53 protein-coding genes and 1 pseudogene (2 of these 54 cut by a window edge) are annotated in these 57098 nt (G+C 61.8%); 28 read left to right on the forward strand and 26 right to left on the reverse strand.

Annotated elements, in window-relative coordinates:
* The 4 genes in view from FEZ60_RS00540 to FEZ60_RS00555 are tightly spaced (each overlapping or abutting the next) and all read left to right on the forward strand, a layout consistent with a single transcriptional unit that may run on beyond the window.
* Positions 1 to 5180: the end of a non-ribosomal peptide synthetase gene (locus FEZ60_RS00540; protein WP_172935319.1), read on the forward strand. 7276 nt of this gene lie to the left of the window's left edge; the window shows 5180 of its 12456 coding nt (coding positions 7277-12456); its start codon lies beyond the left edge, outside the window; its stop codon occupies positions 5178 to 5180.
* A complete protein-coding gene (locus FEZ60_RS00545) occupies positions 5180 to 6193 on the forward strand; it encodes an ABC transporter substrate-binding protein (RefSeq protein WP_033235010.1) in 1014 nt (337 codons plus the stop codon). The genes FEZ60_RS00540 and FEZ60_RS00545 overlap by 1 nt, the downstream gene beginning before the upstream one ends.
* A complete protein-coding gene (gene entS, locus FEZ60_RS00550; RefSeq protein WP_033234872.1) occupies positions 6190 to 7503 on the forward strand; it encodes an enterobactin transporter EntS in 1314 nt (437 codons plus the stop codon). Before FEZ60_RS00545 ends, entS begins: the two co-directional genes overlap by 4 nt.
* A complete protein-coding gene (locus tag FEZ60_RS00555) occupies positions 7500 to 8342 on the forward strand; it encodes a siderophore-interacting protein (protein ID WP_172935320.1) in 843 nt (280 codons plus the stop codon). The genes entS and FEZ60_RS00555 overlap by 4 nt, the downstream gene beginning before the upstream one ends.
* 40 nt (positions 8343 to 8382) lie before the next feature.
* Here the strand turns inward: FEZ60_RS00555 and FEZ60_RS00560 are convergent, their stop codons facing one another.
* A complete protein-coding gene (locus tag FEZ60_RS00560) occupies positions 8383 to 9654 on the reverse strand; it encodes an alanine racemase (protein WP_230590174.1) in 1272 nt (423 codons plus the stop codon).
* 1178 nt (positions 9655 to 10832) lie between these two features.
* Complete coding sequence (locus tag FEZ60_RS00565; protein WP_033234870.1) at positions 10833 to 11549, reverse strand: histidine phosphatase family protein; 717 nt, start codon at positions 11547 to 11549, stop codon at positions 10833 to 10835.
* A gap of 1073 nt (positions 11550 to 12622) precedes the next feature.
* Between FEZ60_RS00565 and FEZ60_RS00570 the strand changes: the two genes are divergently transcribed.
* The 5 genes from FEZ60_RS00570 (at position 12623) to FEZ60_RS00585 (ending at position 16987) form a co-directional block, all read left to right on the forward strand.
* The gene (locus FEZ60_RS00570; RefSeq protein WP_072782489.1) at positions 12623 to 14170 is read left to right on the forward strand and encodes an ABC transporter substrate-binding protein; all 1548 of its coding nucleotides are present in this window, start codon (positions 12623 to 12625) and stop codon (positions 14168 to 14170) included.
* A gap of 131 nt (positions 14171 to 14301) precedes the next feature.
* Complete coding sequence (locus FEZ60_RS00575) at positions 14302 to 14643, forward strand: hypothetical protein (protein ID WP_033234869.1); 342 nt, start codon at positions 14302 to 14304, stop codon at positions 14641 to 14643.
* A 138-nt stretch (positions 14644 to 14781) separates the two neighbouring features.
* The gene (locus FEZ60_RS32230) at positions 14782 to 15018 is read left to right on the forward strand and encodes an RGCVC family protein (RefSeq protein WP_084702762.1); all 237 of its coding nucleotides are present in this window, start codon (positions 14782 to 14784) and stop codon (positions 15016 to 15018) included.
* A gap of 62 nt (positions 15019 to 15080) precedes the next feature.
* On the forward strand, positions 15081 to 15704 hold the full coding sequence (locus FEZ60_RS00580) for a TetR family transcriptional regulator (RefSeq protein WP_045067348.1): 624 nt from the start codon (positions 15081 to 15083) through the stop codon (positions 15702 to 15704).
* Positions 15705 to 15730: 26 nt separating this feature from the next.
* Positions 15731 to 16987: a DUF1214 domain-containing protein gene (locus FEZ60_RS00585; protein WP_172935321.1), complete on the forward strand. Its 1257-nt coding sequence runs from the start codon at positions 15731 to 15733 to the stop codon at positions 16985 to 16987.
* A 6-nt stretch (positions 16988 to 16993) separates the two neighbouring features.
* Here the strand turns inward: FEZ60_RS00585 and FEZ60_RS00590 are convergent, their stop codons facing one another.
* The 19 genes and pseudogenes from FEZ60_RS00590 to FEZ60_RS00680 form a co-directional block, all read right to left on the reverse strand.
* On the reverse strand, positions 16994 to 17623 hold the full coding sequence (locus FEZ60_RS00590; protein WP_172935322.1) for a methyltransferase domain-containing protein: 630 nt from the start codon (positions 17621 to 17623) through the stop codon (positions 16994 to 16996).
* Positions 17620 to 18276, reverse strand: coding sequence for a lysoplasmalogenase (locus tag FEZ60_RS00595; protein ID WP_033234866.1), 657 nt, complete (start codon positions 18274 to 18276; stop codon positions 17620 to 17622). The genes FEZ60_RS00590 and FEZ60_RS00595 overlap by 4 nt, the downstream gene beginning before the upstream one ends.
* Positions 18277 to 18295: 19 nt before the next feature.
* A complete protein-coding gene (gene nuoN, locus FEZ60_RS00600; protein ID WP_172935323.1) occupies positions 18296 to 19891 on the reverse strand; it encodes an NADH-quinone oxidoreductase subunit NuoN in 1596 nt (531 codons plus the stop codon).
* Entirely contained in the window at positions 19888 to 21510 is a 1623-nt protein-coding gene (locus FEZ60_RS00605; protein WP_258190628.1) for an NADH-quinone oxidoreductase subunit M, read from the reverse strand. Before FEZ60_RS00605 ends, nuoN begins: the two co-directional genes overlap by 4 nt.
* The gene (nuoL, locus tag FEZ60_RS00610; RefSeq protein WP_172935324.1) at positions 21504 to 23396 is read right to left on the reverse strand and encodes an NADH-quinone oxidoreductase subunit L; all 1893 of its coding nucleotides are present in this window, start codon (positions 23394 to 23396) and stop codon (positions 21504 to 21506) included. The genes FEZ60_RS00605 and nuoL overlap by 7 nt, the downstream gene beginning before the upstream one ends.
* A 1-nt stretch (position 23397) precedes the next feature.
* Positions 23398 to 23697 carry an NADH-quinone oxidoreductase subunit NuoK gene (gene nuoK, locus FEZ60_RS00615; RefSeq protein ID WP_033234863.1) on the reverse strand — a complete coding sequence of 100 codons (300 nt, stop codon included), beginning with the start codon at positions 23695 to 23697 and terminating at the stop codon, positions 23398 to 23400.
* Positions 23694 to 24491 (reverse strand): NADH-quinone oxidoreductase subunit J, encoded by a 798-nt coding sequence (locus FEZ60_RS00620; RefSeq protein WP_092808439.1) that lies wholly within the window; start codon positions 24489 to 24491, stop codon positions 23694 to 23696. The genes nuoK and FEZ60_RS00620 overlap by 4 nt, the downstream gene beginning before the upstream one ends.
* On the reverse strand, positions 24488 to 25015 hold the full coding sequence (gene nuoI / locus FEZ60_RS00625) for an NADH-quinone oxidoreductase subunit NuoI (RefSeq protein ID WP_033234861.1): 528 nt from the start codon (positions 25013 to 25015) through the stop codon (positions 24488 to 24490). Before nuoI ends, FEZ60_RS00620 begins: the two co-directional genes overlap by 4 nt.
* Positions 25008 to 26354 carry an NADH-quinone oxidoreductase subunit NuoH gene (gene nuoH / locus FEZ60_RS00630; RefSeq protein ID WP_095886054.1) on the reverse strand — a complete coding sequence of 449 codons (1347 nt, stop codon included), beginning with the start codon at positions 26352 to 26354 and terminating at the stop codon, positions 25008 to 25010. The genes nuoI and nuoH overlap by 8 nt, the downstream gene beginning before the upstream one ends.
* Positions 26351 to 28765: an NADH-quinone oxidoreductase subunit G gene (locus tag FEZ60_RS00635; protein WP_172935325.1), complete on the reverse strand. Its 2415-nt coding sequence runs from the start codon at positions 28763 to 28765 to the stop codon at positions 26351 to 26353. The genes nuoH and FEZ60_RS00635 overlap by 4 nt, the downstream gene beginning before the upstream one ends.
* The gene (gene nuoF / locus FEZ60_RS00640) at positions 28762 to 30063 is read right to left on the reverse strand and encodes an NADH-quinone oxidoreductase subunit NuoF (RefSeq protein WP_033234858.1); all 1302 of its coding nucleotides are present in this window, start codon (positions 30061 to 30063) and stop codon (positions 28762 to 28764) included. Before nuoF ends, FEZ60_RS00635 begins: the two co-directional genes overlap by 4 nt.
* Before the next feature lies 1 nt (position 30064).
* A complete protein-coding gene (gene nuoE, locus FEZ60_RS00645) occupies positions 30065 to 30880 on the reverse strand; it encodes an NADH-quinone oxidoreductase subunit NuoE (RefSeq protein ID WP_172935326.1) in 816 nt (271 codons plus the stop codon).
* Positions 30877 to 32193, reverse strand: coding sequence for an NADH dehydrogenase (quinone) subunit D (nuoD, locus tag FEZ60_RS00650; RefSeq protein WP_072782567.1), 1317 nt, complete (start codon positions 32191 to 32193; stop codon positions 30877 to 30879). The genes nuoE and nuoD overlap by 4 nt, the downstream gene beginning before the upstream one ends.
* Before the next feature lie 8 nt (positions 32194 to 32201).
* Positions 32202 to 32843: pseudogene (locus tag FEZ60_RS00655) on the reverse strand (NADH-quinone oxidoreductase subunit C); the annotation flags it as partial.
* A 17-nt stretch (positions 32844 to 32860) separates the two neighbouring features.
* Positions 32861 to 33415, reverse strand: coding sequence for an NADH-quinone oxidoreductase subunit B (locus FEZ60_RS00660; protein WP_033234854.1), 555 nt, complete (start codon positions 33413 to 33415; stop codon positions 32861 to 32863).
* 78 nt (positions 33416 to 33493) lie between these two features.
* Positions 33494 to 33853 carry an NADH-quinone oxidoreductase subunit A gene (locus tag FEZ60_RS00665; RefSeq protein WP_033234853.1) on the reverse strand — a complete coding sequence of 120 codons (360 nt, stop codon included), beginning with the start codon at positions 33851 to 33853 and terminating at the stop codon, positions 33494 to 33496.
* A 232-nt stretch (positions 33854 to 34085) separates the two neighbouring features.
* Positions 34086 to 34508: a response regulator transcription factor gene (locus FEZ60_RS00670; RefSeq protein WP_033234852.1), complete on the reverse strand. Its 423-nt coding sequence runs from the start codon at positions 34506 to 34508 to the stop codon at positions 34086 to 34088.
* 160 nt (positions 34509 to 34668) lie between these two features.
* Complete coding sequence (locus tag FEZ60_RS00675) at positions 34669 to 35103, reverse strand: SRPBCC family protein (RefSeq protein ID WP_033234851.1); 435 nt, start codon at positions 35101 to 35103, stop codon at positions 34669 to 34671.
* Positions 35104 to 35164: 61 nt separating this feature from the next.
* Positions 35165 to 35623, reverse strand: coding sequence for a toxin-antitoxin system HicB family antitoxin (locus tag FEZ60_RS00680; RefSeq protein WP_033234850.1), 459 nt, complete (start codon positions 35621 to 35623; stop codon positions 35165 to 35167).
* A 157-nt stretch (positions 35624 to 35780) separates the two neighbouring features.
* Here FEZ60_RS00680 and thyX point away from each other — a divergent pair, with 157 nt between their 5' ends.
* From thyX to FEZ60_RS00710, 6 genes are all read left to right on the forward strand, one after another.
* Positions 35781 to 36530, forward strand: coding sequence for an FAD-dependent thymidylate synthase (thyX, locus tag FEZ60_RS00685; protein WP_033235005.1), 750 nt, complete (start codon positions 35781 to 35783; stop codon positions 36528 to 36530).
* 69 nt (positions 36531 to 36599) lie between these two features.
* Entirely contained in the window at positions 36600 to 37505 is a 906-nt protein-coding gene (dapA, locus tag FEZ60_RS00690; protein WP_033234849.1) for a 4-hydroxy-tetrahydrodipicolinate synthase, read from the forward strand.
* Positions 37506 to 39512, forward strand: a complete 2007-nt coding sequence (locus FEZ60_RS00695; protein WP_275942415.1) for a ribonuclease J — start codon at positions 37506 to 37508, stop codon at positions 39510 to 39512.
* 46 nt (positions 39513 to 39558) lie between these two features.
* Positions 39559 to 40182, forward strand: coding sequence for a TIGR03085 family metal-binding protein (locus FEZ60_RS00700; protein WP_095887802.1), 624 nt, complete (start codon positions 39559 to 39561; stop codon positions 40180 to 40182).
* 114 nt (positions 40183 to 40296) lie between these two features.
* Positions 40297 to 43101: a DNA translocase FtsK gene (locus FEZ60_RS00705; protein ID WP_052683555.1), complete on the forward strand. Its 2805-nt coding sequence runs from the start codon at positions 40297 to 40299 to the stop codon at positions 43099 to 43101.
* A gap of 47 nt (positions 43102 to 43148) precedes the next feature.
* Positions 43149 to 44123: a TerC family protein gene (locus FEZ60_RS00710; protein WP_045067374.1), complete on the forward strand. Its 975-nt coding sequence runs from the start codon at positions 43149 to 43151 to the stop codon at positions 44121 to 44123.
* A gap of 6 nt (positions 44124 to 44129) precedes the next feature.
* Here FEZ60_RS00710 and FEZ60_RS00715 read toward each other — a convergent pair whose 3' ends face one another.
* A complete protein-coding gene (locus tag FEZ60_RS00715) occupies positions 44130 to 44411 on the reverse strand; it encodes a YciI family protein (protein WP_033234846.1) in 282 nt (93 codons plus the stop codon).
* Positions 44412 to 44442: 31 nt separating this feature from the next.
* Entirely contained in the window at positions 44443 to 44967 is a 525-nt protein-coding gene (locus tag FEZ60_RS00720) for an amino-acid N-acetyltransferase (protein WP_033234845.1), read from the reverse strand.
* Positions 44968 to 45087: 120 nt separating this feature from the next.
* On the opposite strand from FEZ60_RS00720, the gene pgsA reads away from it, so the two are divergent.
* From pgsA to FEZ60_RS00745, 5 genes are all read left to right on the forward strand, one after another.
* Entirely contained in the window at positions 45088 to 45735 is a 648-nt protein-coding gene (pgsA, locus tag FEZ60_RS00725; RefSeq protein ID WP_092808432.1) for a CDP-diacylglycerol--glycerol-3-phosphate 3-phosphatidyltransferase, read from the forward strand.
* A gap of 3 nt (positions 45736 to 45738) precedes the next feature.
* Positions 45739 to 46236: a CinA family protein gene (locus FEZ60_RS00730; protein ID WP_172935328.1), complete on the forward strand. Its 498-nt coding sequence runs from the start codon at positions 45739 to 45741 to the stop codon at positions 46234 to 46236.
* A 146-nt stretch (positions 46237 to 46382) separates the two neighbouring features.
* Positions 46383 to 46772: a helix-turn-helix transcriptional regulator gene (locus FEZ60_RS00735; RefSeq protein ID WP_033234842.1), complete on the forward strand. Its 390-nt coding sequence runs from the start codon at positions 46383 to 46385 to the stop codon at positions 46770 to 46772.
* Between the two features lie 166 nt (positions 46773 to 46938).
* The gene (locus FEZ60_RS00740) at positions 46939 to 47751 is read left to right on the forward strand and encodes a PspA/IM30 family protein (protein ID WP_033234841.1); all 813 of its coding nucleotides are present in this window, start codon (positions 46939 to 46941) and stop codon (positions 47749 to 47751) included.
* Between the two features lie 105 nt (positions 47752 to 47856).
* Positions 47857 to 48639, forward strand: coding sequence for a hypothetical protein (locus FEZ60_RS00745; protein WP_045067380.1), 783 nt, complete (start codon positions 47857 to 47859; stop codon positions 48637 to 48639).
* A gap of 12 nt (positions 48640 to 48651) precedes the next feature.
* On the opposite strand, the gene FEZ60_RS00750 is transcribed toward FEZ60_RS00745, so the two are convergent.
* Genes FEZ60_RS00750 through FEZ60_RS00760 form a run of 3 tightly spaced genes read right to left on the reverse strand, consistent with a single transcriptional unit; the run spans position 48652 to position 50538 of the window.
* A complete protein-coding gene (locus FEZ60_RS00750; protein ID WP_033234840.1) occupies positions 48652 to 49257 on the reverse strand; it encodes an energy-coupling factor transporter transmembrane component T in 606 nt (201 codons plus the stop codon).
* Positions 49254 to 49934 carry an ABC transporter ATP-binding protein gene (locus FEZ60_RS00755; protein WP_033234839.1) on the reverse strand — a complete coding sequence of 227 codons (681 nt, stop codon included), beginning with the start codon at positions 49932 to 49934 and terminating at the stop codon, positions 49254 to 49256. The genes FEZ60_RS00750 and FEZ60_RS00755 overlap by 4 nt, the downstream gene beginning before the upstream one ends.
* A 7-nt stretch (positions 49935 to 49941) precedes the next feature.
* Entirely contained in the window at positions 49942 to 50538 is a 597-nt protein-coding gene (locus FEZ60_RS00760; RefSeq protein ID WP_033234838.1) for a biotin transporter BioY, read from the reverse strand.
* Between the two features lie 229 nt (positions 50539 to 50767).
* Here FEZ60_RS00760 and FEZ60_RS00765 point away from each other — a divergent pair, with 229 nt between their 5' ends.
* The 8 genes from FEZ60_RS00765 to recX form a co-directional block, all read left to right on the forward strand.
* Entirely contained in the window at positions 50768 to 50944 is a 177-nt protein-coding gene (locus FEZ60_RS00765; protein WP_033234837.1) for a hypothetical protein, read from the forward strand.
* A gap of 18 nt (positions 50945 to 50962) precedes the next feature.
* Positions 50963 to 51676 carry a PIG-L deacetylase family protein gene (locus tag FEZ60_RS00770; RefSeq protein ID WP_045067381.1) on the forward strand — a complete coding sequence of 238 codons (714 nt, stop codon included), beginning with the start codon at positions 50963 to 50965 and terminating at the stop codon, positions 51674 to 51676.
* A 65-nt stretch (positions 51677 to 51741) separates the two neighbouring features.
* Positions 51742 to 52380, forward strand: coding sequence for a TetR/AcrR family transcriptional regulator (locus FEZ60_RS00775; protein WP_033234835.1), 639 nt, complete (start codon positions 51742 to 51744; stop codon positions 52378 to 52380).
* A 4-nt stretch (positions 52381 to 52384) separates the two neighbouring features.
* Positions 52385 to 53929, forward strand: a complete 1545-nt coding sequence (locus FEZ60_RS00780) for a glycerol-3-phosphate dehydrogenase/oxidase (RefSeq protein ID WP_172935329.1) — start codon at positions 52385 to 52387, stop codon at positions 53927 to 53929.
* 32 nt (positions 53930 to 53961) lie between these two features.
* Positions 53962 to 55125: a nucleotide disphospho-sugar-binding domain-containing protein gene (locus FEZ60_RS00785; protein WP_172935330.1), complete on the forward strand. Its 1164-nt coding sequence runs from the start codon at positions 53962 to 53964 to the stop codon at positions 55123 to 55125.
* Positions 55126 to 55172: 47 nt separating this feature from the next.
* Complete coding sequence (locus FEZ60_RS00790; protein ID WP_033235000.1) at positions 55173 to 55367, forward strand: DUF3046 domain-containing protein; 195 nt, start codon at positions 55173 to 55175, stop codon at positions 55365 to 55367.
* Positions 55368 to 55560: 193 nt separating this feature from the next.
* Positions 55561 to 56598, forward strand: a complete 1038-nt coding sequence (gene recA, locus FEZ60_RS00795; RefSeq protein WP_033234999.1) for a recombinase RecA — start codon at positions 55561 to 55563, stop codon at positions 56596 to 56598.
* An 8-nt stretch (positions 56599 to 56606) separates the two neighbouring features.
* Positions 56607 to 57098, forward strand: the 5' portion of a protein-coding gene (gene recX / locus FEZ60_RS00800) for a recombination regulator RecX (protein ID WP_172935331.1). 120 nt of this gene lie beyond the right edge of the window; only the first 492 of its 612 coding nucleotides appear in the window; the start codon lies at positions 56607 to 56609; its stop codon lies beyond the right edge, outside the window.

Consider the following 57098-nt stretch of genomic DNA (forward strand, 5'->3'; position numbering starts at 1 on the left):
ACGCGGCACCTGTTTGTGTTCTGACGAGTTCCGATGTGGCAGGGCAACTTCCCTCGACTGCGCCTGCGGTGGTGTTCGTGGACGCAGCACAGACGAGTTCTGATGTTGTTCTTGCAGAACCGCGACCGGCCGGTGAGCACCTTGCCTACGTCATCCACACCTCGGGTTCGACGGGTCGACCCAAGGGAGTGATGGTCAGCACTGCCAATCTCGCGGCGTTCGCCGAGACTGTGATCGGCGATCAGTGGATCAGGCCAGGCGATCGCATTGTTGCGGTGACGACGGTGTCGTTCGATATCGCCGCGCTGGAATTGTTGTGTCCGCTGGCTGCCGGTGCCACCGTTGTGCTCGCCGATCGGGGGACGGTCCGTGATCCGGATGCCCTGCTCGAGTTGATCACGCAAAGCCGTGCCACCGTCATGCAGGCAACTCCGTCGCTGTGGCGAGTTGTCACGGAACACGAGAATGCGCATCGCCTTCTCCAGGTTCGAGCGTTGGTGGGTGGAGAAGCACTTCCGCAAGACCTGGCCGATGACCTGGTGACATTCTGCCCGTCGGTGCGCAACGTGTACGGACCAACGGAAGCGACAGTGTGGGCGACATCGGCGGTACTCGATCGCGATGATCGGGTCACGATCGGGCGGCCGTGGACCGACGTCCACGCACGGGTACTCGACGACGATCTGCGGAACGTTCCGGAAGGTGTTGCAGGCGAGCTGTACCTGGGCGGTTCGCAGGTGGTACGCGGATACTTGAACCGACCCGATCTGACGGTCACCAGGTTTGTGGCGGATCCGAGCGTGCCGGGCGCCCGCCTGTACCGCACGGGTGATCTGGTTCGACGCAGGAACGGTGTGTTGCATTTCTTGCGACGTGCGGACGATCAGGTGAAGGTCCGCGGGTTCCGTATCGAACTCGGTGAGGTCGAGGGCGCGCTCTGCGGCGTGAGTGGTGTATCTCGTGCGGCAGCCACCGTCCGAGTAGATGCGGCAGGCATCGGAAGTCTGCACGGATACGTGGTGGCTGAAGTCGGTACCGGCCTCGATTCGGCTTTGGTTCGCAAGGAAGTTGCGCTGCTGCTTCCCGAACACATGGTGCCGCAGACACTGACGGTGCTGGATGCGCTTCCGTTGACGCTCAACGGAAAAGTCGACCGCAAGGCGCTTCCCGAAACGGCGCCGGATCGGTTGCGGCACCCCTTGGTGACCGTCGACTCCGATCGGCGGATACGTCTCGACATTCTCAGTCCGGGTTGGCGGGATGTGTTGCCTCTCGGTCCGTTGCAGGAAGGCATGTACTTCCAATCGGTACTCGACGGTGCCGGCGGCACTGACGTCTACCACATGCAGCCGAAATTCACGTTCTCGGCGGAGGCCGATGTGGACATTTCTGCGCTGCGCGCGGCGGGTGATGCACTTCTGCGCCGCTACCCGAACCTGCGTGCCGGCTTCACTCACGCCGGGTTCGACGCTCCGGTTCAGTTTGTTCCGCTAGCAGCCTGCATGCCTTTCCGGGAAGTTGACCTGAGCACTACTCCGGTCGGCGAGATCGAGGGTGCAGTGCGCGCACTCGACGAAGAAGAGTTCGCCACCGTCTTCGATCTGAGCGCACCGCCGCTGATCCGAATGGTTCTGGCGTGGTTGCCGGGCGGCGGCGCGCATCTCGTATTCACCCAGCATCACTTGCTGACCGACGGTTGGTCGCAGACGCTGATGTACGCGGAACTGTTTGCGCTGTACGAATATGCTCGTTCGAACGGCACAGATCCGGTCCACCTCGACTCGGCGTTGGAAACCCCGGCGGATTTCCGTGATCACCTGCGCTGGATCGCCGAGGCAGATCGCCCGGAGGCTCTTTCGTCGTGGAAGAACTATCTGGCAGACCTCGAACAGCCGACGCTTGTCGGCGGCACCGGTTCCGGCGGTAGTGCGCCTCTTCCGGTGTTCACGCGAGTTGTGTTGGAACAGAGCATCAGTAGTGACGTACGGGACCTTGCGCGCAGGACCGGTGTGACCCTGTCTACGGTTGTCTCCGCGGCCTGGGGACTGGCTCTGCGAGCAGTGACCGGTCGTGACGACGTGGTCTTCGGTTCGACGGTGTCCGGGCGTACGCCTGAGGTGGACGGCGCGGACCGCATGGTGGGTCTGGCGCTCAACACGATTCCGGTGCGCATGAATGTTCGCCCCGGGGAGCGGATCTCCGACCTCCTCGGACGGTTGTTCCGCGAGCAGGGTTCACTCCTCGAACATCACCATGTGGGTCTCGGCGACGTTCAGCGCGCGGCCGGATTTGCCGCACTGTTCGACACGCTCTACGTTTTCCGTAATACCCCTCGCGACGAACAGGCACGCCAGGACACGTTCGGGCGCAGTGGAATCGTCGGATTCGACGCGGTGGACGGCACCCACTACGCGCTCACACTCGATGTTGATCCCGGTGTGGGTGAGGCGTCGATGGCGCTTGTTCTCGAGAACCGGCCGGATCTGGTTCCGGGCGATGTGGCGCACGACGTTCTGGCTCGTACCGAAGCCATCCTCGAACTGATGGCGCGTTCCGAGGCGGCGACCGTGGCCGACACTGCGGTTCCGCGCGCCCAGACGCCCACCGAGTTCGTGTCGCAGCACGTCACGATGCCCGTTCCCGGAGAGCCTGGCGGCAGCGTCGACGCGTTGCTGCGAGAACGAGCGTTGGCGACACCGGACGACACCGCACTCGTATTCGGCGATGTCACGTTGAGCGCTGCGCAGATGAATACGCGAGTTGATCGGTTGGCGCGAATACTTGCGTCGTCCGGCGCTGGGCCGGCCGGCGTTGTTGCGCTTGCACTTCCGCGGACAGCGGATCACGTGGTGGCGATCTTTGCCGTCATGCGAGCCGGAGCTGCCTACCTTCCGTTGGATCTGGCGCATCCCGCCGCCAGGCTGCGGGAGTTGATCGAAGACAGCAATGCGGCCGTGGTGATCACCACTGCCGATCAACACGATCTCGTCGCTGCTGAGGGTCGGACAAGCATTGTCATCGACCTGCCGAACATCGTTGACATTCTTGACGGCCGCGCCGAGACACCCACTGTTGCCGATGCAGCGGTAGGCGGTCCGACATCGGCGGATCAGCCTGCCTACGTGATCTACACGTCGGGCAGCACGGGCAAACCCAAGGGCGTCGTGGTGGGCCACCGCGGCCTGACCACGATGTACCACAACCACAAGGCCGAAATCTTCACGCCGACCGAAAACAGCGCTGCCGGGCGAAGATTGCGTATCGCACACACGGTGTCCTTCTCCTTCGACATGTCGTGGGAAGAACTCTTCTGGCTGCTCGCCGGTCATGAGGTTCACGTGATCGACGAGCAGGCGCGGCTGGATCCGGTGTCATTGGTCAAGCACTACCAGTCCGTCGGCATCGATGTCGTGAACGTGACGCCCTCGTATGCACGGGAATTGACGGCGGCCGGACTTCTCGACGGTGATCACACTCCGGCGCTGGTCATGCTCGGCGGCGAAGCGGTTCCCGCGGAATTGTGGTCGCGGTTGCGTAATCAGGACGGCGTCGACGGCTACGACCTGTACGGCCCCACCGAGTTCACGATCAATGCGATGGGCTCGCCAGTTCGGGCAAGTGACACCCCGTGCTTGGGGCGGCCGATCCTCAATGCGTCGGCGCGGGTGCTTGATTCAGGCCTGCGCGAAGTCCCGGTAGGGGCGGCGGGGGAGTTGTACATGTCCGGTGACGGAACAGCGATGGGCTACCTCGATCGGACCGCTCTGACGTCGTCGGTATTTGTCGCCGACCCTTTCAGCGTCGGCGGGCGTATGTACCGGACCGGTGACGTGGTGCGTCGACGGCGCGACGGCGAACTCGAATACCTCGGACGCGCAGACCATCAGGTGAAGATTCGAGGAATCCGGATCGAGCTGGGTGAAGTGGAATCTGCACTGGCAGCGTGCCCCGGCGTGCTTCGCGCCGCGGCGACCGTTCGGCGTGACAACGGTGCGGCGCCACGGCTGATCGGCTACGTGATTCCCGAAACGGGTTGTGCACCGGGAGACCTCAGGGCGGTCATGCGGGAACGTGTACCGGCGCACCTGGTTCCGTCGGATATCGTCACCGTCGCTTCGATTCCGCTGACACCCAACGGAAAGCTGGATCGAGCGGCCTTGCCCGCGCCGCCGACCCGGGCAGCGGCGCGCGCGCCTCGCACCGAGACCGAAAAGCAACTGTGCCAGGTCTTCGCGCATGTTCTCGGTGTCGACACCGTCGATCCGGAAGAGAGCTTCTTCGACCTCGGTGGAGACTCGTTGCGTGCCATGCGTTTAGTGGGCGAAGTAGAACACGAACTCGGCGTCGGAGTGGGCGTGGGAACGTTGATGGCTCGTCCGAGCGTTGCCGAACTTGCGGCTCATATCGCAGAGGGTGCGCTCGATGTGGACCTCAGCCGTGATCACCTGGTGTCGCTGCGGGCCGAAGGCGCCGCCGAACCGTTGTTCTGTGTTCACCCTGCGGGCGGATTCGCGTGGCCTTTCGCACCGCTGACCGGGGTGCTCGAGGCTGATCGTCCGGTGTTGGGCCTGCAGTTGCCGACGCTCGCGGGCGACACCCTCGAAGCTACGAACGTGGATCAACTGGCATCGATGTACGTCGAGACGATTCGCGGCGTGCAACCGGACGGTCCCTATCACCTTCTCGGATACTCGTTCGGTGGCAACGTCGTTCACGCGATGGCTGCGCAGTTGGCGGAGGCGGGACACGCGGTAGGGTTCACCGGTCTGATCGACACCCACCCGCTCGGAACCCGGTCCGCTGAGAACCGGGAAGACCGCAGCACCGAACAGGACTTGGCAGCGGCACTCCCGCCGGAACTCCTTGCGCAGGCACCCGCCCTGGTCGAGTTGGTGCGAACCGGATTTGATGCCACTCGTTCACTGGCGTCGGGATCGGTGGACCCGAATTACGCCGGGTCGGTTACTCTGATCACCGCTGACACGGGTGTGTCCGGGGAAGTGCTGGCCGATCGCTGGCGCACAATCCGGGGGGACCAGGAACTTTCAGTCCACCACCTACCGTTCGACCACGCCGGATTGGTGACCCCAGCCGGTTGGGCGGCAATTGCGCCACTGCTCGACAGTCATCTGTCGCAGCCCACAAACCACACAGTTGGAAACACAATGGGAGTTGAATGATGAAGTCCACACCGCCCCTCGCGATTCGAAGTTGGCGACGATTCGTCGCGATTGCGGGTCTGTTGATCGTTGCACTCGTTGCGATGATCGGTTGCAGCAGCGCGTCCTCGGACGAGCCTGCAAAGGCAGACGAACCTACGACGCGTGTGATCGAAACCGAGAAGGGTTCTGTCACCGTACCGGCGTCGGCAGAACGGATCGTGGTGCTCAGCGGTGGCCTCGCCGGTTACCTCTATGCACTCGACGCACCCGTAGTCGCAACCGACACACGCGTTTTGGGTGTGACGAACCTCGACGGCGGCTTCCCGCCGGCTTGGGCAGCGGATGCAAAGGCCCAGGGCACCAAGGAACTGCCCGCCGGTGAGCAGCTCAACATCGAAGCCGTCGCCGCAGCTGCGCCCGACCTGATCATCGGTGGTGGACAGGGTGTCACCTCGGTGCAGGCTGAGGAGCTCTACGACCAGCTCACAGCAATTGCGCCGACCGTCCTCGTGCCGCGCACCGTTGCCGCATGGGACAAGCAGCTCGAGATCGTCGCCGACGCCGCCGGACGCTCCGACCAGGTTCCGGCTCTGATGGATGCATACGACGCCAAGGTCAAAGAGGTAAAGGGCAAGATCACCGTTCCCGAGGGCAACGTCGTCTACATCCTCTCGCTCGCGAACAACAAGCCGTACCTCGTGCCGCCGACTGCCGCTCTGCCCGCAATGCTTGCAGAACTCGGATTCAAGGCCGACGACGTCATGACCAAGGCCGGAAACCCGCAGCTCTTCGGCTCGGGTGACTCGTTCGAGGTCAGCCCGGAAATGCTCTCGCAGGTTGCCGACGCCCCTGTCGCATTTGTCATTCCGGTATCCGGACGCCCGATGGCAGAACTTGCCACCGATCCGCTGTACTCGCAGCTTCCTTCCTTCAAGGCCGGAACGACGTTCGAGCTTCCCGCCACCAGCTACCGTCCTGACTACGACGGCGCAATGGCGACCCTCGACCTGATCGGTCAGACCTTCGCATGACCCGACTCGGTGGGCTGGTCATCGATGTATCACCATTGCGGACCAGCCGTCCCTTCCGGTACGCGTTCTCCGCGCGAATGATCTCGCTGCTCGGGATCGGACTACTTGTCGTAGCCGTTCCCGCGCAGACGTACCAGCTCACCAAGTCGACCTTGCAGGTTGCCGGAGTGTCCACGGCGATGGCCGTCGCCATGTTCGTCGGCAGCCTGTTCGGTGGGGTGCTCGCGGATCGATACGATCGGCGACGCACTATCCAACTTGCCCGCAGCGCTGCGGGTCTCGGATTTGTGATCCTCGGGTGCAACGCTCTGCTTCCGCATCCGTCCATGTGGGTCATCTATGTCGCAGCGGCGATCGACGGCTTGGCCGGCGGCGTCAGTAGCTCGGCCCTGATGGCTTTGATGCCGGCGCTGCTGCCCCGCGAGAAGATGGCGGCAGCCGGCGCGCTGGTGGCGTTGACCACCGATGTCGGGACGATGATCTCGCCGGCGATTGCCGGAGTGATCATCGCCTCCGGCGGTATTCCTGTGACGTACTTCGTGGCCGCCGCGGCCACGGCGGCCACGGTTACTCTCTTCCAAGCTGTCGGACCGGCGCCGGCGCCCGGCACCGACCACGAAAGCCCCGTCCGCGCTCTCGTGACGGGAGTGAAGTTCGCGGGTACCCACACCGTGATCCGCGGAATCCTGATCAGCGGATTACTGGTCATGTTTGTCAGTGGTCCGATGGTCCTGCTTCCGGCCTTTGTCGACGACGTACTCGGCGGTGGCCCAACGATGCTGGGTCTGCTGTACGCGGCACCGGCAGTGGGCGCGGTGATCGGTTCGCTGACCAGCGGATGGACTGGGCGCGTTCACCGCAACGGCGCGGCTATGTTGATATCGGTCGCGCTCATGCCGCTCGGTTTGGTGATTCTCGGGGCCTCGGGGGCTGTATTCCTCGCCTTCCTCGGCCTTGCCGGATTCGGACTCGGACGAGCCCTCAACGACATCTTGCGATTCGCCGTCCTGCAACAGAACACGCCGGACGAATTGCGTGGACGCGTGTCGAGTCTGTGGATGGTGCAGGCCGTCACAGGTACGGCGATCGGGTCCATGGCAGCGGGATTCCTCGGCCAGTGGCTCGAACCGGGAACTGCACTGCTGGCCCTGGGTATTGCAGGCCTGACGTTGGGACTGATACTCCTCGCAACACTGGGTTCGGTGCGGCGGGTAACTTCAGAGGTAATCGTGCTCGATCGCCCAGACTCTCACCCAGAAAATGCGGTGCCCGTGGCCACTGCTGCGCGGGAAAAGGAAGGTAGTTCATGAATCGAGGAGACCATCTCGCGACCATTGCCGACGTGCTGGCGGGAACCAGCGGCGCAAAAGTGCCGTACCCCATCGGCATTCGTGAACTCGAAGTTGTTCGTAGCACCATGGTCGGATCAGGGTTGTTGCGGTTGACGTTGGGTGGACCCGAACTCGAAGGGTTCGAGTCGCACGCTCCGGATGAACATGTGCGGCTGGTCTACCCGAATGAGGACGGAACACTTCGCCTGCCCGAGCGTGATGGGACAATGCTGAAATGGCCTAGACCGCTTCCGATCTCGCGTGAATACACCGTCCGTCGGTACGACCCGGATCTGGCGGAATTGGACATCGACTTCGCCCTGCACGAAGGTGGCTTCGCCTCCGATTGGGCCCAGGCCGTGACACCGGGTACCCGGATCCATGTGGCAGGTCCGCCCGGTGGCGTCATCGTGCCGTGGACGTACGACAGGTACCTCCTCGCCGGCGACATCACGGCGCTGCCCGCGATCGCCCGGTGGCTCGAGATGCTGCCGGAAGCTGCAACCGGGTGGGCGTTCATCGAAATTACCGACGCTTCACAGGAAATCGAGTTGACGGTCCCTGAGGGTGTCGAGGTCCGGTGGCTGCACCGCGGTGACGTTCCGGCCGGACATTCCGATTTGCTCGAGCAGGCAGTGCGAACTGTCACCGTTGCTGAAGATGAGCGTATCTACGCCTGGATCTCCGGGGAAGCCACGAGCCTCAAGCCGCTTCGCAGGTTCGTTCGCGACAACTTGAAGTTGGACAAAGGCGACTACCTGATAACGGGTTACTGGAAGCGTGGCGTCGCAGATTTCGACGAGGACGACGAAGACTGAACCAGAAAGGCGTCCCCGCGGGGACGCCTTTCTCGGGTTTTCAGAAGAACGTGTGGACTGACCCTACGACGCGATAACGTGCATCTACCTCGGGAATCAGTGACCACTTGTCGAAAGTTGTGCACGGGTGCGAGATTCCGCAGCCCAGGAGATCACCGACACGCACGTCGAAATTTCCCGGCAGATCGACGTAAGCGTGCTGATCGTTGAGTGCAGAGATGGACAGTTCCCGAGCCGACTGATTGGAGCCGTCTCGGCGTCGCCACAGTACTGTGGGAAAGCCTGCGTCGGAACCCACGTCGCGACGACCGAAGCCGAGGATCGCCCGGCCCGGCTCAGGTAGGGAGAGCACAACGCCCCAGACCTCGGCAGCTGCCCGCAAAGTCCGCGGACCATCGGCCCATGGCGAGGTATCGGCGTAGAGGCCGTGATCGTGAGTGATGTAGCAACCACTGCGCAGTACGACGCGCACACCGTTACCTGTTGCCCAACGGCCGGCCAACTCGCGGACTACCAGATCGTGAAATGCGCTGCCGCCGAAGGTGACCAGGGGGAGCGGAGCTTGTGTCGAGTTGTTCTCGAACAGGTTCTCCGCCACGCAGATTTCTGTGAATACTCGCGCGGATCTGAGATACGAATCGACAGAGATTCGGCGGGCAGCCACTGACGCGCCCGGCATCATGCCCTCGAACCCCTCGACTCCGGTGAGGACGAGTGACTGGGTCTGTGACGCTGCGCGGGCGACGTCGAGTGCCTGGTCGAGTGTGCGTGCCCCGGCGCGACCGTTGTCGTAGCCGAGTTCGACGAGTACTCGGATTCTGCTGCTCGGTGAGACTTTCGCGATCAAGCTCTCCATGAGTTGGACGCTCTCGATCGAGTCGACCAGGGTAGCGACGAAGAACCCGGGATCTGTTTGCTGCACATCACAGATCCATCGAATGCCCGCCGGGTCGAGTACTTGGCTCGCGATGATGATGGTGTCGACGCCGAACTCGCGGAGAATGCGGGCCTGCGCGACCGTCGCCGCGGTCATTCCCCACGCTCCGGCGTCGAGTTGTCGATGAACCAATTCCGGACTCATCGTGGTCTTGGCATGAGGTGCCAGGTCGACATCGTGGTCGGCGCAGAACTTTGCCATGAGGTCGACATTGTGTGAGATCGCCTCCCGATCGAGTGTCATCACCGGGAGTGGGAGGTCGCCGTCGAGAGCGGAGATCCCCAACGCTTCGAGGTCGGAACTGCGCAGACCGTTGAGGTCGGTTCCGAAGGCTTTGTGCTGCCAGCCGATCGGTGGGTTCGTGTGGTCGGTCATGCCGTCGTTTGTGCCTTTGGCTGGTAGTGACGTATTCATGAGTGAAAGACTTTCTGTCAGTGCCTTTTCGGTCACGATCGGTGAATTGGTCGACCCGGCAGCGCATCCTCGACGAGGAGGCCTCCACGACCCCACGGGCGGCCATGAGCACTCGATCTCCCGGAGCGCAGGCGTGGACCGGTGGTAGAGCCGTACGCAGTGGGTGATGATCTCCTTCGGGAACCGGTATCTCTTGTACTTCAAATACCATCGCATCATCGCAGATGAGACATTTTCAACAACCTGACAGTGGCGTGTGAAGCCCTGCTGCCCTGAAAGTGGCTGAACCCCAAATAACTTGACAATGCCCTTCTGTGTCTTCCTCGGGGCGCGGTGCAACACGTAAATAACCTCTTCGAAACGGGCGAGGTAGAATGTGTGAAGCGCGTCATCGGAAGTACGAACCCGTATTTCGCGGCAATGCGTGATCTTCCGGGCAACGTGCAGGACGGACGATCTCAGATGCCAGATCGGGCGAGTCCAGCAAGGGTTCGATCCAGATGACGGGAAGCCGATGGAGGGCGTCGGGGCCGGTATCAATACGGATATATACCGTATTCTCACCGACTTGGTCAGTGTGCGCGATCGCAAACGCTCAACCCGCCTCGCTCGGTGTGCCTCACGGACCAGATGCCTCTGTGCCGGTACATCCATTTGCTCACGCTGTCAGACCACGCACGCGTAGTGATCTACGAAAAGCGAAGGAGTGGAGGCAGTTTCAACCGTCGATAACACCCTGCATGAAACCCGCAGCCTGCTGCTGGCGAGCAACTTTCCCTTCCAATCCGTAACCATTGGGGGTCGAGCGAATTCGGTATCATGCATCCGAATGGCTCGGAGCCGCTCGCTTCGGGGCTCCGATCCCAACGACGCGGACACCGTCTGGATGTTAGAACGCCAACTCGCGCTCATGTACCGCGCGCGCGCTTCGATGTACCCGCCACGCCAACGACGCACTCGACAACCTCTACGAAGAAGGTCCCGTGCCTATCGCAGGAAGTCTCCGAACGAACGAGTCACGGCTGCGAATTCCGGATCGCGCCGCCCAATGGATTACGAAAGTCGATGTTGTGCAATCGGACTGCTCAGTTTCTGAGCATGCCTTGTCGGCACGCGAAGATCAACCCGGGTGAGATTCACTATTGCGAAATGTTCTTCCCGTTCCAGTCGGTGAGTGTCCAACCTGTCTCGGGAGTGCCCGTGATGACGATGTACCCGGTGTTCGGGAGACGGTCGGTTGTCACCAACGTGAGATCGGGATTTCTTACGTTCATGAGAACCCAGGTCGGGATCGATGCGCCGTGGGAAAAGACGATCGGGTGGGTGTCGCCGCTGGCGTAGATTTTCTCAACAGCACTGTCGAAACGTTGGTCGAACTCGTTGCCGTCTATCCCTCCGGGTATCCGCGCGTCACGGTTTCCCTTCAACCAGTCAGAGGTGGCAGCGTAGGCGACTCTTCCTTCCTCTTCTGGCTTTCCGTCAAATTCGCCGGCTTCGATTTCTTGCAGACCTGGCAGCACCTCGACTGTCGCGTCCACCGCTTTCGCCATGGGGTCTGCAGTCTGCTGCGTTCGAATCATCGTAGAGGCGTAGACCCCGTCGTAGTCGAGCTTGCTGAAGGTGTCCGCCGCGACTTGAGCCTGGTTTCGGCCCTTTTCAGTGAGCTCTGGCCCCGGCACTGAGGTGTCGATGACTCCGGAAACATTGCCGGCGGACTCGGCGTGTCGCATGAAGGTAATTGCGATCGGCTCCCGCGCGTTGACGGCTTCGCTCGAACCCGTGCCGAATGAGCCTCCGGAGGCAAATAGCGCAACGGCAACTACCGCGTTGGTAAAACTCGGGGGGACGAGGGACACGAGAACCTTCTTTCGTGGGAAGCAAAAATTGCGCCAGATTACAATCATCTAACTAAGTTAACTGAATATACCTATAATCATCGGCTGGACACCTGAAATCCGAAAATGTCCTGGCTTTTGCGCAGACGACAGAAGGAACTAGCCTGTCGGCTCCTCCACGATGCCGTCGTCTCCACTGCCAGCTGGTAAGCGTGCGGATTGACGCAGAAGTCCAACACGAGTATCGATCGGGTTGGGCTACAGTCGAATCCGCCGTCGACAAACTCTCCGGTAGAACAGTGCAGACGCCGCTCAACTGGATCCGAAAAGCGCAATCCGACGCCTCGCGCGTCGGAGAGGTTGGGAGGCTAATCGAGAACATGCCCCTTCATACGCCAACCCAAGTTCTCCTGATCGGTCAGCGAAAAGGTCGTTCATATCGAGCGAACTTCGAGAAGAGGTACATCGCTAGGGGATTCCGCATTTGTGTGATGCGCGCTACATAGTGTACAAAGTGGTCTACGTTTATATTGAACTCTTTTGCTGCTGCCCGGCCCGCGGGCAGCACTTGTGGAGGGATTGCCAGAACAGATGACGACCTTCGCGAACTTGTCAGCGAGCTGCGGGATCAAACCTGAGATCAACATGGCCGGTACTGGCGCCGCAAGGCGTTATCGCTCAGCCGACGCCGCAGTCAACCGGACTGTCCACCTGTTCAGTATCATCGTGTACGAAACGCTCGGCGCAGAGCTAATCGGCTATGCGCGTGAGCATCTCGCCTATTTCGAGGCGCAACGCCGAGTTCGCGAGGCGAACCATGGTCATTCACGGATCATGACAGCCTCGTTGGGGGCAGTAGCCCTGCCTAAGCGATGCTCCCCGCGAGTTGCGAATTTGAGGCCGGTTAGTGCGCCGAGAGGAGGACCTCGTTGTAGCCACCGCGGCGCCACCGACCGGTTTGGAAGACCATCAACTGGGGTCTTCGCGCGGCTCGTGGAGCTGTTGAATGCTATTCCCGATCGACACTGAACTGCTCCAGAGCAGAGGCACGTTTATGCGTCAGTTGTTTCTTCGACAAACACAGGAGTAAAGGAATGAAATCTCGGCGATTAACGGTGGCTGTCGCGTCGGTTCTCATGACAGGAGTGGCCTTGGCGGGATGCTCGAGTTCCTCCGGGGTCCCCAATAATGCTGTGGGAGAACCTAAGAGCGGTGGCACCTTGTCCTGGGCCGTGACCGGTGAGACCGCATCTATGGACCCGGCCGTCTGCAGTACGGTTGCGCCCCCACGATGCTCGACGATCTTCGGGACCCTGCTGCGCTACGACAACGCGACCGCAGAATTCACTCCCTACCTGGCCGAGTCATTCGAGAGCGTGGACGGGCAGAAGTGGACCTTGAAGCTGCGCGAGGGAGTCACGTTCAGCGACGGAACCCCGTTCGATGCCGCCGCCGTGGTGTTCAACTGGGACCGGATCAAAAATCCGCAGACGCTTTCGCCCGCGATACGCGCCACGAACGGCATGACATGGCAGGTTGTCGATCCACTGACCGTCAATGTCATGTCAGAGTCGCCGAACTATCAGCTCCCGTGGCAGCTGGTCAAGGGTCTCGGTGCGATCGGCTCACCCACGGCGATCCAGGCTGCGGGTGCGGAAGTGGGGAACACGCCGGTCGGTGCCGGCCCATTCGTGCTCACGCGGTGGACGCGCGGTACCCAAATGGAACTAACCCGCAACCCCACCTACTTCGAACAGGGCTTGCCCTACCTCGACGGCTTGACCACAAAGGTAATCAACTCCGAGGACCAACGGTTGAACGCTCTACGTAGTGGCGAGGTCGAGGTCGCCACGTCCTCCTTCAAGAAAGACACCGAAACCGTCGCAGGCATAGGTGGCTACGACATCTACGACACCCCTCTGGTCGGCGGTACCGGATTGATGTTCAACTACACCGATCCGGCGATTCAGGACCAGGATCTTCGCCAAGCCATCCAGCACGCCATCGATGGGAGCCAGATCAACAACGCTGTGGCCCCCGGCGAGGCAGCGGCCGATACGTTCGTCAGGACCGATGACCACGCACTTGGCACCTTTCCGGCGCTGGATCTCTCAGAAGCGCAGCGTCTCTTCGACAAATATCTGAAGAAAACAGGCAAGACCGGTGAAACCATTTCCCTGCTGACCTACGCGGGTTTTCCAGTCATGGAACAGACTTCCCAACTGCTCCAGGCACAGCTGCAAGAGATCGACGGACTTACCGTACGGCTCGAACCTGTCGACAACACGACGATGCTCAAGCGAAAGAGGCAGCGCGAGTACCAGATTGTGGTCACCGCCAATCTGTCCGAGGACCTCGACTCACTGTATGACATGTTCCACAGCGACGGAGCGCTTAACGCCATGGGCTACTCGAATCCCAAGGTCGATGAAGCCCTCGACATCACGCGCGCATCCGCGAATCCTGACGAAGTCACCAGTGCCTACCAGGTCGTCAACGGCGAGATCTCGAAAGACGCCCCGTTCCGAATCTGGCAGAACATCTCAGGTTACCTCTACGCAGATGACAAGGTGGAGGGAATCGCCGCCACAGGAACTGCCGCAGGTGCCGCGTTCCAATGGGAGCGCGCCTGGTTCAACTGATCGGGGCTGCGAAGACAAAACTTCGGTAGCCGAGAAACTTGACTTGGGGCTAATATCGTTGTCCAACAGCAAATTCCTTTCTGACCAATGCGCTCGGTGGAGGAATCGCCAAGAAGATTGTCGATTGGTGCATGAGCAACATCGCGGAACTGCCCACGCCCGTTTCGCTCGACCTGGTCGACCTCACCCCCGCTGCGGTCGACGCGGTCCTGGGCAAGTATCAGGCGGGTTCGCTGACAATGACGGTCGCCCCTGGTGACGGGGGAATCGGCATCCGGATGGGTAGCGCAAAGGACCTCGGCGAGTACGAGGACATCGTCTGGCCGCCGGCGATCCCGATTGCCTTCGTCAACGACAACAACTTCGCCGCTCGTGCGGACACCACTCGGGCGTTGGGACGCTTCGTCACCGACGACACCGGACGCGCTGTGATGCTGGAATTCGGCGGGCGTACCGCTAAGCGAGTGGCTTAGGCCGGTAGGGGACGACGCCGAGACCGAAGCGGGTAGCGTGGAGGATGCCGAGGGCAAATCGAATGTGTGCCGTCACGCCACGTCGTCCTCGGCATCCACATCGGCCGGAAGTTGAAAGGTCGAGAATGGAGAACCGCCATGGCCTCGAACCCGACCGATGTGTCGAATTCTGTCGACGTTTCCCAGTCACCTGCCGCGCAGCAGGCGCAAGGATCGGCAGATTCGACGCCGTCCTGTCCGGCTTGTGGGCACAGTCTGGAATCCCACGATCCCCTCGGAGTTCGATTCTGCCGCGTGACTTCGGACCGGAACCTCGACCGAAAATGCATCTGCCCGGATGAGCATGTGAGCATGCAGCACTACACGCGGTATTGAACGCCACCCGGAATTAACGCACTGCATTGACAATTTAATGCAGTGCGTTATAGCGTCCTCGCATGGCATCAGTAGATCCCAAAAGTGCAATGGTCGATGTCGCCGAGCGGCTGCTCGGCACCCAGGGAGTCGACGCGCTCTCGATGCGAGATGTGGCAAACATTGCGGGCCAACGCAATACGTCCGCGGTGCAGTATCACTTCGGTGGACGCGATCAACTGCTCATTGAAGTGTTCCGTCGCCGAATGGTGGCAATCGCAGAGGACCGACGTGCCTTCTTGGCGACAATCGACGCAGCCGGCCGTGGCCGCGAATTGCGAGCACTCGTCGAGGCCTCGATCGTTCCTTTTGCATCCTCGGTGAGCAGATCCGTCGACGGCGCGAACTACGCCGAATTCATTGTCAGACTCCTTCCTACGGTGGACTATTTTGGTCCAGATCTTGATTCCCCCGGCAATGTGAACCGAGAAATCCATCAAAGGTTGGTGTCTTCATTGACACATCTGACGGAGAATCAGGCTGCTGAGCGAGTCGAGATGATGTTCACTATGGCGTTCTCGGCGATCGCTCTACACATGAGACGTCGTGCGCTCGGAATCAGCTCTGCTTCAGCAACTTTCGACGACTATGTCGAGCATGTCCTGGTGGTGGCTGTTGCTGCGTTGTCTGCTGGGCAATCAGTGTGACTGTTGACAAACAGAAATGAGCAAAGATGGACGTTTCCTCTCGTTCCGAAGCCGATAATGCTGCGTTGGATGCAGCCTGGGCAAAAATGTGTGACGACCTGCGGTCCGCAGGCACTCTTGTGGCACGTGACCCGGTGGCAGTCGACCCCACGATGCGCTCGGCGGGATACCGATACTTGCTGAATCTTCTCAATGCGGGGCTGGAGCAGATGGTGTTCAGTGCCGACCCGCAATACCCGGAAGTCGGTCACCTCCAAGACAATACGAAGCGTTATGCGACAGAGTCTCCGGATTGCTTGTTCGGTCACGCAACTCTCGATGCGGCCGGTACATATCGACTGACAGGTACCGGCGGGTGCGCGCGATATCTTGGGCTGACGTTGTACGACTCCGTCAATCTGTACGAGAACCTGGACCGCGCCGCGCTCGAGCGCAGAGATTTTGCGGCAGCGTTCAAAGCCGCGACGGCCGGCACCCTTGGCGCGATGTCGAATCCCGGCGGAATCACCTTGGATGCAAACGGCGACTTCGAGGTGATCATCAGTGCTGAGCGCCATGACGGGAACTGGCTGCCGATGGACGCCGCTGCGACCAAGCTGATGATCCGTCAGTACTTCTACGACTGGGAAAATGAAGAGCCGTATCACATTTCGCTCGAGCGGCTGGACTTCTCAGGAACCGGGCCGGTGCCGGACCCCGTGGTGATCGCCAGTCAGGTGACGAGAGTCGGTGAGTTCGTCGACGGATTCTCGGACTACTGGGCAGCAATGTATGCGGCCCGCGCCGGTGAGCGCAACGTACTGCGAACACAGCCACCCGTAAGTGAGACCTACGCTTCCGATACCGGGTACATCGCCTACGGCGGAGGAAGTTTCGAGATCGGCGACGACGAAGCCGTCATCATCGAGGTGACACCACCGGACTGCCATTTCTGGAATATCCATCTCGGCGACTACTGGGGCCAGTCGCTGGACTACACGTTCCGCCAGACGTCGCTCAACGGACACCAAGCAGTGCTCGAGGGTGGGGTCTTTCGGGCCGTTCTTGCACATCGTGATCCGGGAGTGGCCAATTGGCTCGACACGGCCGGAAACCGCTTCACTCGTTGCGTGTACCGATGGTGGCTCGCCGGCAGTGACGATCTGCCGACGCCCACCGTGCGAGTCGTGAAGTTTGCTGACCTGGCCGAGGAACTACCCGGGGTCGAACGGATTTCGGCGGACGAAAGAAGATCGATGCTCGATCGTCGCCGTCGTGCGGTACTGGCTCGCTATCAGCGATAGAGCCGACTATTCTGCGCGGGAGAACACCGCCACCAGGAAGCCGGAATTATCGGTGAACGGTCGTAGGTCCCACGTGGAGAGCAGCAGATCAACCGTAAGCCCGCTGGCTGACGCGTCGGCCAGGAAGTCCGAGAATTCGTAGTCGCGTCCGGCGCCGAAACCGACGACCACGCGTCCGGTCGGGGAGATATGACGGGCGAACCCGGCCAGCACGGTCCGTCGGGTCGACGGCGCGAGGAAGGTCACCACATTGCCGGCGCACACGATGACGTCGAAATCGGCCGCAACTCCACGACTGGGCAGATCCAACTCCGCAAGATCGCCGACGAGCCACGTGGGTCCGGGGTAGTCCGCTTCCGCTGCGGCGATCAGTACCGGATCAACATCGACGCCGACAACCTCGTGGCCGGCTTTCTGCAGGTGACCTCCCAGGCGTCCCGGCCCACAGCCTGCGTCGAGAACCCGGCCGCCGCGGCCGAGCATTGCGTCGATCAGCCGAGCCTCACCGACAATGTCATTGCCTTCCGCTGCCATGGTCCGGAAGCGTTCGATGTACCGCGTGGAATGTGATGGGTCGGCAGTGGTGATTTCTTCCCACTGGCTGGGTGTGCGCTGGCTGGGGGCCGGTTCAGTCATCTTGTGATGGTACCGAGCCTCATTTTCTCCTGACTGAGGATGCCAACCGTCAGGAGGAGCAGCGCGAGGATGTACGACGCCATGATCCAGATGTCGGTGGGTTCGGGCTGCCACTTGTCTGCTTGGCCCAACAGAATAATGGCGTCCGAGAAGAGAAAGAGTGCTCCGCCCAATCCTGCAGTCTTGTTGTAAGCCAATGAGGTTGCCGCGGTGCAGACCAGGATTGCGGCGTAGATCGGGACGGGAATCTGGAGTTCGCCGAGGCCGGACCAGGTGTAACCAACAAGGGCGACGGCGGCGGCGGTGTAGGCGAGGAGAACCCACGGGTTTTTACGGATACCTTGCAGTGCTCCGCGCGAGATGAAGAAACGGATGAAGCAGATGTGGCCGATCGCGAAGGCCGCCATTCCGACGATGAAGGTGCCGTCCCAGAGAAGGAACAGATCGCCGAAGGCGCACGCGATAAGCGCGGCGGCGATAATTTTCGGTCCGTGATCCACCAGAACCCAGGCGGCAAGGAGCGGAGCAAGCATCACTTTTGTGATGCCATCCCACGGCGTCACGTCCGCGCCGTTGAGGATCAGGTGCGCGACGGCAACAATCGCGAAGGCAACAAACCACGGACTCCGCACGATGAGCTTTTCCACTGTCATCGATCCACCGTATCGGGACTTAACGGATGAACTCCGCTGCTCGCTCGGCAAGATCGAGTGCCGGTTGCGGCAGCACTCCGAGGATCAGTGTCACGCCGGCGCCGAGGCCGATGACACTGCTGGTGAGCGCACTCGGAACAACGACGCTCGGGGCGTCGTCAACAGGATCGGTGAAGAACATCAACACGATGACTCGCACGTAGAAGTACGCCGCAATCGCGCTGCACAGGACACCGACAATCACGAGTGGGGCCGCGCCGCCCTCCGCGGCGGCTTGGAACACCGCGAACTTGCCGATGAATCCACTGGTCAAGGGAATTCCGGCAAAAGCTAGGAGGAACAGTGCAAACACGATTCCGATCAACGGTGAGCGCCTACCCAATCCGGCCCAGCGATTCAGTGTGGCAACTTCGCCGTCAGTGTCACGCACCAGAGTGACCACCGCAAAAGCGCCGAGCGTGCTGAATCCGTAGGCGAGTAGGTAGAACATCGTCGAAGACAGACCCGCATCCGAATCGGCGACCACCCCGGTCAGGATGAATCCGGTGTGTGCGATGGCCGAGTACGCCAGCATTCGCTTCATATCGGTCTGCGTGAGAGCGACAACGGAACCGACAACCATCGTGGCGATCGCAACGCCCCACATCAGTGGACGCCAATTCACGTACTCGTTGGGCAGGGCCACGTAGAACACTCGCAGGATGGCTCCGAAGCCGGCGATCTTGGTGGCAGTAGCCATGAAACTGGTGATCGGGGTCGGTGCACCCTGATACACGTCGGGAATCCACGAATGGAAGGGCACTGCGCCGACTTTGAACAACAGACCTACCGCCAGCAGGGCGGTGCCGAGCCACAAAAAGGAATCGTTCTCCGTTCCGATTCGTGCCGCATCGGCGATACCGGAGAGCGTGACCGTGCCGGCATAGCCGTAGAGCAGGGCAATGCCGAACACGAAGAACGCCGACGAGAATGCCCCGAGCAGAAAGTATTTCATCGCCGCTTCCTGCGACAGGAGACGGCGTCGTCGCGCCAATCCGCACAGCAAGTACAGCGGAAGTGAGAACACTTCGAGCGCAACAAACATCGTCAGGAGATCGTTGGATGCGGGGAAGAGGAGCATTCCGCCCACCGCAAAGAGCGTCAGTGGGAACACTTCTGTTTGTGCAACACCGGCTTTGGTTGCTTCTTGTTCGGCAACGCTGCCGGGAACGCTCGACGCTTGAGGCGTGAAACTCCCCAGCGCGTCCTCGTGATTCTCGGCAGGCACCGTATCGCCTGATCCGCGCTCGGCTATCAGCAACACGGCCGGAATCGCAACCAGCAGAATGGTGCCTTGCAAGAACAGGGTTGGACCGTCGACGGCAACGGATCCCGCCATTGCCAGTGATCGAGTGCCCGCAAGTGCGACGACAGCCACAAATGCCGCAGCCAATCCGCCGATACCGAGGACCAACTGGACGGGGTAGCGCACCGAGCGAGGTGCAAACGCTTCGACCAGCACTCCCACCACCGCGACACCGAATACGATCAGCATCGGTGACAGCAGGCTGTATTCGACACTCGTGGAATGGGATGCAGGCTCCGCGAGAACGGCCAATCCGTCGAAGGAACTCATTTGTGGGCACCTTCCTCGGTACTGGCATCGGCATCGGCATCGGCGATCACGGGTGTGGGCACCTCATCGACGACGGTGTGGCTGACCGCAGGGGTAATGATGTCGAGAGCCGGTTTGGGGTAGATGCCCAGGAAGAGCAGGAGCGCGATCAACGGCGCCACCACAACAAGTTCGCGGCGAACCAAATCGCGGATTTTGTCGGAGCCTTCTTTCTCGGGACCACCCATGATCCGCTGGTAGAGCCACAGGATGTAGATCGCAGACAGGACCAGCGCACTGGTCGCGATGATGGCAGCGACGTGATAGCGCGTGTATGTGCCGATCAGGACCAGGAATTCGCTGATGAACGGCGCCAGGCCGGGAAGCGAGAGAGTGGCAAGTCCGGCAACGAGGAAGGTGCCGGCAAGAACCGGTGCAACTTTCTGCACACCGCCATACGCCGCGATGGCGCGTGTACCACGCTGCGAGACAAGGAAACCCGCGATCAGGAACAGTGCCGCCGTCGAGATTCCGTGGTTGACCATGTACAGAGCGGAACCGGCCTGGCTCTGACTGGTCATCGCAAAGATCCCCAGAATGATGAACCCGAAGTGCGAAATCGACGTGTACGCGATCAGGCGCATGATGTCCGTCTGCCCGATCGCGAGAATCGCGCCGTAGACGATGCCGATCACTGCGAGCGTAATGATCCATGGCGCAAACGTCGCGGACGACTCCGGAAACAGTTGCAGACAGTAGCGAATCATCGCGAAGGTACCCACCTTGTCGACGACGGCCATCATCAGAACAGCTGTCGACGGCGTGGATTCCACCGCCGAATCCGGCAGCCAACTGTGCAGCGGCCAGAGTGGGGCCTTGACCGCAAACGCAAACATGAAGCCGAGGAACAGTGCGTTGAGTACACCTGGCCCGACACCCAGATCGCCGTTCGCAGCTGCTGCGGCGATGGCTTGGAAGTCGAAAGTTCCTGAGGTGAATGGGCTCTCCGCGCGGGCGGTCACCACGTAGAGGCCAACGACTGCCGCGAGCATGACCAACCCGCCGAGCAGGTTGTACAACAGGAATTTGACCGCGGCGCGTGACCGGTTGGCACCACCGAAACCACCGATCAGGAAGTACATCGGTATCAGCATTGCCTCGAAGAATATGTAGAAGAGCAGAACGTCGAGCGCGCTGAACGACAGCAGCACCATCGATTCGACTACGAGGATCAAGGCGAAGTACGTGTGCGGCAAGCGTCGTGGCGGTTCGTCCGGGGTCTCCGCCGGCACCGCGGGGACGTCGTTCCATCCGGCAACCAAGAGCAGCGGCACCAGTACTGCCGTCAGTAGAACGAGAACAAGTGCGATGCCGTCCAGTCCCAGGCTGTAACTGGTCCCGAATGCGGGTATCCAACTGTGCCTTTCGACGAATTGGAACTGCTGTCCGCCGCGGTCGAACGTGATGGCGAGGGCCACACCGATCGCGAGGACACCCAACGACACCGCAAGAGCAACGGATTTGGCGATGTGAGACATCCGGGCCGGAAGTGCGACCACCACGGCGGCGCCAACCAGGGGGAGTAGCCACAGGAATGTCAGAGCGGGGAAGCCGGCGTTTGTCACAGATTCGTTCACCACAGTGTCACCGCCATCATCGTCGCGACCACCAGCGCTGCACCCACGAACATCACCAAGGCGTAGGAACGGACGAAGCCTGTCTGCAGCTTGCGGACCAGGCCGGAAAGTCCGCTGACCGCCCCGGCAAAGCCGTCGACCGCACCGTCGATGCCTTTGGTGTCGACCACCTCCAACGTCTGGGTGAGCTGTTGGCCGGGCTTCATGAACACCGCTTCGTTGAATGCGTCGCCGTACAGATCACGACGGGCGGCGACGGTCAGCGCGGACACGGCAGTGGGCGCCTCTACCGGGATTTCCCGAGTTGCATACTCGCGGTAGGCAACTCCGACGCCGAGCGCGACCACAACCAGGGCCATCAGGGTGATGGTCCACGCGGGTATCGGCGGCTCCACGTGATGGGCGCCGACAACGGGTTCGAGCCAGTTCTGCAAGCTGGACCCGATGGTCAGCAGCATGCCGGCGCCGACGGATCCCACCGCGAGCACAATCATCGGAGACGTCATCACGGAAGGGGATTCGTGTGGATTCTGGTTGTCCCATCGAGGTTTCCCGAAGAAGGTCATGAGCATCACGCGGGTCATGTAGAACGCGGTGAGTGCGGCACCCAGCAACGTGACCAGGCCGAGGACTATGCCCTTGACCCCGCCGTCGCCGATGGCAACTTCGATGATCTTGTCCTTGGAGAAGAAGCCCGCAAACGGCGGAACACCGATGATGGCAAGGTATCCGAGCCCGAACGTGACAAACGTCAACGGCATGAATGCTCGCAGTCCGCCGTAGCGTCGCATGTCGGTTTCGTCGTTCATCGCGTGCATCACCGAACCGGCGCCGAGGAAGAGACCGGCTTTGAAGAATCCGTGGGTGATGAGATGCAGGATCGCGAACGCGTATCCGGCGGGCCCCAAACCGGCTGCGAGCACCATGTACCCGATCTGGCTCATGGTCGACGCGGCGAGAGCCTTCTTGATGTCGTCCTTCGCGCAGCCGATGATCGCGCCGAACAGGAGCGTGACCGCTCCGACGATCACCACCACTGTTTGGGCGTCGGGTGCCAGGTCGAAGATCGGGTTGGAACGCACGATGAGGTAGACACCCGCAGTGACCATGGTTGCCGCATGGATCAGCGCCGACACCGGGGTTGGGCCTTCCATCGCGTCGCCCAGCCAGGACTGCAACGGCACCTGCGCGGACTTCGCGCACGCCGCGAGCAACAACATGAGACCGATGGCCGTCAGAACCCCTTCACTTGCGCCCGAGGCGTTGCCGAAAACTGTGGTGAACGAGAGCGATCCGAAAGTGTTGAACATCACCATCATTGCGATCATCAGGCCGATGTCGCCGACTCGGTTGACCACAAACGCCTTTTTTGCCGCGGTCGCTGCCGTTGGCTTGTGCTGCCAGAACCCGATGAGCAGGTACGACGCCAGTCCGACGCCTTCCCAGCCGACGTACAGGCCGAGGAAGTTGTCGGCGAGGACCAGAAGCAGCATCGCCGCCAGGAACAGATTGAGGTACGCAAAGAACTTGCGGCGCTCGGGGTCGTGGTCCATGTATCCGACCGAGTAGATGTGGATCAGCGAGCCGACGCCGGTGATGAGGAGAACAAAGCACATGGAGAGTTGGTCGAGTTCGAGGCCGAACTGGACCTGCAGACTGTCAACGGGCACCCAGCTGAACAGGTGCTCGTTGATGCTCCGATCGGCGGTGTCGCGGCCGAGCATGCTGACGAAGAACGCCACTCCCACGGCAAACGACGCCAACGCCATGACGCACGCGAACAGGTGCCCCCAGGTGTTGGTGCGACGACCGGCAAGGAGTAGGACGGCAGCGCCGCACAGCGGCAGGGCAGGCAGTAACCAGATGGCGGACGTGATTCCTCCTGACATATCAGTACTTCAGCAGGTCTACGTCGTCGACGGATACAGAACGCCGAGATCGGAAGATAATCATGATGATTGCCAGGCCCACAACCACTTCCGCGGCGGCCACAACCATCGTGAAGAACGCAAAGATCTGGCCGTCGAGGTTGCCGTGCATCCGCGCGAACGTGACAAACGCGAGGTTGGCGGCGTTGAGCATCAACTCGATGCACATGAACACGACAATGGCGTTGCGTCGTAGGAGAACTCCGGCCGCGCCGATGGTGAACAGCAGAACCGACAGGTAGAGATAGTTCTCGGGATTCATCGGTTGTTCTCCTCTCTGCTTGTCGGATCCTGCATGCGCGGCGTGAGGGCGCTCGAGACCGAGATGTCCGACGGCGAGCCGTCGGGCAGCCGCGCCGGTATGTCGACAGCGTTGTTCCGGGCGTAGACACCGGGACTGGGCAGCGGTGTGGCCGAGCCCTTTTCGGGATTGTGTTCGTCGCTGCCCAAATACTTGAATCGCTGCTGCGAGAGTTCGCGTTGACTCATCGATGCCTCGATCTTCTCCCGGTGTGCCAGCATCATCGCGCCCAGCGTGGCCGTGATAAGCAGTGCGCCGGTCAATTCGAAGGCCCAGACGTAGCGAATGAAGATCAGATCTGCGAGCGCGTCGATGTTGCCCTGCTCGAGGTTGGTGAACCCGGTGAATCCCGAGATCGATGCGTTGCCGAGTCCGCCGATCAGCAGCAGACCAAAGCCGAGACCGATCACGATCGCGCTGACGCGTTGTCCCCGCAGTGTTTCGACCAGCGAGTCCGAGGAGTCGACGCCTACCAGCATCAGGACGAACAGGAACAGCATCATCACCGCACCCGTGTACACGACAACCTGAACAACTCCGAGGAACAAGGCACCTTGAACTATGTAGAACACGGCCAGGATGATCATGGTCATCGCCAAGAACAGCGCCGAATACACAGCTTTCGGCGCCGCAACAACTCCGAGTGCGCTGATCACGGCGAGAGTGCCGAGAATCCAGAACTGCACGGCCTCACCCGTCGACGTCGACGTCAGCGTTCCCTGTGCGAGAACCTCCGCGGTGATCGCGCTGATCATTGTTCCGGCTCCTGGCCGGCCGCCGCGATGTCGCCGCGGTAGTAGTCGTCCTGCGTGGTTCCCGGGCGCAATGCGTGCGGAGGCGCATCCATGTCGGGCTTCAGGGGTGCGAGCAAGCGGTCCTTCTCGTAGATCAAACCGGCGCGATTGTCGTCGGCCATCTCGTATTCGTTGGTCATGGTCAGCGCACGTGTGGGGCACGCCTCCACACACAATCCGCAACCGATGCACCGCAAGTAGTTGATCTGGTACACCTGGCCGTACCGTTCACCGGGGGAGTATCGCTCGTCTTCGGTGTTGTCCGCGCCTTCGACATAGATCGCGTCGGCGGGGCACGCCCACGCGCAGAGCTCGCAGCCGATGCATTTCTCGAGACCGTCGGCATACCGATTGAGTTGGTGGCGACCGTGATAACCCGGCGCCGTCGGCCGCTTCTCTTCCGGATAGAACTCGGTTTCCGGCTTCTTGAACATGGTTGAAAGCGTGACGCCGAATCCGGCAAGGGGTCCGAGGAATTCAGGCATGGGAGTCCTCCGATGTTTCGGTGGGTGCAGCTGTCTCGGTGGGTGTAACCCCGGTTCGGCTGAATGCAGAAACCGTCTGACCAGGCATCGGCGGCACAGGGAAGCCGCCGGCCATGGGATCGAACGGCGTGGGATCGAAAGGCGCGGTTGCGGTTGCGGCAGGTGGTTGCTCGACGTCGCGTCGACGGCCCCGGTAGAGACCACCGACTGCCAGAACAAGCGTGCCGCCCAGAACCACACCGATGCACAGCAGCACCAGCCAGGTGTTGTAGCCCGCGTTGCGGAAGGCGCGTACCGAGGCGATTGCCATGACCCACACCAATGCTGCCGGGATGAGGATTTTCCACCCGAGATTCATGAACTGGTCGTAGCGCAACCGGGGAAGCGTGCTGCGGAGCCAGATGAAGATGAAGAGGAAGAACCAGACCTTGCCGATGAACCACAGCACCGGCCACCACCCCGAATTTGCGCCGTCCCAGAGATTGAACGGGAACGGCGCGTGCCAGCCGCCGAGGAAGAGTGTCGTGGCCAGGGCCGAGACCGTCACCATGTTCACGTATTCCGCGAGCATGAACATCGCGAACTTGAGTGACGAGTACTCGGTATGGAATCCGCCTACCAGTTCGCCTTCGGCTTCGGGAAGGTCGAATGGCGCGCGGTTTGTTTCGCCGACCATGGCAACTACGTAGATGAGGAACGAGGGAAGGAGCAGGAAGACGTACCAGGATCCTTCCTGGGCGCTGACGATCCCGGACGTGGACATGGTTCCGGCGTAAAGGAATACGGCGGCAAACGACAAGCCCATCGCCACTTCGTACGAGATGACCTGCGCCGTGGATCGAAGAGCGCCGAGCAGCGGATAGGTCGATCCGGACGACCACCCGGCAAGAACGATTCCGTACACCCCGACGGAGGTGACGGCGAGGATGTACAGAACACCGACGGGAAGGTCTGTGAGTTGCAGCGGCGACCACGTCCCGAAGATCGACACTTCGGGGCCGAAGGGGACTACCGCAAATGCCATGAACGCGGGGACGACGGCAATGATCGGAGCCAACATGTAAATCGGTTTGTCGACGCCGGAGGGTGTGATGCCTTCCTTGAGAGCCAGTTTCACGCCATCTGCCAGGCTTTGCAGCAATCCGCGCGGGCCAACCCGGTTGGGGCCGACACGCATCTGCATTCGGGCCATGACCTTGCGCTCGACGTAGATCGCGATCAGCGTCGTGAGCAACAGGAACACGAAGATGACGAGCGCCTTGGCGATCACCAGCCACAGTGGATCGTGCCCGAACGCCGAAAGATCCACGGGTTCAGCGATAAACGTGACAGTGCTCATTGCGGCACCTGATTGGAGATCGTGACTATGTCGCCTGGGGATACTCCCAGCGTTCGATTGACTTCGCTGCCGGTCGAATTGAGGGGGAGCCAGACGACTCGCGTCGGCAGATCCGTGATGGCCAGTGGCAGCGTGATAGTTCCACGGTCCGAGCTGACCGACACAGGCTGACCTTCGATTGCTCCGATCTCCGTGGCAGTGCTCGCGCACAGCCGCACAACCGGTTCGTGGGCTGTTCCGGCCAGGTTGGGATCACCGTCCTGTAGTCGTCCTCGGTCGAGAAGTAGGTGCCAACTCGACAGGACGGCTTCGCCGGGTTGTGGTTCGGGACGCGCCGACGCGGGGGAGCGGGGAGCGGGTACCCGCTTGCCCGACCACGTTCCGAGCGCGAGGATCTCGGCGTGCGCGGTGGCAGCGTCGGGAAGTCCAAGGCTGATGCCCATCTCGGTCGCAATCGCCTGGAGGACTCGTTGATCAGGCATCACACCGGTGGTCCGCAGGGCAGTCTCGAAGGGACGCTCGCGGCCCTCCCAGTCGATGAATGTGCCAGGTTTCTCGGCGACGGCCGCCACCGGGAACACAACATCGGCCAGTTCGGTGACGCTGCTATGTCGAATCTCGAGGCTGACGACAAAGCCGGCGGATTGAACGGCGGCGCGGGCAGCGTCGGGATCCGGCATGTCGGCAAGATCGACCCCGCCGATCAGCAGAGCGCCCAGCGCTGAGTCCGATCCCAACATCTGTGTTGCACTCAGTCCATGCTCGGTGGGTAGTTCCGCCGACCAGGTCGAGGAAATATCTTCGCGAGCAGCAGGATCGGATACCGGTCTGCCCCCGGGGAGCAGTCCCGGCACAGCGCCGACTTCGACGGCGGCCCTATCTCCGGCGCGACGCGGAATCCACGCGAGCCGTGCACCGGTGGTTTCGGCCAATCGCTGTGCCGCCGAGAGTCCGCCGTCGATGGCGCCAAGTCTTTCGCCGACCAGAATGACTGCACCAGGCTGACGGAGCAGCCGGCCGACTTCGCCGTCGGGATCAGTCAGTGAATCCAGAAGGACAGGTTCGCCCCCTGGTGACGCCTGCAGAAGTGTGCCGGCCATTTTCTGTAGACCTCGGGTTGTAAAAGGAGCGAGAGACAGAACCCGAGTCTGCTGCGTCCGCGCAGCCTTGCGGAGGCGAAGGAAGACGATGGGCGATTCCTCTTCCGGTTCGAGTGCCACCAGAAGTGCGACCGGGGCAGCCTCGAGGTCTGCGTAGGTGACAGATTCATCGAGCGATCGGCCGGCGACGTGAGCGCCGAGAAATTCGGATTCCTCCTGGGTCTGGGCGCGAATCCTGAAGTCGATATTATTGGTGCCCAATGCGATACGTGCAAACTTGCTGTATGCGTACGCGTCTTCCATGGTGGACCGTCCACCCACCAGTACGCCCGCATTGCCCCGTGATTCGGCAAACTTCCGGGCCGCCATGTCAAGGGCGAACGGCCACGACGCGGGAACCAGTGCGCCCTCGCGGTCGCGGATCAATGGAGTGGTGATCCGGTCGCGTTGTGTTGCATACGAGAAGGCGAATCGCCCCTTGTCGCAGTTCCACTCCTCGTTGACGTCCGGGTCGTCGCCGGCGAGGCGCCGCAGTACCTTCCCGCGGCGATGATCGGTCCGTTGGGCGCACCCGTCAGCGCAGTGTTCGCAGACGCTGGGGCTGGACACCAGGTCGAAGGGACGAGCGCGAAAGCGGTACGACGTATTGGTGAGAGCGCCAACGGGGCACACCTGAATGGTGTTTCCGGAGAAGTACGACTCGAAGGGTTCGTTGGCGTAGATCCCGACCTGCTGCAACGCACCGCGCTCGAGGAGATCGATGAACGGGTCACCTGCGATCTGCTGCGAGAACCGGGTACACCGCGCGCACAGTACACACCGTTCCCGATCGAGCAGAACCTCCGACGAGAGGGGAATCGGCTTGGGATACGTCCGCTTCTCCTCGCCGAACCGGGATTCGGTCCGGCCCGTCGACATCGCTTGATTTTGCAGTGGGCACTCGCCGCCCTTGTCGCACACCGGGCAGTCGAGAGGGTGATTGATGAGGAGCAGCTCCATCACTCCGCGCTGCGCCTTCTCGGCGACGGGCGAGGTGACCTGGGTGTTGACAACCATTCCGTCCGCGACCGTCGTGGTGCAGGAGGCAAGCGGCTTGCGTTGGCCCTCGACCTCGACGATGCATTGTCGGCACGCGCCCACGGGATCGAGAAGGGGGTGATCGCAGAATCGGGGAATGACAGTACCGATCATCTCTGCGGCGCGAATGATCAACGTGCCCTTGGGAACCTGGACCGTGGTGCCGTCGATGGTGAGGGTGACGAGGTCCGACGGGATTACGTCACCGGTTTCGACATCAGCCGCTGCAGTCATGAGGTGTACGCTCCTGTCGCCAGAACGGACCGCGCGGGATCGAACGGGCAGCCGTCTTGATCGAAATGCATCAGGTACTCGTCGCGGAAGTACTTCAGCGACGACATGATCGGACTGGTCGCCCCGTCGCCCAAGGCACAGAAGGACTTTCCGAGAATGGTGTCGGAGATGTCGAGCAGTTTTGTCAGGTCGGACTCGGTTCCGCTTCCACCTTCGAGACGACGCAGAATCTGCACGAGCCAGTACGTGCCTTCGCGACAGGGAGTGCATTTGCCGCACGATTCATGGGCATAGAACTCCGTCCACCGCAGCACCGCCCGCACGATGCACGTCGTGTCGTCGAAGATCTGCAGAGCCTTGGTGCCCAGCATGGATCCGGCGGCGCCGACACCCTCGTAATCGAGTGGAACGTCCAGGTGTTCATCGGTGAAAATCGGTGTCGACGATCCGCCGGGTGTCCAGAACTTGAGAGTGTGGCCGGCCCGGACGCCGCCGGCGTAACCAAGCAGTTCGCGCAACGTTATGCCGAGAGGCGCCTCGTACTGCCCGGGAGTCGTGACATGACCGGACAACGAGTACAGCGTGAATCCCGGCGATTTTTCCGTACCCATCGACTTGAACCATTCGGGGCCGTTTTGGATGATGGCCGGCACGCTGGCGATGGATTCGACGTTGTTGACCACTGTCGGGCACGCATACAAGCCCGCCACTGCCGGAAACGGCGGCCGCAATCGCGGTTGCCCGCGGCGGCCTTCCAATGAATCGAGCAGCGCGGTCTCCTCACCGCAGATGTACGCGCCCGCGCCGGCGTGCACCACCAGATCGAGATCGAAGCCGGAACCCTGGATATCGCGTCCCAGGTAACCGGCCGCGTAGGCCTCCGAAACCGCAGTCTGTAGGCGTCGTAGCACCGGGACAACCTCGCCGCGCACGTAGATGAACGCCTTGGCCGCGCGAATTGCATAGGCCGCGATGATGACTCCCTCGACCAACGTGTGAGGGGTTGCCATCATCAACGGCATGTCCTTGCATGTTCCGGGTTCCGACTCGTCGGCATTGACCACGAGGTAATGCGGCTTGTTGTCGCCCTGCGGGATGAAACTCCACTTCAAACCGGTAGGGAATCCGGCGCCACCACGGCCACGCAGACCCGCGTCCTTGATGGTGGCAATCACGTCGTCGGCGGTGCCCGCGAGTGCCTTGCGCAACCCTTGATAACCGTCGTGCCGAAGATAGGCGTCGAGAGTCCACGAATGGGGTTCGTCCCAGTGCCGGCTCAGTACAGGCGCAAGTGCCATGTCATTTCCCTTCGCCGGAGCTGGGATTGTCGGTGGACTGCGCCGCGACCACTCTCAGTCCCGCGAGAGTTGCGGCGCCACTGGTCTGAGCCTCGGCAGCTTCGGCGCGGGAATCCGCGAATCCGGCCAGGGTGCGGGCGGTTTCGCGGAAAGAACACAGCGTGGCACCGCGACTGGGGGTGACACGCTCGCCGCTACGGAGTGCATCGACCAACGTGCGTGCAGACTCGGGCGTCTGGTTGTCGAAAAACTCCCAATTCACCATCACCACCGGTGCGTAGTCGCAGGCGGCATTGCACTCGATGTGTTCGAGCGTGATCTTGCCGTCCGACGTGGAAATCGAATGTGACGCCTCGTCACGGGAGCCCGCCGATTCGAGGTGCTCCTCGAGAGCCTCGAAGATGGCATCGCCGCCCATGATCGCGCACAGAGTGTTGGTGCAGACGCCTACCAGGTACTCGCCCGTCGGTCCGCGCCGATACATGGAGTAGAAGGTGGACACTGCCGCGACTTCGGCACCGGTCAAGCCGAGTTTGCCTGAGCAGAAGTCGATTCCGGCCGGCGTGATGTAGCCGTCCTCGGATTGGACAAGATGCAGTAGTGGCAGCAGCGCGGATCTGCTGGTAATCGCGCCTTCGCCTGCCGAATCGTCACGGTATCGCGCAATGACGGCCTCGGCATCGGCGTCGAGTCGTGCCAGGACGTCGGCAGGGTAGCTGCTTCGAGCGCCTGGTCGCACCAACTGGGTGGGTTCTTCGGGCCGTGGACCGAGTTCGAGGAAGACGCGGGTGCCACCGTTTTTCGTGGAGTCTGTCATCGGTCCACTCCGCCCATGACTGGATCGATGCTGGCCACCGACGCGATCACATCGGACACCATGCCTCCCTCACACATCGCAGCTACCGCTTGGAGGTTCGTGAACGACGGATCCCGGAAATGCACTCGGTACGGACGGGTGCCGCCGTCGGACACCATGTGAACGCCGAGTTCTCCGCGTGGCGATTCCACGGCCACGTACACCTGACCGGCCGGAACGCGGATACCCTCGGTCACCAATTTGAAGTGGTGGATGAGGCCTTCCATCGACGACTCCATGATCTTGCCGACGTGCTTCTGCGAATTGCCGAGTCCGTCATCACCTACCTGGAGATCTGCAGGCCACGCAATTTTCCGATCGTCGACCATGATCGGTCCCGGGGCCAGCTTGTCGAGGCATTGTTCGACGATCTTCAAGGACTCCTTCATCTCCTCCACCCGAATGAAGTACCTTCCGTAACAATCGGACCCGGTGTGTGTGATGACGTCGAACTCGTAGTTTTCGTAACCGCAGTAGGGCTGCGCTCGACGCTGATCGTGGGGGAGGCCGGTGGCCCGAAGTACCGGACCGGTGATGCCGAGCGCCATGCATCCGGTGAGGTCCAGGTATCCGATGCCGCTGGTTCGCGCCTTCCAGATCGTGTTGTCGGTGAGCATCAACTCCATGTCGCGCAGACGATTCGGCAGAACCTTCAACAGTTCGCGGATCTTCGGAATCGAACCTGCGGGTAGATCCTGAGCCAGTCCGCCTGGACGGATGAACGCATGATTCATCCGAAGACCGGTGATGGTCTCGAAGACGTCGAGTATCAGTTCGCGCTCGCGGAACCCGAACAGCATGGCAGTGACAGCGCCCAACTCCATACCGCCAGTAGCCAGCGCAACAAGGTGTGAGGAGATCCGGTTGAGTTCCATCAACATCACGCGCACAACGGTGGCGCGTTCCGGGACGTCATCGGTGATACCGAGTAGCTTCTCGACGCCCAGGCAGTACGCGGTTTCGTTGAAGAACGGAGACAGATAATCCATACGGGTGACAAAAGTGACGCCCTGAGTCCAGTTCCGGTATTCGAGGTTCTTCTCGATTCCGGTGTGCAGGTAGCCGATTCCGCATCGCGCCTCGATTACCGTCTCGCCCTCGATCTCGAGAATGAGACGGAGCACGCCGTGCGTCGACGGGTGCTGTGGCCCCATGTTGACGACGATGCGTTCGGCACCGGCATCGGATCGGCCCGCTGCCGCCGCGGCGACTATCTGGTCCCAGTCCTGACCTGAGGCGGTGTAGACCGTCTCCTGTGATGGTGTGTCAGCCATGTTGTTCATCAGATGTACGACCTGCGCTCGTCGGGTGGCGGGATGTGTGCTCCCTTGTATTCGACGGGGATTCCGCCCAGCGGGTAGTCCTTGCGCTGGGGGTGGCCCTGCCAGTCGTCCGGCATCTCGATGCGAGTGAGCGAAGGATGGCCGTCGAAGATGATGCCGAAGAAGTCGTAGGTTTCGCGTTCGTGCCAGTCGTTGGCCGGGTAGGTGCCCACCAGCGAGGGAATGTGCGGATCGGAATCCGGTACCGACACCTCCAACCGGATACGACGATTGTGGGTGATCGACGAGAAGGGGTACACCGCGTGCAGTTCGCGTCCGGCATCCTGTGGGTAGTGAACGCCGTTGACTCCGAGGCACAATTCGAACCGCAAGTCCGGTTCGTCTCGCAGACGGCGGGCCACCTGGGGTAGGTACGAACGTTCGATGTGCAACGTCAACTCGTCGCGGAAGATCACCACCTTCTCGACCGCGTCGTCGAAGGCAGTTCCGTTGTCCGACAGTGCAGCCGACAATCCGTCCGCGATCTCGTCGAAGTATCCGCCATATGGCCGCGTCGCAGCATCCGGTGCGGCGGCAGGGCGGGCCAACCGGTTGTACCCGGATGTGTCGCCACTGCCGCGTGCGCCGAACATTCCGCGGCGGTCGGAGGATTCATCGGTCATCGCAGCAGTCCCTTGATGTCGATCAGGGGAGTGGACGCCAGTGCGGCGCGCTCGGCAGCGGCGCGTGCTTCTTCGCGGTTGACGCCGAGTGGCATGTCCTGAATCTTTTTGTGCAGTTCGATAATTGCGTTGAGCAGCATCTCCGGACGTGGCGGGCATCCAGGCAGGTAGATGTCGACCGGCACGATGTGATCGACACCCTGGACTATCGCGTAGTTGTTGAACATTCCGCCCGACGACGCGCAGACACCCATGGAGAGCACCCATTTGGGTTCGGCCATCTGGTCGTAGACCTGCCGCAGGACCGGCGCCATCTTTTGACTGACCCGTCCGGCGACGATCATCAGGTCTGCCTGCCGGGGTGACGCGCGGAAGGCTTCCATGCCGAAGCGCGCCAAGTCGAATCGGCCGGACGTAGTCGACATCATCTCGATGGCGCAGCACGCAAGTCCAAAGGTTGCCGGCCACAGCGATCCCTTGCGGAAGTAGCCGGCCAGGCCCTCGACAGTTGTCAGGAGAAAACCGCTCGGAAGCTTTTCTTCAAGACCCATATTCGACTCGTTTCCGTCGTGAGAGTTGCCGTCGGATGCGTGTGCACTTGCTGTGTTTGCAACTGCGGGGAAATCAGGTCAGTCCCAACTCAGACCGCCTCGTCTCCATTCGTAGGCATACGCAACCGAGACGTTCACGACGAACAGGCCCATGGCCGCGAGTCCGAACAAACCGAGCGAATCGAAATGGACTGCCCAGGGATAGAGGAAGACGATTTCGATGTCGAAGATGATGAACAGCATGGCCGTCAGATAGAACTTGACGGGAAACCGTCCGCCACCGACGGCGCGGGGCGCCGGTTCGATGCCACATTCGTAGGCTTCGAGTTTCGCGCGGTTGTACCGGCGAGGCCCGACGACGGAGGCAAGAACGACTGACACCACGGCAAAGGCCATCGCAATGGCACCCAGAACGAGAATTGGCACATACGCGTTCATGTCGCACCGAACCTCTCTCCGTTTAGCGTGACGCCCCGTGAATGACGCTGCCCCAGAAGGCCCTGCTGTCCCTGCCAGATCGATACTGCCAGCATCTCGCCGATCGTGTGACCTGTGACACTTACCCTAGGTGGTGCCTCCGACATTGGGGCTGATTTTCGAACTGTGGAGTTTTGCTCCCGAGATGCCGAAGTGCTCGCCGCCGCAAGGGAACTGTGTAGGCACCGGCCGATCAGAGGTTCAGGCGAACGCGGAGCAAACGAATGACGGCCGACGCCAGTTCGATCGGGTCGAGTGGTTGGGAAACGGCAGCTTCCGCGCGTGACCACGACGCGAGCCAGGCGTCGTCGGGTCGACCGGTCAGAATCACGATCGGCGGGCAGTTCGCGATCTCGTCTTTGAGTTGCTTCGCGACGCCCATGCCCCCGGCCGGGCTTGCCTCGCCGTCGAGAATGGCGAGGTCGATGCCGCCGCGGTCGAGTCGATCGATCACCACCGGTGCTGTGGCCACCTCGACGTATTCGATCGGTGGGAGATCCGGATGGGGGCGCTCGCCGAGGGCGAGGCGGACCTGTTCGCGCGTGTGGGCGTCGTCGCTGAAGACGAGCACACGCACGGTGGCGGGGGTGCGAGGAGGTGCTGCCGCGTCGGACACGAGGCCGACGTTACCCCGCGACTATCCGTCGCGGCAGTGAATCATGAACTTCACCAAGGACTTTCCGTCGAGTGCGGCGGTCCGGGGGGTTCGTGAAATGCGGCAACCCTCGCGTCCGAGCTTGCGGGACGCGAGGGTTGTGCGCGAATAGTGCTGACTGTCAGAAGTTTTCGACGAACTTCGTCAGTCCCTTGCTGGCGGTCTCCAGCGCCGTCTTCTGGGCTTTCTTCACCAGGAATCCCGGCAGCGGAATCTTGGGGTCGATGGTCAGTTCAAAACTGATCTTCGTTCCGCCATCGGTGGGGGTGAGGGTGTACGAGCCGTCCTGCTGGTTCTGCTGTCCACTCTCGACGAGGGTCCAGCTCACCTTCTCGTCACCGTCGAAGGTGTAGTCCACAACTTGCTCGTCGTTGATGCCGAGAATCGACACGGCCATCCGGACGCGATGCGGCCGACCGTCGTCATGTGTGGTCTCGATCGTGATCTTCTTGTGCGCAGACGACCATTCGGGCAACCGGTCCACCGCTGCAACCGCTGCCATGACCGTGGCCGGATCGGCCTTGATCTCGAATTCCTTGACGCCCGAAACGGCCATACGTCTACTCCTTACATGCCTGACGGCAACAACTTCGTGGACTTGCTCGGACGCAATTAGATCAGTCCATGCCGTTCTTACGCATCTGATCCCGCAAAGCGCCTTGCACGGCTTGCGACACCCACGAATTCAAGGAGACGCCGTTCTGATTTGCGGCTTCTTCGGCGCGGGCCTTGATCTGCTCCATCATGCGCAGGGTGACCCGGCTGATGTCGCCGCTGACGTCGTCGAACGAGTAGACGTTTTCCTTGGCGGGCTCCTCGGCCCCGGAATCCTTCGATGCTTTCTGGACGTCGACCAGAATGTTGTTGCCGTCGAGATGGACCTTGACGTCGCGGTCCTCGATCTCGGCTCCGATTTCCTTGGCGAGCTCGGTTGCCGCGGCCAGCAGAACGAGGCGTATCGACGGTTCCATGGCGGCCGCGAGTGACGCCGCGATGCGACGGGTGTGGTCGTCGCCGAGTTCGGCCGCCGTGACGAGGTCATCGTGCAGCTTTGCGGTGTACTCCGAAATATCCATGACACCACAGTGACGTCAAAAGTGACGTCAGTCAAGGTGCCGTCTGGCGTCAGGGCTTCCCAGGTGGTTTCTGCCTATAGAGTTGCCGCGCAGCAAGGCCGGAAGCGTCCGGTTGGCCTGACAGCCGGAAGTGTCCGGCGGACTCGAGGAGTATGTAGTGCCGCACACGGTGTCACTGAAAGTGCAGATGGTGGCAAAGTCCGAGTTCTTCCCGCCGGACGACATCGACTGGGAAACCGATGCCGACGGCGGTGAGGCACTTGCGGAATTCGCCGGCCGCGCCTGCTATCAGAGTTGGTCCAAGCCCAACCCGCGCACAGCCACGAACGCCGGATACATTCGACATCTCCTAGAAGTCGGGCATTCGTCTGTCCTCGAACATGCGACGGTCAGTTTCTACATCACCGGAATCTCGCGCTCCTGTACCCACGAATTGATCCGTCACCGCCACTTCTCGTACTCGCAACTCTCCCAGCGGTTCGTTAGGGAGAACGATGCAAGCGTCGTGGTCCCGCCGGCTGTCGAAGGTGACCCGGAACTCGAAGCGCTGTTCCTGGCCGCCACCGAGGAAAGTCGACGGGCCTACGGCGAACTGCTCGCTGCGTTGGAAGGCAAATTGCAGTCCGTCCCCGGCGCACCCGTGCGCGGCAAGCAAGCGCGTCAAGCCGCTCGCTCGGTGCTGCCCAATGCCACGGAAACCCGTCTCGTAGTCAGCGGAAACTACCGTGCTTGGCGACACTTCGTGGATATGCGCGCCACCGAGCACGCGGACGTCGAGATCAGGCGCGTCGCGATCGAGTGCTTGCGGCAACTTCAAACCGCTGCGCCAAATGTGTTCGGAGACTACGAGATTCTGCGCAGAAGTGACGGATCGGAAATTGCCGTCAGCTCGTTCGCTGCCGAGTGAAGTTACGTTCGCGACTCGACTGAAGACTCGTGTGCAGAAGTAAGCGACTGACCGGGTAACCTTCTGACCATGACCTACGGTGATTCCGCTTCTCTCGTCGAGCGTCCGTTCGGCACCATTTCCGTTGCGATGGTGACCCCGTTCACTGCCGACGGGAAGCTGGACGTCGACACGGGCGTGCGCCTCGCAGCCCATCTCGTCGACAACGGCTGCGACGGCCTTGTCCTTGCCGGCACAACGGGTGAGTCTCCGACCACCACCGAATCGGAGAAGCTCGACCTGCTCCGCGCGGTAATCGACGCCGTTGGCGACCGCGCCAAGATCGTTGCCGGAGCCGGCAGCAACGACACTGCACACAGTGTCGAACTCGCCCGCGACGCGGCCCGCGTCGGCGCTCACGGCCTTCTTGTTGTCACGCCGTACTACTCACGTCCCCCGCAGGCCGGGCTCTACGCGCACTTCACCGCAGTTGCCGACGCCACCGACCTGCCCGTCATGCTCTACGACATTCCGCCCCGCTCCGTTGTCCCCATCGAGACGGAGACAATCCGTCGTCTTGCCGAGCATCCCCGCATCAAGGCCGTCAAAGACGCCAAGGGTGATCTCAACGCGGGTGCAGAATTGATCGGCACCACCGAACTTCAGTTCTTCTCCGGCGACGACCCGTTGAACCTCCCGTGGCTCGCAGTCGGAGCCACCGGCTTCGTCAGCGTCATCGGACACCTGGTTCCTGGTCGACTGCGTGAGCTTCACACCGCATTTGTCACCGGCGACATCGCCCGTGCACGCGAAATAAACCTCAGTTTGATCCCTGTGATCCGTTCCGTCGCCCGTTTGGGTGGCGTCAGCGCGTCGAAGGCGGGTCTGCGACTCATCGGTATCGATGTCGGAGAACCGCGCCTTCCGCAGGTTGCACCCACTAAAGAGCAGATCGACGGTTTGGCCGCCGATCTGCATGCGGCAGGAGTTTTGTAAATGACCCGTCCCCCCCGACGTCGTAGTGCCAGTCGCCAAGCCGGACCGCCTTCGATCCCGGCACCCGAATCAGCTACGCCGGCAACCCCGCCGGCAGCTCCGGCTCCGGTAGCAGCTGAGCCTGCTGCCGCGGCGTCGGCCCCGAAAAAGGCTGCACCGCAAAAGGCTGCACCGCAAAAGGCTGCAGCCCAGAAATCGGCGCCGCAAAACGCAGCACCGCAAAAACAAGCCCGGAAGAGCGCTGCAGGCAACCGCCCGTCAGCCGGCAAGTCCGGTAACTCGCGTTCCGGGAACAAGCGTCCCGACAACCGTCCGCAGGTGGACCCGACCGCGCGTCTGGGCATGCCGCCCAAGGCCCCGGCCAGTGGACTTCGTGTTGTTGCGCTCGGCGGTATCGGCGAAATCGGTCGAAACATGACCGTCTTCGAACACAAGGGCAAGTTGCTGATCGTCGACTGTGGCGTTCTGTTCCCCGAGGACCAGCAGCCCGGCGTCGACCTCATCCTCCCGGACTTCCGTTACATCGAAGACCGCATGGACGACGTCGAAGCCGTCATCCTCACGCACGGCCACGAAGACCACATCGGCGCGTTGCCGTTCTTGTTGCGCCTGCGCGCGGACATTCCCGTCATCGGTGCCAAGTTCACACTCGCGCTCGTGGCGGCGAAGTGCCGTGAACATCGCCTGCGGCCCAACCTCGTCGAGGTCGTGGAAGGTGACTCCACCACGCACGGTCCGTTCGACTGCGAGTACTTCGCGGTCAACCACTCCATCCCGGACGCGCTCGCCATTGCGATCCGCACCGACGCCGGAGTTATACTTCACACCGGTGACATCAAGCTCGATCAGCTTCCGCTCGACGGGCGCCTGACCGACCTCGCCGGATTCTCCCGCCTCGGTGACGAGGGTGTCGACCTTTTCCTCGTCGACTCCACCAATGCGGAAGTGCCGGGATTCGTCACGCCCGAACGCGAAATCGGCGGCGTGCTCGACAACGTCATCGGCAAGGCCAAGCAACGCGTCATCGTGGCGTCGTTCGCCAGCCACGTGCACCGTATCCAGCAGGTTGTCGACGTCGCGGCGCGGTACAACCGTCGCATCGTGTTCGTCGGCCGGTCGATGGTCCGGAACATGCAGATCGCACAGGATCTCGGCTACCTGCGGGTGCCAGACGGTCTGGTCGTCGACATCGATACCGCAGCCACACTTCCCGATGATCGACTGGTTCTCATCTCCACGGGTTCGCAGGGCGAGCCTCTCGCAGCGCTCTCGCGGATGGCTCGCGGTGAGCATCGCCAGATCAACATCCGTGCCAACGACCTCGTCGTTCTTGCGTCCTCGCTGATCCCTGGCAACGAGAACTCCGTCTTTGCCGTGGTCAACGGTTTGGCCAAGCGTGGCGCCACTGTCGTCACGCAGCAAAGCGCCAAGGTCCACGTATCGGGTCACGCCTCCGCCGGTGAGTTGCTGTACCTGTACAACGCGGTGCGCCCCACCAATGCCATGCCGGTGCACGGTGAATGGCGCCACCTGCGCGCAAATGCAGCCTTGGCCAAGGCGACGGGTGTTCCGGAAGAACGCATCGTGCTGGCCGAGGACGGCGTTGTCGTCGACATGGTCGACGGTCTTGCCGAGATCGTCGGACGCGTTCCGGTCGGACACGTGTACGTCGATGGACTCTCCGTAGGCGATGTCGGCGAGCCGACGCTCTCGGACCGTCTGGTGCTCGGTGAGGGTGGCTTCATCGCCATCACCATCGTCATCAACGAGTCGACGGGACGCGCGGTCAGTACCCCCGAGGTGTCCGGACGTGGATTCTCCGACGACCCGACCGCTCTCAAGGACGCTGCACAACTCGTGGAAGCAGATCTTCTGCGCCTCGCGGGCGAAGGAATCACCGACGCACATCGCATCGCACAGTCGGTGCGTCGCGTGGTCGGCCGTTGGGTTGCGGACAAGTACCGTCGTCGCCCGATGATCATTCCGACGGTTATCGCGGTTTCCTGAGCGACTTCTCCCGGTAGAGGGAGAAGTTTCGCGTACGTTGGCGAAGGTGACCTTCGCACATGACGAACGACTCGCCCTGGTGGACAGCATGGTCGAATTCGGCCCCGATGCACCCACTCTGTGCGGGGAGTGGACAAATCGTGACCTGGCAGCACATTTGATCGTCCGGGAGCGGCGTCTCGACGCCGCTCCCGGAATCATGATCAGTGCCTTGGCCGGACATACCGAGAGCGTCAGAAAAGCGGCCGCATCGCGCCCGTGGGAAGAACTACTCCGTGACGTTCGCAGCGGACCGCCGCGCTGGTCGCCGATGTACTGGCTCGATTCTCAGGTCAACACCACCGAGATGTTCGTCCATCACGAGGATGTGCGCCGAGCGCATCAGCATTGGGTGGCCAGGGCGCTGCCACAAGATCGTCAGGCGGATTTGTGGAAGTACGCACGCCAGGTAGCCAAGCTGGGGTACCGGAAGTCTGACGTCGAAGTGATCTTCGAATTACCGTCGGGTGAAAGTGCCGTTGTGCACAAAGCAGATACCCGGACGGTGGTTCTGCAGGGAGAGCCGGCCGAGCTCTTGTTACACGCTTTCGGACGCAACGAAGTGGTGATCGAAGCCAAAGGAGAACTGGCCGACGTCCAGTCCGTCATGGGCTTGGATCGCGGTTTCTGATTCGGCGCTCGATCCATTCGGCCGGCGTAGCGAACATCACGATTCGCACGTATGAACGGTGTTGCTGGTGTTGCGGATGGTCCGGATGGGGTTGCACCGACTAGCCTGAACGTCATGGCAGGTAAGTCGAGCGCCCGAGGATCCGGTACAGGTTCGAGTACAAGCACGTCCGCGTCCAGGGCATCGACCAGGTCGTCAGCGTCAACTCCCGCGGCAAAGTCGCGAACACGAACAGTCTCCACCCCCCGCAACGTCACGACGGCGTCGCACGCCGGTGGCCGCGCGGGCGCGGGTAAAGGAGCCAAATCGACGCCGAGGAAAGCGCCGGCGAAGAAGGCAGCCCCCAGGAAGGCGTCCGGTGCGTCCTCGGCGGCTCGCCGTCCGGTCGCGAAGTCGAAGCAGAGTGCAAGCCCGCTCGATGTTGTCGGCAAAGGCATTGCCGCCGGGTGGTCGCTGGCCGCTCGTGGCGTCGGCGCTACCACTCGCACGGTGAGCAAAGTCGGCGATATCGAGGCAGGCCACCGACGCGACGGAATTGCCCTCGGGCTCATTGCTTTCAGTGTTGTCGTCGCGGGCAGTGTGTGGTTCGCGGCGGGCGGACCGATCGGCGGCGGAATCGAAACGGCCGTTCGCGCGGTGTTCGGTGCTGTGTCGGCCGTTCTGCCGATCTTGTGTGTCGGAATCGCAATCCTGCTGATGCGCACGGAGCCACGCCCCGAGATCCGGACCCGTCTCATCATGGGTTCGCTGCTGGTGGGGCTACCCGCACTGGGCTTGTGGCACATCGGTTCCGGTGCGGAGACAACTGCGGACACACGTGAAATCGGAGCCGGATTTGTCGGCTCTGTTGTCGGCGGACCATTGACCAATGGTCTGACGGCCTGGCTCTCGGTTCCGTTGCTGGTGATCGCCGTCGGCTTCGGAATCCTGTTGTTGACCGGAACCACCCTGCGACAGGTCCCCGGCAAGTTTCAGTCCTTCTTCGGATCTCCGTCCGGCGACGACGACGAATTCGAGGACTACGGCAGCGAATTCGACGACGACAGCTACGGTCGCGACTACGGGGGAGGCTCGTACGAGTCATCGGAGTTCGACGCCGACGGTTATCCGGTGGACACGTATGCGGAGCCTCCGCTGCGGCCGTCCAAACGGTCGAGCCGCCGGGCGCCGATCGACAACTACCCGACGGACGAATTCGAATCCGGCGACAAGAAGACCGAAATCCTCGACCTGTGGTCAGCGGACCCGGACGAAGTTGCCCCGGCAGCGGACGAGACCGCCTCCGCTGCGGAAGCGCCGGTCGCCGAAAAGCCGGTGACCCGGACCAGACCTCCCGCGCGATCGGTTCCGGTGGCGAAGCCGGCACCCAAGCCCGAGCCGGAACCCGAAGAGGCCGAAAGCTTTGTCACCGATCGTGTGACGGACGGCGACTACAACCTTCCGCCCACATCGCTGCTGATCGACGGCGACCCGCCGAAACTGCGCAGTTCGGCGAACGACGCGATGATCGAGGCGATCAGCGAGGTACTCGAACAGTTCAAGATCGATGCTGCCGTCACCGGATTCACGCGCGGACCGACAGTAACGCGGTACGAGGTGGAACTCGGTCCTGGCGTCAAGGTCGAGAAGATCACCGCGCTCGCTCGAAACATCGCGTACGCGGTGGCCACCGACAACGTGCGTCTTCTCGCTCCGATTCCGGGCAAGTCGGCCGTGGGCATCGAGGTGCCCAACTCGGACCGCGAACTGGTCCGCTTGGCCGACGTGCTGACGGCGCCGAGCATGCGACGCGAACACCACCCGCTCGTGATCGGACTGGGTAAGGACATCGAGGGCGACTTCGTCCATGCGAACCTCGCGAAGATGCCCCACTTGCTGGTTGCCGGTTCCACCGGCTCGGGTAAGTCGAGCTTCGTGAACTCGATGCTCGTGTCGCTGCTGACCCGCGCGACTCCCGACGAAGTTCGGATGATCCTGATCGACCCCAAGATGGTCGAACTGACGCCGTACGAGGGTATTCCGCATTTGATCACGCCCATCATCACGCAGCCGAAGAAGGCGGCGGCCGCGCTTGCGTGGCTGGTCGAGGAGATGGAGCAGCGCTACCAGGACATGCAGGTCAACCGGGTACGGCACATCGACGATTTCAATGCGAAGGTGAAATCCGGCGAGATCACCGCACCGCTGGGTAGCGAACGCGTCTACCGGCCGTACCCCTACATCCTGGCGATCGTCGACGAGTTGGCAGACCTCATGATGACCGCTCCGCGTGACGTCGAAGAGGCCATCGTGCGAATCACGCAGAAGGCACGTGCCGCGGGTATCCACTTGGTGCTCGCGACACAGCGCCCGTCCGTCGACGTCGTCACCGGTCTGATCAAGACGAACGTGCCGTCCCGATTGGCGTTTGCGACGTCGTCCCTGACGGACTCGCGAGTCATCCTCGATCAGCCGGGAGCCGAGAAGCTCATCGGTATGGGTGACGGACTGTTCCTCCCCATGGGTGCCGGTAAGCCGACCCGTATGCAGGGCGCATTCATCACGGACGAAGAAATCACCGCGGTCGTGGATTTTGCGAAGAACCAAGCAGAACCCGAGTACACCGAAGGCGTCACCGCTGCGAAGGCCGGCGAGAAGAAGGACGTCGATCCCGATATCGGGGACGACATGGACGTGCTGCTCCAAGCTGTCGAACTTGTCGTGACCAGCCAGTTCGGTTCCACGTCGATGCTGCAACGCAAACTGCGCGTCGGGTTCGCGAAGGCCGGACGACTCATCGACCTCATGGAGAATCGTGGAATCGTGGGACCGAGTGAAGGGTCCAAGGCTCGCGAGGTGCTGGTGAAGCCCGACGAGTTGGACGGATTGTTGTGGTCCATTCGGGGCGGCGATCCGGAGGATAGTTCATCCGACGACTAGTGACGTGGGTCGGCGGGTAACCGTCGGCAGACGATCGGAGGCTGCTCGTGCATGTGACACCGTTGACGTGGGTTATCACGATAGTGGTGATACTCGGCCTGTTTGTCTTCGATTTCTTCGCGCATGTCCGGACGCCTCATGCACCGACCTTCCGTGAGTCGGCCTTCTGGTCGACGGTCTACATCTCGATCGCGATAATTTTCGGTCTGATCGTGATGTGGATCTGGGGGACGACGTACGGCGGCGAGTACTTTGCCGGCTACGTCACGGAGAAGGCGCTGTCCGTCGACAACCTTTTTGTGTTTGTCATCATCATGTCGACGTTTGCGGTCCCGCCCCAGTACCAGCAGAAGGTCCTGCTGATCGGAATCGTGCTCGCATTGGTGATGCGAGGGATTTTCATTGCGGTGGGCGCTGCGGCCATCAATGCCTACAGCTGGGTGTTCTACCTCTTCGGAGCCTTCCTGATCTACACCGCGTACACGTTGGTCCGCGACCACGGACACGAGAAGGAAGCCGAAGAGAAACGTGACAGCCGCATCATCAGCATTGTGAAGCGTGTACTGCCCACTACCGAGGAGTACGACGGCGACAAATTGATCACCAGGATCGACGGCAAGCGTGTCATTACGCCGTTGATGTTGGCGCTCATTGCCATCGGATTTGCGGATGTGTTGTTCGCGCTGGATTCCATCCCGGCGATCTACGGTCTGACCCAGGAGCCGTACATCGTGTTCACCGCCAACGCCTTTGCGTTGATGGGCCTACGCCAACTGTATTTCCTCATCGGCGGACTGCTCGAGCGGTTGGTCTACCTCTCGTACGGGCTGTCGATCATCCTCGCGTTCATCGGCGTCAAGCTTGTCCTGCACGCATTGCACGAGAACACGCTGCCGTTTGTCAACGGCGGCGAACACGTCAGCGTGCCGGAGATTTCGACGGCATTGTCCCTGTCCGTCATCATCGGTGTGTTGGCCGTGACCACGGTCGCGAGCCTGATGAAGACCCGCGACCGCGCCTGAGTAGGTTCAGGCCAACTGACCCAGTACCGGCACCCACTCGGTGATCCGGATATTCGCGACTAGATCGGCTTTGGCAAACGGATCGTGCGTGAAGAGAAGTGCCACGGTGTCGGCGTCTGCCGTGTCGACGATGATGAGTGCTCCGAGGCCGTCGGCGAACGGGCCGGACGTCACGACGATGTCACGCTCGAGAAGATCACCGAGCCATGCCCGGTGATCGGGGCGGAGGGCGTCACGCTCGGCGTTTTTTGCGGGGTCATAGGTGTATTCGACGAGGAACAACGACATCGGGACCGCTTTCGGGATGTGAGTGAACCGATCAGAGCGTCAGAAGCATACGGGTATTTCCGAGGGTGTTGGGTTTGACGTAACTGAGATCGAGGAACTCGGCGACACCGGCGTCGTATGACCGGCACATCTCGGTATAGACCTCGGCGGTGACCGGAGTTCCTTCGATTTCGACGAAGCCGTGGCGGTGGAAGAAGTCGGTCTCGAAGGTCAACACGAACAACCGCTCCAATTCCAACTCGCGTGCAACTTCGATCAGTTTGTCGACCACCTGGAAGCCTGCTCCCTGGCCCTTGACGGTGGGATCGACTGCCACAGTGCGAATCTCGCCGAGGTCCGCCCACAGGACGTGCATCGCCCCGCAACCCAGAATTTGGCCGTCCTTTTCGGCGACCCAGAACTCCTGCACAGCCTCGTACAACGTCACCAGGTTCTTTTCCAGCAGAATCTTGCCGGCATAGATGTCGATGAGGCGTTTGATTTCCGGGACGTCGGATGTTCGTGCCCGCCGCACGATCAAGTGGCTCTCGGTGTCGCTGCGCGCGGTGGAAGTCATGTGGTGCACATTAGTCAATGGGTCTACCGATATTCTGAGTCGCGTGCCTGTCCGCTCCACGAAATACCCCGCCCGCCCGGTCACCGTCCGGGTTCGGCCCGCCTTCCGCGCGGTGATCCGATGAGTTCCCCGCGTGATCAAGCAGATGCCCATCGGGCTGCTGTAGGGCCCACTGGAGAAACACCGGCCGACAAACCCGTCCCACTTTTCAATATCGCGAACATCTTGACGATGATTCGGATCGTTCTTGTTCCGGTCTTTCTCGTCGTGCTTTTTGTCGACGACGGTCAGTCGACGTCGTGGCGTCTGGGCGCGATGGCGATCTTCATCGTCGCTGCGGTGACCGACCGGATCGACGGCCAGTTGGCCAGGAAGTACGGCCTGGTCACCGACTTCGGCAAGTTGATGGATCCCATCGCGGACAAGGCGCTGATCGGCGCTGCGCTTATCGGGTTGTCGCTACTCGGCGATCTGTCGTGGTGGGTGACCGGCGTGATCATCGCCCGCGAACTCGGAATCACGCTGCTGCGTTTTGCCGTGCTCCGCCATGCTGTGATTCCTGCCGGCAAGGGCGGCAAGCTCAAGACCCTCGTCCAGGCCGTAGCGATCGGTTTCTACCTGTGCCCATTGCCGAGCAGCTGGGACGTGGTCAGCTGGCTCCTGATGGCCGCGGCGGTTGTGCTGACAGTCGTCACCGGCCTCGAATATGTTGTTCAAGCCATCAGATTGCGCGCCGGCGTCCGGTTCGCCGAACGAGACGGACACTGACCTGTGCGCGATCCGCTGCTCGACCTCGGAGTCGGCGAACTGGTCGCCGCGTTGGTGGTGGCGGGGGAGAGCGTCGCGGCTGCCGAGTCGCTGACGGCCGGACTGTTCACTGCTGCGCTTGCGTCGGTTCCCGGATCGAGCCAAGTCCTGCGCGGTGGCCTGGTGGTGTACGCCACCGATCTGAAAGCGACGCTGGCAGGCGTAGATCCAGATGCGTTGGCGCTCGACGGCCCGGTGTCCGCATCCACGGCGATTGCTCTGGCCGACGGTGCCCGCACTCGGTGCGTCGCCGATTGGGGTGTCGGACTGACCGGTGTAGCGGGGCCGACCGAACAAGACGGGAACCCTGTCGGCACGGTGTTCTTGGGGATTGCCGGGCCCGACGGAACTCTGTGTGAGCGTCTGTCGTTGACAGGAGAGCGGTGGGAGATTCGAATCGCTGCAGTCGCGGCAGCCGTGTCGCGGTTATGTGATCGTGTTGAAGAGCGCCGGGCACGATAGGCTCGGGAACCAATCGGTCGAGTTCGGACGTTGACTGTTGTGAAGGTGTGCAACAGCCACGGTGTCGAGACGGTACCGATGTGGCCAGGTGACGGTGCGGACCTGTGAAAAGACAGGTACGGCACGACGGATGAAGGAGGAGCGAGATGGCGCTGCTATTGCGTGAGGCAATCGGTGACAGTCTCCGGCGTACGCGCGTTTCGCAGAGTCGCACGCTACGTGAGGTGTCGAACAGTGCGCGTGTGAGCTTGGGCTACCTGTCCGAGGTGGAACGTGGACGCAAGGAAGCGTCGAGTGAACTGCTGGCCGCGATCTGCGATGCGCTTGCCGTACCGCTGTCCGACGTGTTGGTCGACGTCAGTGAAACTCTGGCCACCAAGAAGTCCAACTCTGCGCTCGGTCGTCCGGTTTCCGGTGCCGCGCCGACCGGTGCAGCCGCTGCTGTGTCGGCACAGGTGTCCGGTTCGCCGTCCATCGCCCGGGATACCCGAGTGGTGATTCCGGCGCCCAACGCGCGCAGTTTGGCTGCTGCGTAGCTACTGGCCGCTTGAACCCGATAGATTCGGTAGATATACCGGTATGGCAGTGCAGGGTCAGGGCAGTTGGAGCGCAGCCCTGATGTATTGGTGAGTTTCGGTGTGCGACGGTCGTTCACCGGGTCGCGTAGCGCGCGGCGCATCAGATGGAGGCAGGATCAAACCCATGGCTAATCCTTTCGTCAAGGGCTGGAAGTACCTGATGGCGCTCTTCAATTCGAAGATCGACGAGAACGCCGACCCGAAGATCCAGATCCAGCAGGCGATCGAGGACGCGCAGCGTCAGCACCAGGCGCTCTCGCAGCAGGCCGCGTCGGTGATCGGTAATCAGCGTCAGCTCGAAATGAAGCTCAGTCGTCAGCTCGACGAGGTCGAAAAGCTCAACGCCAACGCGCGTCAGGCCGTCAACCTCGCCGATCAGGCTGCCGCCGCGGGCGACAATGACAAGGCGATCCAGTACACAAATGCCGCTGAGGCTTTTGCCGCTCAGCTCGTCACCGCCGAGCAGGGTGTCGAGGATCTCAAGGCGCTGCACGATCAGTCGTTGCAGGCTGCCGCGCAGGCGAAGAAGGCCGTCGAACAGAACGCTATGACGCTTCAGGCCAAGGTTGCCGAGCGCACGAAGCTGCTCAGCCAGCTCGAGCAGGCCAAGATGCAGGAACGCGTCAGCGAGTCGCTGCGATCCATGGACAGCACGCTGTCCGCACCCGGCAACACGCCAAGCCTGGACGCCGTTCGCGACAAGATCGAGCGTCGCTACGCAAATGCCCTCGGCTCGGCCGAACTTGCCCAGAACTCGGTGCAGGGTCGGATGATGGAGGTCCAGCAGGCTTCCGTGCAGATGGCCGGGCACAGCCGACTCGAGCAGATTCGCGCATCCATGAAGGGCGAGGCACTGCCGTCCGGTGGGACTGCGGCGGCACCTGCGCCGACATCAATCGAAAAGCAGCCGCCTGCTGCCGGAACCACCGGCCAGTAGATCCACGGTCTGCAGTTTTCCAGAGATACACGATTCGACACACTGATGTTTTCTTCACGAGGTGGCCGGCCTGAGCGAGAGCCCAGGTCGGCCGTTCCTGTTTCCATGTCCGGCGCATTCGGTGCGCTGGGCCGTACTGCAGATTCGCTCCGCGAAGTGACGGCGTCCGCTGCGGAGGCAGCCCGGCGGTGGCAAGATCCGCGGGCAAAATTCGAGCGCAAACGAGCACGTGCGAGGCGACGCGCCCAGCGCTGGGGATTCATCTCCGGTGGAACCGTGATCGGCACTGCCGGGCTTGCGGTGGCGTCGGCGCCGGAATGGTCCGTTGTTGTCGCTGGTGGGGGAGCCGCACTGTTTGCGGTACCCGCTGTTGTTGCAGTCGGGCGCTACCGGTCGATGAACGCCGGGCCGCCGCCCGCTCCGATCCGGCGGCGACTGCCACCGTCGTCCTCGCGCGCGTTCATACCGATGTCACGACTGGTCGGAGCAGAAACGTCGCTGTTCGAAATTCTTGGTGTGCTGCGACGCGCAGACACCATCGATCCCGGCGAACTCGACGAGATCACCGTGACTGCAGATTCCGCATTGCGCGCGATGTTTGCGGTGTCGTCCGATATCGCGTCGATGGAACGGGCCGTGACATCGACCCCCAAGGTTGCCGAGACACTCGAACCGACTATCGCAGGTGCCGTTCGCGAACTGCAGGCGGGACTCGGTCAGTACGAGGATCTCGTCAATTCAGCCGCAACCTTGACGGCGCCGCACACCCCGTCTGCCCTGGTGGGATTCAACCGTGAACTGTCGGCTCTGCACGCGGCCGCAGAGCGTCTGTCCAGCCTGGCCGACGCGATCGGCGAGGTCGACGAGATCACCCAGAAGTATCGCTGAGCTGGTCCGCGTTCAGTCGTCAGCTCCGCGCGCAGCCAGTGCCTCACCCATCGCGTCGGCGGTCATGAGGGTTCCGATGATGACGGGAACGGCAAAGGATCGCAGTGAGAAGCCGAGACCGCGGGCCTTGCGTGCTTCGGACACCTGTGTGATGACCTCGAACATCAACGGGATGCACCGGATGGTCATCGCCAGCAAGAGCGCGATTCTTTCGGGATTGACCCCGAATCGGCGCAGCGGGGTGAGGAAAGCCGTGATGGCGTCGAGCATTTCCGAAATGCGGGTTGTCAGACCCATGAGCGCGGCCAGCGCGATCGACAGGATCAGAACGCCACAGACGACGGCCGCGCGCTCCCACCCGGCGACGAGTATCTGGAATCCGCCGATGAACAGCAGCATCCACAATGCCGGGCGCAGATGGGCGATCGCGATGCGGAACGGAATACGCGCGGCCACGTAGAGCGCAACAACAACAACGGTGGGTGGCACCAATTGCCAAGGGCTGCGCACGAATACCGATACTGCGACGATTGCGACGATCAGCGCGAGAAGTTTGTAGCCAGGCCGCGCCCGATGGAGGATGGACGTGCCGGCGCGGTAGTGGCCGAGTGTGGTCACGAGACGAGGGAACGGTAGAAGTCGACGGACTCCGCGGGCGGGCCGTCGGCCACGACAAGCCCTCGATCGATCACCAGAACTCGATCGAACGAGGAGAGCAGATCCAGTTGGTGGGTCACCACGATCAACTGCTGTGTGAGGGACGCGAAGACAGAGCTGATGAGCTGCGAGTTGCGCAGATCGAGCAGCGTTGTCGGTTCGTCCGCCACCAGTACCTTCGGCTCGGTCACCATGATGGCGGCCAGGGCAAGGAGTTGTTTCTGACCGCCGGACAGTTGGTGGGTGGGATGGTCGCTGTGTGACGCCAATCCGAAGCGCTCGAGGACGGACGAGACTTTCTGGGCCCGTTCAGCCTTGCCGAGTCCGCTTCGCCGCAGCGAAAACTCGATGTCCTCGGCGACGGTCGGCATGACAATCTGATGATTGGGATCGGTGAATACAAAGCCGACGTGCTTGCGTACGTCGCGTCCCTTCTTGGCGGTATCCAAACCGTCGATACGGACGGAACCTGTTGCCGGAATCACCAATCCGTTGATCATGCGGGCAAGTGTCGACTTGCCGCTTCCGTTTGCACCGACAATCCCGATGCGCTGCTCGGTCAGTGTCAGGTCGACACGATCGAGCACGGTGCGTTCGCCGAAACTGTGCCCGACGCCTTCGAAGATGATCTCGCTCATCGAGGAATCAGTTCGCCACTGCTGTTTTTGCGCGTGCGGCGACGCTGTCACGAAGCAGTGCCGGATACGCACGATGGACCTGAGCGGCGACCACTGCGGTGACAACGGCTTTCGCAGCATCGAGGGGGATGAAGGCGGCATTGGCGGTCCACGCGGCGAGGAAGGTCATGTGTCCACGGATCATCATCCCGGCGATTCCGAAGAGGTAGAGAACAACAACACCGCCGAGAAGGTTGATGCCGATTCCAGGAATGATTCGGTACTTCGGGAGCATCTTCGTCGTCAGCCATCCGATGACAAACGCCGCAGGTATCCAGCCGATCAAGAACCCGGCCGTGGGACTCGACAGCGCAAATAATGCAGTCCGCCCGCCGGCGAGCACCGGTAGCCCGACCAGGCCGAGCGCGATCACGGTCAGCACCGCCAGTACGGCCTTGCGAGGCCCGAGGAGCGCACCGGCCATCATCACACCGAGTGATTGAAGGGTGATCGGCACACCGGAGATTCCGATGTTGATCGCCCCCGGTAGACCCAACGCGATGATGAGGGCCGCGAACACTGCAACGTGCGCGAGGTCGCGGGCCGGAATTCGGGTGGTAGACACGGCGAACGTGCTCCTTAGGGCGTACTGGATGGAACTTCGCGAGTCTACGTCAGCGCGAATCACGGGTGTTTTGGATGCATGCCCAGTCTCGTCATGGTTGATCAGGGTGAACCCTGATCTTTACCTGATCTTGCCGGTGAGCTGCTGCTTTGTCCGGCCGAACGTGTCAGGCTGGTGTCACGGACTTTCTCTAAGCCAGTCCGAAAGCTCACGGCAAGGAAGGTACGTTATGTTCTGGAAAATCGTGTTGGCTGTGGTCCTCGTGTGGATCGCGCTTGCAGTGGTCGGCGCGTTGATCAAGGGTCTGTTCTGGATTCTGGTGGTCGGCGCGCTGGGCGTCGGCATCTACTTCCTCGTGAAGGCGATGTCGGGCAACGATGAAAACACACCCGTTTCGAGGATGTGACAGGCACAATCGTGCGGTATGGAACCATTCCCCGAGGACTGGCAGCGCGCGATTGTGGTCGTCGCCCATCCGGATGACATCGAGTACGGCGCAGCTGCAGCGGTAGCCCGCTGGACGGATCAAGGCAAGGACGTCAGATACGTACTCGCGACGAGCGGGGAAGCCGGGATTGCAGGACTGCCGCCGGCGGAGTCCGGACCCATCCGCGAGGCAGAAGAGCGTCGCAGCGCCGCTGTTGTGGGAGTGAGTGAAGTCGAGTTCCTGGGTCTTCCTGATGGTCGACTGATTGCCGGACTCGAATTGCGTTCCGTGTTGGCAGCCGCGATCAGGCGGCACCGGCCGGAACTCGTAGTGACGATGAACTTCTCGAACACCTGGGGCCCTGGCTATCTCAACAGTGCCGATCACCGAGCGCTGGGAATCAGTGTCCTTGACGCGACGGCGGACGCGGCCAACGAGTGGATCTTTCCGGAACTGTCGGACATCGGACTCGAACCGTGGACCGGAGTTCGGTGGGTTGCAGTGAATTCGATGACACCGACTCACGGCGTCGACGTGAGTACAACGGTGGCGCGAGCGGTGGATTCCTTGGCCGAGCATTCACGGTATCTGGCGGCGCTGAGTGAGATTCCGGTACGCGTGCAGGCGCAGGCTCAGATCGACATGGTGTCGGGGCCGAAACCCGGCTTCGAGGCCGACCGTGCCGTCGGGTTCGAGTTGTACTATTTCTGATAGTCGGAACACGCCGTGTACTAGTCGCACTGCCGGACGGCGCGTCGGGTAGCGTGTTACACACGATGGCAATCCGTAACGCAGATGATCAAGTCCTGCCGCGAAAGGGCGACGGTCAGCGCACTCCAAACCTCGCGATCGACAATCTCATTCTTGATGCCGCGCGATCGTGCGTGCTCGATTTCGGTATGCAGCGCACCACGTTGGCCGAGATCGCTCGGCGCGCCGGCGTCAGCCGGCCGACGGTCTACCGGCGCTGGACGGATACCAGAGCAGTTGTCGCAGACCTCCTCACTCGCGAAATTCGGGAGGTCCTCCCCGACATACAGACGACGGGTTCGGCTCGGGATCTTCTTCTCTCCGCAGTGGTCGACGTTGTCGCCGAGATCCGCGATCATCCGCTGTTCGTGAAGATCCGGTCGACGGATCAGGAATTGCTGACCACCTACATCGTGGATCGCATTGGTGCCAGCCAGAAGTCGATACTCGAACTCATGACTGCTGTGGTCACAGCCGGGCAGCAGGACGGATCGATCCGTCACGGAAATGCTGACGAGATAGCGTCCATGCTGTTGCTGATGGCGCAGTCGGTGGTGTTCTCGGCACCGACACTGCAGGATCGACTTTCTGCCGATGCAGCGGTGCAGCAGTTGAGAATTGCGGTGTCGGCGTACCTGACGCCGACTGCAGGAACGGACGGTTAGCGCGATGGCCGACAGCGATCACAGTGGACCGAATGCCGATCCGTCGGCGCTCAACGCCGCCCGTCGGACCCGCGAGTGGGACGAACTCTCACGCGGAAGTTCCGTGGATCTTCTGGTTATCGGCGGCGGAATCACCGGTGTCGGTGTGGCATTGGACGCCGTGACGCGTGGCCTGAGTGTGGTGTTGGTGGACAAGCACGACCTGGCCTTCGGTACCAGTCGGTGGAGTTCCAAGCTTGCTCACGGCGGACTTCGGTATCTTGCGTCGGGAAATATCGGTATTGCCCGTGAGAGTGCAGTCGAACGCGGAATCCTCATGACGCGAACGGCGCCGCATCTCGTACGGGCGATGCCGCAACTCGTACCGTTGCTCCCGCAGACGTCGTTCTTCGGAAAGTCCTTGGTGCGTACCGGATTTCTAGCCGGTGACGTCTTGCGGGCAACGGCTCGGACACCGTCGTCGGTGTTGCCTCGCTCGCGCGCGGTGAGCGCGTCTCGGGCACGAGAGTTGGTGCCGGCGGTACGGCAGGCGGACCTTCGCGGTGCGCTGACGGCCTACGACGGACAGTTGATCGACGACGCTCGACTGGTTGTGAACATCGCCCGCACAGCGGCATCTTTCGGTGCTCGGATTCTGACCAGGGTGGGTGCCTACGAGGTGTCCGGTACGTCCGCGACGTTGCGAGACGAGTTGACCGGAACCGAGTTTCTGCTGCGGGCTCGGACAGTGGTCAACGCGACGGGCGTGTGGGCAGATCAGGTGGATCCCAGTATCACCCTGCGTCCGAGTCGCGGCACGCATCTGGTGCTCGACGCGAAATCGCTGGGTAATCCCACTGCCGCACTGACGGTTCCGATTCCGGGTGAGACCAATCGGTTTGTCTTCGCGTTGCCGGCGCAACTCGGCCGGATCTATCTCGGTTTGACCGACGAAGCGGCGCCCGGCCCCGTACCCGACGTACCGCAAGCGTCGGACGCGGAAGTGGATTTCCTTCTCGCTACGGTCAATACGGCTTTGGAAGTTCCGTTGACCCGGGCCGATGTGCTCGGCACTTTTGCGGGTTTGCGACCGTTGCTCGATACCGGCGGGGGATCGACTGCTGACCTGTCGCGTAATCACGCGGTGGTCCGGTCGGCAACCGATGTGATCACGGTTGTCGGTGGCAAGCTCACGACGTATCGCAAGATGGCGGAAGACGCCGTCGACTGCGCGGTCGAAGCGGGCGGATTGAACGCGGGTCCGTGCCGAACGCGCAACCTGCCGTTGGTCGGTGCCGCGTCGCGCGCTGTGTTGGACCAGGTTCGAGCGCCCGCCGGGCTGGTGGCGCGGTACGGCACCGAAGCAGAAGCGGTGGTCGGGTTGGGCGATGACGGACTTCGTCAGGTAGCCGGGCTGGATATCTGCGCCGCCGAACTCGCCTTCGCGGTGTCTCACGAGGGGGCACTCGACGTGGACGATCTCCTGGATCGTCGGACGCGTATCGGTCTGGTGGCTTCCGATCGTGAACGTGCCTTGCCGGAGGCGGAGCAGGCATTCCGGGCGGTATGACCGGTCGTTGTGGCGTGTGACACGCTGATGCGGTGCGAGTAGCCGTTGTTGCCGGGCCGGACCCGGGTCATGCTTTTCCCGCAATAGCGTTGTCGCTGGCGCTGATCGCCGCGGGCGACGAGCCGATCCTGTTTACCGGGTCGAGATGGGTGGAGAAGGCCCGTGCTGCGGGAGTGAACACCGAACCTCTCAAAGGCTTGGCGCCGAGGCCCGGCGACGACGACCTTGACGCCGGTGCGCGGATACACTCGCGGGCGGCGTACATCTCGACCGAACTGCTGCCCGATCTGAAAGCGGTAGCCCCGGATCTGGTGGTCTCGGACATCCTCACTGCCGGAGGTGGATTGGCTGCCGAGCGACTGGGAATTCCGTGGGTGGAGCTCTCGCCTCATCCGCTGTACTCGCCGTCCCGAGGCCTGCCGCCCATCGGGAGCGGGTTGGCTCCCGGCGTCGGGCTGCGCGGACGCCTGCGCGACACGGTGATGCGAGCGGCAACGGGTCGTTCGATCAAACAAGGACTGGCTCAGCGATCCGAGGCGCGCGTCGGAGTCGGACTTCCCGCAGTAGATCCAGGTCCACATGCACGATTGATCGCGACGATTCCAGCGCTGGAAGTTCCGCGGCCGGATTGGCCTGCCCACGCGCACGTCGTCGGGCCGCTGTTGTGGGAACCGACTCGCGAGATTCTGGAACCGCCGCCAGGTTCGGAACCGTTGGTCATGGTGGCGCCGTCGACCGCGCATACCGGTGCGGTGGGAATGCTCGAGCAGACCGTCGACGGCCTGGAAGGGTCAGGGCTGCGGCTGATCGCGTCGGTTCTCGACGGTTCGGACGCGCTGTATCCGGATTGGGTTCGTGCCGGGCTCGGCCGCCAGGACGTGATGCTGCGCGACGCTTCGGTTCTGGTGTGCGGAGGTGGGCACGGAATGCTGGCGAAGGCTCTGTCGGCCGGCGTGCCGACGGTGGTTGTTCCCGGCGGCGGCGATCAGTGGGAGTTGGCCAATCGTGCCGCTCGCGCCGGTAGTGCGGTGATCGTACGACCGGCTGATGCCGGATCCATCAGGGACGCAGCACTGCAGGTTCTTTCCCAGCGCAGCTTCGCCGACGCGGCCGGCGCTGCTGCGGCGACGGCATCCGACGTCCGCGACCCGGTGGCGGTGTGCCGGGAAGTTGTGGCCGGGGGAGTGGCGGCCTGACCTGTGCGGAGTGTGCACAGCTGCCTGGGTGGACTACCGTGGCGCCCGTGCGATTGACCGAGTTTCACGAATTGGTACGAGAAGAGTTCGGGCAGGTACGAGGTGACTCGATGCTGCTCGACCACGTCATCCTGAGCCTTGGCGGACTGACTGCCGCAGAGGCTATCGAGGCAGGCCAGGACCCCCGCGAGGTGTGGCGAGCGTTGTGCGCGGAGTTCGACGTGCCGCCGTCGCGTCGCTAGTTTGTTTCGGCAATGTTCGATCCTTGCCTGTGTTTCGAACAGATGTTCGTCTATGCTGAGTGTGTTCGGTGGTAACTGCCGCTTCCGCGACTGCAGGGTTCGAGTGGGTCGGCACGATGAATCAAAAGTTTGTCGGTAGCCGGATCTACTCTGATCGCAACACCACTGAAGAGACTTGAGAATGGGGATCACGATGGCACCACAGGCACCAGATCGGGACAAGGCGCTCGACCTCGCGTTGGCGCAGATCGACAAGAATTTCGGCAAGGGTTCGGTGATGCGCTTGGGCGAAGGCGTTCGCCAGCCCATCGCGGTGATCCCCACGGGTTCCATCGCGCTCGATGTCGCGCTGGGCATCGGCGGCCTGCCTCGTGGTCGAGTCGTCGAGATCTACGGCCCGGAATCCTCGGGTAAGACCACCGTTGCATTGCACGCAGTTGCCAATGCGCAGGCCAACGGCGGCATCGCTGCATTCATCGACGCGGAACACGCACTCGATCCGGATTACGCGGCCAAGTTGGGTGTCGATACCGACGCACTGCTGGTCTCCCAGCCCGATACCGGTGAGCAGGCGCTCGAGATCACCGACATGTTGATCCGCTCCGGCGCTCTCGACATCATCGTTGTCGACTCCGTGGCAGCGCTTGTTCCCCGCGCTGAAATCGAAGGCGAAATGGGTGACAGCCACGTCGGTCTCCAGGCTCGTTTGATGAGCCAGGCACTGCGAAAGATCACCGGTGCCATGAACAACTCGGGCACCACCGTCATCTTCATCAACCAGCTTCGCGAGAAGATCGGTGTGATGTTCGGTTCACCCGAAACCACCACTGGTGGTAAGGCTTTGAAGTTCTATGCGTCTGTCCGTCTGGACATCCGCCGTATCGAGACGCTCAAGGACGGTACCGACGCAGTCGGTAACCGCACCCGCGTCAAGGTGGTCAAGAACAAGGTCGCTCCGCCGTTCAAGCAGGCCGAGTTCGACATCCTCTACGGCCAGGGCATCAGCAAGGAAGGCTCGCTCATCGACATGGGTGTCGAGCACGGGTTCATCCGTAAGTCCGGCTCCTGGTACACCTACGAAGGCGACCAGTTGGGTCAGGGCAAGGAAAACGCTCGAAAGTTCTTGCTGGAGAACACCGATATCCGTGACGAGATCGAGAAGAAGATCAAGGAAAAGCTGGGTATCGGTGCCGATGTCACCGCTACCGATGAAGCTCCCGCCGACTTCTGATCCCTGTCATGGAGTACATCGACGATGACGGCGGCAGCGACACCGGTTATCGACGGTCTCGCTCGCGGTCCGATCGGGCGGGCAGCCGTGGTGGCAGCGATCACCGCGGCGAACGCAGGCAGCGCGGCGAAGGTACACAGCGCGCCGAGGGTGGCACGGAGGCGCAGGCAAAGGATGCTTGCCTGCGCCTCCTGAGTGACCGCGCGCGCAGTCGGTCCGAGTTGGAAAAGAAGCTGATCAGCCGGGGATACGAGACCGACATTATTACTCGGGCACTCGATCGTCTCCAGGAGATCGGTCTCGTCGACGACGCGGATTTTGCCAACCAGTGGGTGCATTCACGTCACACCTATTCGGGCAAAGGCAAGAAGGCGTTGGCCGTCGAACTTCGACTCAAGGGCGTCGATCAGGATGTGGCAACTGAAGCGTTGTCGCAGATCGATGCAGAAGACGAGCGCGAGCGGGCAGCTGATCTCGTTCGAAAGAAGTTGCGCAACAAG

The organism is Rhodococcus sp. MS16 (assembly GCF_013277795.1).
Taxonomy (GTDB): domain Bacteria; phylum Actinomycetota; class Actinomycetes; order Mycobacteriales; family Mycobacteriaceae; genus Rhodococcus_F; species Rhodococcus_F globerula.

What these genes read in the sequence shown, in the direction of transcription:
- FEZ60_RS00545 (WP_033235010.1), top strand. Translation starts at nt 5,180, where the DNA reads ATGAAGTCCACACCGCCCCTCGCGATTCGAAGTTGGCGACGATTCGTC.
- entS (WP_033234872.1), top strand. Translation starts at nt 6,190, where the DNA reads ATGACCCGACTCGGTGGGCTGGTCATCGATGTATCACCATTGCGGACC.
- FEZ60_RS00555 (WP_172935320.1), top strand. Translation starts at nt 7,500, where the DNA reads ATGAATCGAGGAGACCATCTCGCGACCATTGCCGACGTGCTGGCGGGA.
- FEZ60_RS00560 (WP_230590174.1), bottom strand. Translation starts at nt 9,654, where the DNA reads ATGACCGACCACACGAACCCACCGATCGGCTGGCAGCACAAAGCCTTC.
- FEZ60_RS00570 (WP_072782489.1), top strand. Translation starts at nt 12,623, where the DNA reads ATGAAATCTCGGCGATTAACGGTGGCTGTCGCGTCGGTTCTCATGACA.
- FEZ60_RS00575 (WP_033234869.1), top strand. Translation starts at nt 14,302, where the DNA reads ATGAGCAACATCGCGGAACTGCCCACGCCCGTTTCGCTCGACCTGGTC.
- FEZ60_RS32230 (WP_084702762.1), top strand. Translation starts at nt 14,782, where the DNA reads ATGGCCTCGAACCCGACCGATGTGTCGAATTCTGTCGACGTTTCCCAG.
- FEZ60_RS00580 (WP_045067348.1), top strand. Translation starts at nt 15,081, where the DNA reads ATGGCATCAGTAGATCCCAAAAGTGCAATGGTCGATGTCGCCGAGCGG.
- FEZ60_RS00585 (WP_172935321.1), top strand. Translation starts at nt 15,731, where the DNA reads ATGGACGTTTCCTCTCGTTCCGAAGCCGATAATGCTGCGTTGGATGCA.
- FEZ60_RS00590 (WP_172935322.1), bottom strand. Translation starts at nt 17,623, where the DNA reads ATGACTGAACCGGCCCCCAGCCAGCGCACACCCAGCCAGTGGGAAGAA.
- FEZ60_RS00595 (WP_033234866.1), bottom strand. Translation starts at nt 18,276, where the DNA reads ATGACAGTGGAAAAGCTCATCGTGCGGAGTCCGTGGTTTGTTGCCTTC.
- nuoN (WP_172935323.1), bottom strand. Translation starts at nt 19,891, where the DNA reads ATGAGTTCCTTCGACGGATTGGCCGTTCTCGCGGAGCCTGCATCCCAT.
- nuoL (WP_172935324.1), bottom strand. Translation starts at nt 23,396, where the DNA reads ATGTCAGGAGGAATCACGTCCGCCATCTGGTTACTGCCTGCCCTGCCG.
- nuoK (WP_033234863.1), bottom strand. Translation starts at nt 23,697, where the DNA reads ATGAATCCCGAGAACTATCTCTACCTGTCGGTTCTGCTGTTCACCATC.
- FEZ60_RS00620 (WP_092808439.1), bottom strand. Translation starts at nt 24,491, where the DNA reads ATGATCAGCGCGATCACCGCGGAGGTTCTCGCACAGGGAACGCTGACG.
- nuoI (WP_033234861.1), bottom strand. Translation starts at nt 25,015, where the DNA reads ATGCCTGAATTCCTCGGACCCCTTGCCGGATTCGGCGTCACGCTTTCA.
- nuoH (WP_095886054.1), bottom strand. Translation starts at nt 26,354, where the DNA reads ATGAGCACTGTCACGTTTATCGCTGAACCCGTGGATCTTTCGGCGTTC.
- FEZ60_RS00635 (WP_172935325.1), bottom strand. Translation starts at nt 28,765, where the DNA reads ATGACTGCAGCGGCTGATGTCGAAACCGGTGACGTAATCCCGTCGGAC.
- nuoF (WP_033234858.1), bottom strand. Translation starts at nt 30,063, where the DNA reads ATGGCACTTGCGCCTGTACTGAGCCGGCACTGGGACGAACCCCATTCG.
- nuoE (WP_172935326.1), bottom strand. Translation starts at nt 30,880, where the DNA reads ATGACAGACTCCACGAAAAACGGTGGCACCCGCGTCTTCCTCGAACTC.
- nuoD (WP_072782567.1), bottom strand. Translation starts at nt 32,193, where the DNA reads ATGGCTGACACACCATCACAGGAGACGGTCTACACCGCCTCAGGTCAG.
- FEZ60_RS00660 (WP_033234854.1), bottom strand. Translation starts at nt 33,415, where the DNA reads ATGGGTCTTGAAGAAAAGCTTCCGAGCGGTTTTCTCCTGACAACTGTC.
- FEZ60_RS00665 (WP_033234853.1), bottom strand. Translation starts at nt 33,853, where the DNA reads ATGAACGCGTATGTGCCAATTCTCGTTCTGGGTGCCATTGCGATGGCC.
- FEZ60_RS00675 (WP_033234851.1), bottom strand. Translation starts at nt 35,103, where the DNA reads ATGGCCGTTTCGGGCGTCAAGGAATTCGAGATCAAGGCCGATCCGGCC.
- FEZ60_RS00680 (WP_033234850.1), bottom strand. Translation starts at nt 35,623, where the DNA reads ATGGATATTTCGGAGTACACCGCAAAGCTGCACGATGACCTCGTCACG.
- dapA (WP_033234849.1), top strand. Translation starts at nt 36,600, where the DNA reads ATGACCTACGGTGATTCCGCTTCTCTCGTCGAGCGTCCGTTCGGCACC.
- FEZ60_RS00695 (WP_275942415.1), top strand. Translation starts at nt 37,506, where the DNA reads ATGACCCGTCCCCCCCGACGTCGTAGTGCCAGTCGCCAAGCCGGACCG.
- FEZ60_RS00705 (WP_052683555.1), top strand. Translation starts at nt 40,297, where the DNA reads ATGGCAGGTAAGTCGAGCGCCCGAGGATCCGGTACAGGTTCGAGTACA.
- FEZ60_RS00715 (WP_033234846.1), bottom strand. Translation starts at nt 44,411, where the DNA reads ATGTCGTTGTTCCTCGTCGAATACACCTATGACCCCGCAAAAAACGCC.
- FEZ60_RS00720 (WP_033234845.1), bottom strand. Translation starts at nt 44,967, where the DNA reads ATGACTTCCACCGCGCGCAGCGACACCGAGAGCCACTTGATCGTGCGG.
- pgsA (WP_092808432.1), top strand. Translation starts at nt 45,088, where the DNA reads ATGAGTTCCCCGCGTGATCAAGCAGATGCCCATCGGGCTGCTGTAGGG.
- FEZ60_RS00735 (WP_033234842.1), top strand. Translation starts at nt 46,383, where the DNA reads ATGGCGCTGCTATTGCGTGAGGCAATCGGTGACAGTCTCCGGCGTACG.
- FEZ60_RS00740 (WP_033234841.1), top strand. Translation starts at nt 46,939, where the DNA reads ATGGCTAATCCTTTCGTCAAGGGCTGGAAGTACCTGATGGCGCTCTTC.
- FEZ60_RS00745 (WP_045067380.1), top strand. Translation starts at nt 47,857, where the DNA reads ATGTCCGGCGCATTCGGTGCGCTGGGCCGTACTGCAGATTCGCTCCGC.
- FEZ60_RS00755 (WP_033234839.1), bottom strand. Translation starts at nt 49,934, where the DNA reads ATGAGCGAGATCATCTTCGAAGGCGTCGGGCACAGTTTCGGCGAACGC.
- FEZ60_RS00765 (WP_033234837.1), top strand. Translation starts at nt 50,768, where the DNA reads ATGTTCTGGAAAATCGTGTTGGCTGTGGTCCTCGTGTGGATCGCGCTT.
- FEZ60_RS00770 (WP_045067381.1), top strand. Translation starts at nt 50,963, where the DNA reads ATGGAACCATTCCCCGAGGACTGGCAGCGCGCGATTGTGGTCGTCGCC.
- FEZ60_RS00775 (WP_033234835.1), top strand. Translation starts at nt 51,742, where the DNA reads ATGGCAATCCGTAACGCAGATGATCAAGTCCTGCCGCGAAAGGGCGAC.
- FEZ60_RS00780 (WP_172935329.1), top strand. Translation starts at nt 52,385, where the DNA reads ATGGCCGACAGCGATCACAGTGGACCGAATGCCGATCCGTCGGCGCTC.
- recA (WP_033234999.1), top strand. Translation starts at nt 55,561, where the DNA reads ATGGCACCACAGGCACCAGATCGGGACAAGGCGCTCGACCTCGCGTTG.